Raw genomic sequence first — 57,671 nt, 5'->3', positions numbered from 1 at the left:
GTCCCCGTCAGCCCAAATACCTACAACCTACTACCTATCCCCTATTACCTATATTTTCCCCCCGTGAACGGAAAAACCAGATTTGCGCCCAGCCCCACCGGCTACCTCCACGAAGGCCACCTGCTTTCGGCCCTGTACGTGTGGGCCGCCGCCAAAAAATGGGACCTGTCGGTGCACCTGCGCATCGAGGACCACGACCAGGAAAGGTCAAGGCCCGAACACATCGCCGCCATCCGCGAAGACCTGCAATGGCTTGGCTTCAAGTGGCAAAGCGAAAGCCTCCAGAGCGACCACTTCGGCAGGTTCGAAAAATCCCTCAAGAACCTTGAAGCACAAAACCTGGTCTACCCCTGCTACTGCAGCCGCAAGGAGCTGGAAGAACAAAATCCAAAGAACGAATTTGGCGAAATCATATACCAAGGAAAATGCAAGGGGGGAAGCCTCCCCCTCGCTGCAGCCACATATCATCCCCGCCACTTACTTGTCATCCCCGCGCAGGCGGGGATCTCCCATCAACCTGGCGGGGATATTCATGCGTCTTCCGCTACCCCCTCCAGCGGGGGTTCCCCCCGCAACGCCCCCCACTCCCTCCGAATCAAGATTCCAGACAAAGTAATTAACTGGCACGACCTACGCCTAGGGGACTTTGCCGAAAATCCGAAACTCCAATGCGGGGACTTCCCTATCCGGGATAGGGTCGGCCAATGGACCTACCAATTCGCCGTCTGCGTCGACGACATCGAAGAGGGAATCACCCATGTTATCCGGGGCGAAGACATACGGAATTCCACCGCAAGGCAAATCGCCCTGATGGAACTGATGGGCAGGACCGAACCGCCCAAGTACCTGCACCACCCCCTCGTCGTGGACCCGGCAGGCAAAAAACTTTCCAAGCGGGAAAAAGCCCACAGTATCAGGCAAGACCGGGAAGCAGGCGTCACCCCCCAAGAGCTCTTAGGCCGGGTCCTTTTCAAGGCAGGACTTGCCTCCACCCAAGCGCCCACCGACCTAGATACCGCCCTGGACATCGTCTGCCGAAATCTGTAAAAAAGAAGTCCAAAGAAACCCCTATTCAACAACTCGTAACTCGTAACTCATAACTCGCTACTCCTAAATAATGTATATTCAGGGCATGTCCAACGCAGCCTTGTCCGCCACCCTTTCAAAGATTCGCCAGGAATCGGCTCTTTTCGATTCCAAAGATTCACTCTTGAACTTCAACACCAAGGGCCTGTACCAGACGCCCCTGATGCTTGAAACCGGCGACCTGTTCTTTGAAAAGTGGAAACAGGCCGGAGGCCCGCTGCCCCTGGACTCATTCCTCCCCAAGTCAGAAAATTTCACACCCCAGCAAAAACTAGAGGTGAAAGAACATATCCTGCAAGCCCTCAAGGAAAAGTTGGAGGACTTCGGTACCACCGATTTATACCTGCTGCTGGGATTCTTGAAGTGGGAAGGGAACGCCCTTTCCCCAAGCCTGCTGGTGCCCCTGGATGTGAGCCTCCAGACCCAGACGGTAGCCCTTTCTTCGAAGCCCCCTCTTGAAAACATCGTCCTGCGGGAACGGTTGAAAACGGAGCTTTCGCTCCCCACCATAGAAGACGCCACCCTGAACGGCCAGTTCAGCATCTTGCTGTATTTTTCCCTCTTCGAAAAAGCGGTGGCGGCAAAGAAAAACTGGAAATTTACACGACACGGCATCTGCCTCGCCTTCTTTGATTCCGTCAAGCTTAACCTCAAGAAATGCATGGAACAGGGACTGGACGAATCCAACACCAGCGCCGCCTCTACTGTTCAAGCCTCTTTACCGCCGATGGATTCCAGACCAAGGATTCCAAGTTCGACGGAGAAACCTTTGACAAGCTGTACTCGCCGCTGGACCACTATCCTCTGTACATCACGGATTCCCACACCACCAAGGTCACAGAAGACGCAAAGGATGCCGGAAACAACGCCTACGCCATTCAGGCCCTGCCAGGTACAGACTGGGACCGGGCCACGGCGAACCTGGTGGCCGATTCCATCGCCGAAAAGAAAAGCACCCTGGTGGTTTACCGCAGGGCATCTACCGCCCAAAAGTTTAGGGATAGGCTGTTCCCCCAGTTCCGCAATTTCGAAGGCCCCGAAAGGGACGCCCTTCTGCCGGAACTCCAGAAGACCCGCGATTCTTTTGTGCGGTATTACGACGCCATAAACAAGAACATCCAGCCCTCCGACGCGCCCCTTTCGGACCTGCTGACGGAATTCGTTCAGAACCCGGCCGTCAAGGTTAAAGCATCCGACGCCCTGTTCCAGAAAATTGCGAACATTCCGTACAGGGACTACTGCGAACTCAAGGCGGACCTGGACGAGATTCTTTACCTTTACTTCGAAAAGAAGGGCAAGGAGGCCAGGAACGCCTTCAAGGATGTGCGGGTCCCGAGCCTCTCCGTCGAAGAGCAAGAAGCGATTGCCAAGGAACTTGCCCGTGCCTCAAGCAAGGCCAACGAACTGAAGCCCCTTATCGAGCTGGTCGAAAAGACGGGACTGTTCCCCACAGGCATCTACCTTTCCGGACTTTCGGACATCATCGACCTGATTCTCCAGAACTTCAACAGGAACACTCCTGTCTTTGAAGACTGGGAACTGCGTTCCAACAGCTGGGAAGACTACCAGGATTCCCTGAAGGCGCTTCCCGAAGCAGGCGACAAGTGGGTCCGCTACCGTAGGCAGACATCGGAAATCTACACCGACAACGCCGTAGACGAAAACATCCTTTCTGTCCGCGAAGAATTTGCCGACAGCCTGAAGGCCACCCTCAAGGGCCTTTCGGACCGCTACCGCAGTTCCAAGAAAAAGCTTTTGAAAGTCCTGAAAGACCCGAAGTCCGTCTCCTCGGACAACCAGTTGCTGGACCTGATCGATACCCTGATCGAGTTGCAAGAAAACAAGCGGGCCTACAAGGACACCTCCGTTCTCGGGAACCACCTGCTGGGCCGCGACTGGCTCTACGAACGCTCCAACTGGTTCGAGCTGAACAAGAAGATTACCTACATCTACGACTTTAGGGAGACCCACAAGAACGACCCGCGGCTGGACCTGCTTCTCCAGATTCTGGAGCAGTGGCAGCTGTTCAAGGATGCCCTCCCCCAGATGAAGGACTACGCGAAGGTCGTCAAGGAACTCCAGGAATCCACCCGCAAGATTACGAAGGGTCTTTCTCTGGAAACTCCTCTCGAGAGCCTGTGCATCGAAAAGTGGCTGGACGAAATCCAGCTGTGGAACGCCAACTGGGGCAATCTGGAAATTCACGTGCGCACCACGTCGCTTTTGCAGTCCATCGAAAAATTCGGGGCAAAGGAACTGGTCGACTACCTGAAAGACGCAGACTACGTGAGCCAGAATATCGCCCAGGCCTTCGCCCATTTCTGGGCAGGAACGCAAATCCAGCAGGTCGGCAAGGATTGTCCCGACCTGTTCTCCCTTTTGCCCAAGGCCCGCGCCCAAAAGACCAGGGATTACCGCTCCCGACTGGACCAGTTCTGCAACGCAAACTTCAGGTTGGTGCAAAACACCGTCAAAGACAATCCGGGCCTTTTCGCCTTTATCCCGCTGGAGCAGAGTTTCCAGCTTCCACCGTCTCAGAAATTCCAGACCGTAGTCATTCTGGACGCGGACTGCATTTCGGTCTGCGAGGCGCTTCCCGCCATTTTCAAGGGCCAAAAGACGGTGCTGGTGGGCGATTCCAAGGCGCCTCTCCTGAAGCACCTGCCGCTGGACGGCTACCCCGAAGACAAGACGCCCCATACCCAGGCGTTCCAGGAATCCATTCTCACCATGAGCTTAAGGCAGGGGATTCCCACCAGGGAACTGTGGTTCTCCACCACCTACGCCCATTCCTCCATGATAGATTTTGCGAACTGCAAAATCTACGGTGGCGACATTCGGCAACTGCCGCAACCCAGCCGTGAAAAGGTAAAGAACCAGACCCTGAAAGTCGTATCCGACAAGGTCCTGGAAATCGCGAAGGCCGCTATCCACCATGCCGAAAGGCAACCGGGACGCACTCTCGGCATTATCGCTCTTCACCAGTCCACCTGCATGGAAATCGAGTCGGCCATCAACAGCCTTACACCCAAGGATTCTCCGGCGGCAAGGTTTTTCCAGCCTACAAACCCTTCCATCAGTTTTTACGTAAAGACTCCCGAAAGGGCGGTCAACCGCCTGCGAGATACGATTCTCGTGTGCGGCGAATACGAAACCACCGAAAAGAAAGCCATCAACAATTCCCTTTCTGTCTGTGCAACTCTTGCCAAGAGCGAACTCCAGGTGTTCCTTTCCGAAAGCGACATGGCCCAAAAGCCCAAAGAAAAACCGGACCTGTTCTGGGAATGGATTCTGTACCTGCAGAAGGTGCTTACCTTGAACATTACCGACGAAAAGCCCAAGGAATCGGCTCTCTATGCCCAGGCTCTAAAGGCCCTGCAAGACGAAAACATCCAGGTGGAGCCCTATTTCTGCCAGTGCGGCATTTCTGTCGGCCCTGTGGTGGTTGACGCCAACAATTCCAAGCGGTTCCTCGCCATGGTCGAAGACGACTGCACCACGGAACGTTTCAGGGAATCCATCGAAGACCGGATATACATTCGTCACACATTGCTCCGTCAAATCGGCTGGAAGGTGCTGAACCTGTGGACCCCCTTCTGGTACATGGCCAACAGCGACGAAGTAAGCCACATGGTCACTACCATCGCCATCGAGCAGAGCGTGGCTCCCCCACCCAAGGACGCCTCCGAAGAGGAATCCGAAAGCGTCGACGCCATCAGTGCCGAAAACCTGAGCGTGATTCCCTATACGGTGCTGCACCCGAAAATCGAAGGGACGCCCCACGACAGGCCCATCGCCGAACTTTCGGCGGCATCCATCATCACGCAGCTCAAGTTCTATGTGGACCACGAATCCCCCATTCACGAAGAGTTGCTGCAGCAGAGGCTTTTCGAGCTCCACAAGGAGCCCTGGCCGAACCAGAAACTCGTGCCCCAGATTATGGACGCCATCAAGCAGGGCATCAAGGGCCAGAAGTTTATCCAGACGGGTAAGTTCCTGTATTCCCTCAAGAACCCCGCGGTAGAGCTGAGAGACAGAAGTTTCCGGCCATCTTCGGAACGGAAGATGATCTACGTCTCACCCGAAGAGCGCACGTTCATACCGTCGTCTATGGACGAACGGGACATCAAGCAATTGCTTGGACTGCTGGAATAAGCGGATATTTTACCGCACTTTCACGACGAAAGCGCTGATGTTGTAGGCCGAAAGTTCGCGGGCCTTGTCGTCGGCGGCTTTCTTGTTGTTCCAACCGCCGGCGCGCAACTTGTAGAAGGGAGCGTCGAACACCACCTGGATAGCGTAACCCGTGCTGGCAGAAAGTTCTGCACGGCGGCGCTGGGCCGCATCGAAATCACCTACGGCCTCAAACTGCAAAACGTAAAGGTCCTTAGAGGCCTTCTTGTCGGCACTCGCCTTGCCGGGAACGGCAGGGCCTGCGGCAGCAGAAGTGTCCCGCAAAGAAGCGGAAAGCTCGGGAGAATACTCGTTCCCGCGGAAAAGGGAATCCATGTCCGTAGGGTCTCCGGCAAAAGACAGTGCCGCTGCAAATCCGACAATAAAAGCAATAGACGATTTCATGACATCAATTATAAAAAATTTTCTCGGTTTCCACCCCGTCCATTTCGGCAACGGCACTCCGGTGGGTAATAAAAATCATGGTCTTGTTCGGATAGGCCGCAAAAAGCCTGCGGAACAATTCCCTCTCCGTAGGCTCGTCCAGCGCCGAGCTGATTTCGTCCAGCAGCAAGACGCTCCCGGGCCGCAGGAGTCCGCGGGCCACTGCAATACGTTCCGCCTGGCCTTCGCTAAGCCCCATGCCCCGCTCCCCCAGTTCCATGTCCAGACCGTGGGGCAGATCGAACACGAATTCCGCACAGGCCACCTGCAGCACATGTCGCAGTTCCTCTTCGGTAGCATCCGGTTTGGCCAACTGCAAATTATACCGAACCGTTCCGCTCATTAGGGTATTCCCCTGGGGAACATAGACAAAGTAATCGCATGTATTTGCCGAAACAGGCCGTTCAAAAGCACCTGCGGAGCCACTGGAGTCCGTAGAATAAACAAGCACGTGGCCCTCCCGAGGTTCCACAAGCCCAAGCATCAGGCGGAAAAGCGTCGTCTTACCGGCACCTGTCGTGCCCATGATGGCGGTCTTGCTTCCTGGCTTAAAGTCGTGAGAGTAATTCCGGACAGCATCGTGGTCGGCGGTGGCGTAACGGAAGCTGACATTTTCCAGACGGACGCCCAGGCCAGATGAGCCTTCGGGCACGGTTTTTGCGCCGTCCGAAACATCACCCATCGCACCCTTCGAAGTGCCTTCCGCGCCATTGACCGAACCGTCGCCCTGCAGCTCCTGCAGGCGGTCGATGCTGGCGGTAGCGTGAATCAGGCGGGGCGCGTTGTTCAATATCGAGAGGATTGGCCCCTGAATCTGCCCCACCAGCTGCAAGAAAGAGGTCATGACGCCAAAAGTGATGGTGCCGTTACGGAGCCCGAGACCGCCCCACACAAAGGCCAACAGGTAGCCAAGCCCAAAAGCACCGCCAAAGGCCAGCCGAGAAATCACAGAAAAACGGGTCTGCCGCACCACGTCGTGATGGAGGGTGCGCTGCATGGAATCCAGCCGCTCCGAAACCCAGGGGGCACTTCCCAAACTCCGGAGCACGGCGTTGTTCTCTACGCCCTCCTGCACATGCATCTGGATACGGCTCTCCCCTTCGCGAATCTTGAGGGTCATTTTCCGCAGGCGGTAAGAGACGAACTTCCCGAACACAAGGGCCAGCGGCGTGAGGACCACTAGGGCCCAGGCAAGCCGCGGGTCAAACCAGCGAAGCATCAAGAATGCCCCCAGAAGCTGTATCGCCGTCACCATCATCTGGGGAATTTTCGCCGTAGCCACTTCGCTTACCAGTTCCACGTCTTTGGAAAAACGGGAAGTCACGTCGCCCGAAAGAAGTTCCTTTTCGCTGTAGAGCTTGCGGGTAAACAGCCGCCCGAACATGGAGAGCCTAAGCGCGTTGGACTGCCGGATGGTAGCCACCGACGTGAGGTAGTAATACACCTGGCGGAGCACCACGTTCCCCACCACCGTAAGCACTAGCAGGCCCACCATGCGGGCCACGTCCTGGTCAGAACCGTTCTTGATGGTATCGTCGATAAAGCGCTTGCTGAGCCAAACCATGGCAAGGCCGAGGGAAACCTGCAGGGTTCCCACCGCCACACGAAGGGCCACGTTCAGGCGAACTCCGCGGATACTTTGCCATAGCCACGAAAGGTAATTCATTCCAGCACGTTCACCTTCTGCCAGCTATCCACGATGGCCTGCACATCAGCCTCTGCGCGGGAGCGTTCCACCTCATATACATCGCAAAGTCTGTCCGTCAGGGAAGCTACGGTAAAGTCACCCTGTTCAGTGGCCGTATTCCACAAAAATGCCGCGGTCTCGTTTAGGCACAGGAGTTTCCCAAAATCAAGAGCCCCGATGCCCTCACCCATAATCACCTGTTCGCCACAGACTTCACGTAGCACAAAACCTTTTTTGATTCGCATAAAACCTTCCTTTTATAGTTCTAAAATAGCTTATTTAAGAAATCTAACCTGACCAGACAAATAAAAAGCAGCATGGATAAACTTTTTTTACATACAACCGGTTTAAATCACGACAAAAAGGTGTTTTCTAGTGAAAACATTTTTTCTATTCCAGACCGTTCAAAAAGCCTCCCCTAAATTTACTTTTAGAGGGCATAGAAAAGGAACTCCTATGAATTTCAATAAAATCCTCATTCCCGCCCTTTGTGCTGTCAATGCCATATTTGCAGCCACAATTTACCAAAATCAGGTAGGATTCGTCACAAACGGCTTAAAACAGCTTGTTGTCATCGATGGAGTCGGTAAGACCGTTTCCTTAAAAGACTCCGACGGGAAAGTTGTTTTCAGCAAAACTGTTCCAGAAGCCCAGCCGTGGATACCTGCTGGAACCGATGGTTCGCTGGTGGATTTTAGCGATTTCAAAACTGCGGGCACATACAAGATTTTTTTAGGCGATGAGGAAGTTGGCCACCCTGTCATTATTTCCGACAATGCTCTTGAAGACGTTACCAAAGGCTCCCTAAAATTCTTTTATTTCCAGCGAGCCTCTACAGAGCTGGAGGAAAAATACGCCGGAAAGTACGCTCGCGAAGCCGGCCACCCAGACACTTCTGTCAAATACCATGCATCCACCGGACATGACGTTTCCCTGGGTGAAACTTTTAAAGCCCCCAAAGGCTGGTACGATGCCGGAGACTATGGTAAATACATCGTCAACTCAGGCATCACGACCTACACCCTTCTGCAGCTTTACCAGCAAAACAAAGCCTATTTTGACACCCTCAACTTGAACATTCCTGAAAGTGGAAACAAGATTCCTGACATTCTTGACGAAATCCGTTGGAACCTGGATTGGATGATAGCCATGCAAGACGAAGACGGCGGCGTCTTCCACAAGCTCACTACCCTGAAATTCGCCGGGATGGTCATGCCAGAGAAGGCCACCGCGCAAAGGTATGCTATTGGAAAGGGTGTCGAGGCAACATGGAATTTTGCCGCCGTAATGGCCCTTGCCGCTGACATATACAGTTCTTTTGACTCAAAATTTGCAAGTTCCTGTGCGAAAGCAGCCGAAAAAGCACACCAATGGGCAATACCCAATGCAACGGAAAGGTACACACAACCGAGCGACGTATCAACCGGTTCTTATACAGGATCTAGCATTTGGTCGCTGAAAGTCTGGGCCAATGCAGAACTTTACCGCATATCACATAATAAAAATTTCACAGATGTCATACACTCTGTAAAATTTGGTAGCAAAGACGCTACTCTGCAAAGCTGGTCCCATAGCGCGATGCTTGAAGCATTCACTATCGCCACAAATCCCAACGTCTTCGAGAAAGCCGATGTGGACACAGCAAAAGCGATGATTTTCCGCCTCGCAGACAAGTATGTTGAATCTCTTGAGAATAACGGTTTCGGCATTGCCTTAGAAAGAGGCGATTTCTATTGGGGTTCTAATGGGGGTGCTGCCAATAAAGGCATGGTTCTCATTCACGCCTATATTCTCAGCAAAGACAAAAAATACCTCAATGCAGCCATTGGCATCGCAGACTACATTTTAGGCCGTAATCCTCTCGATTTATCCTATTTGACCGGATACGGAGTTAATCAGGTAATGAACCCTCACCATCGTCCCAGCCAGGCAGATGAAATCGAAGCTCCCGTTCCCGGGATGGTTGCCGGTGGGCCGAACTCATCAGCAACGGATTGCGCTAAGAACTATGTAGACAAAGACGCCGTTGCAAAATCATACTACGATAATTCTTGTAGCTATGCCACCAATGAGGTCGCCATCAACTGGAACGCACCCTTTGCATACCTGGTAGGCAGCATTCAGGCAATCCTTGCAACGGGAAAGGTTTACGACACTTCCACAGCCAAAAGCAGTTCCTCCTACGATCTCGTCTCTATTCCCTCCAGCAAGGCCAAATTCAGCCCCATAAAGGCCGGTAATCGCCTCATCATCAAAGACAACAGCGTCCTTCTGGAAAGAACCGCACCGGATGGCACCAAGAGGTACTTCAACCTGCGCGGCAAAAAGTTACACTAGAAAGGCTCTCCCATAAAAACAAAAGGCTCCCCGCACTGAGCTGAACCCCAAAAGTTGGACAGTTTAAAGTTAGGATAAAACAGCGTTATGAGTCCGGTATTGTACCGGGCTCATTCCTTTTAGGCGCAGTTTTATCCGGTCGTTGTTGTAGTATTTGATGTATTTCCTCAGTTCCTGCTTGAAGTGGTCCACATCGCGGAACGTATTCGGGTAAAGTAGTTCTGACTTCATTATACCGAAGAAGTTCTCCATCATGGCGTTGTCCAGGCAGTTGCCTTTTCGGCTCATGCTCTGGACTATATCGTGGTCCCTGAGGGACCTTTGGTGGGAGTAGTGCTGGTATTGCCACCCCTGATCCGAGTGCAACATCAGCCCCGCCTTGACCTCCCTTGCGGCGTAGGCACGGTCCAGCATCTCCATGACCATCTTCAAGTCGGGGCGATCGGATATGGCGTAACTGACTATCTCGCCGTTGTACATGTCCAGTATCGGGGACAGGAAGCACTTATCCGCACCGACGTTTATCTGTGTCACGTCGGTTGTCCATTTCTGGTTTGGACCTGTCGTTCCGAAGTCCCTGTTCAGGATATTGGGCGCCGTCTTGCCGACTTCGCCCCTGTACGAGCGGTACTTGCTGCGCCTACGCACGTTTTTTAGGCCTTCTTCTTTCATTAACCGGTAGACGGTCTTGTGGTTGATCGTGTAGCCTTCGTTTCTGAGCCGGGCCAAAATACGGCGATAGCCGTAACGACCTTTATTCTGCGTATGAACGGCTTTGACCCGACTACGCTCGTCGGCGTAGCGGTCCACCTTCTGTCTAAGGTGGTAGTAGTATGTGGAACGGGATAGGCCACTCGCCTTCAGGAGATGTTTCAGGGCGTGATTGTCGCTTAATTCTTGGATGACTTGGGCCCTATACCGAACATCTCGGCACTTTCTTCCTGGTCTAGGGCCTTTAATTTTTTTAAGTAGGCGTTCTCCGCTTCGAGGTAGGCTATCCTTTCCTTGAGCCTCTCTACCTCGCTCATTCCTTTGGTTCGCTTTGGCTTGGGCACCTTGGGTGGCCTCCCTTTTGGTTTGATTGCAAGTAGTTCCTCGTAGCCGCCATGACGGAACTTGCTCAACCAGGTTAGTAGACAATCACGGCTAATTCCGTACCTGACAGTAACCTCAGCCAAAGATAGCGATTGTTGTTCAACGGCCTTTATGACGGCCTTTTTTAGTTCCGCATTTGGGCGAACATTCACTTTCCTTTGCGTGTATTGACAGCCTGTGAGGTCATATTGCCGGCATCTATGTTGGATAGTTTTTTTGTGCATACCGGTAATCCTTGAAATGTGTGCTGCCCCATACCCTTTTTGGTAGAGTTCAAAGACCTTGCCCCATTCTTCTTTTGTGTATTGCATATATGAAAACCCCGAACGTTTTGTCCAACTTTTTGGGTTCAGCTCACAAGGGAGCCTTTTTGATAGATTATTCAGGATCCCTATACATTAGGGGTCGTATTCGTCAAAAGACCTTTTATCTGCATAAAGGTCATTCCCTTTCCATTCAAAAAGGGCTGCGCCCCAGTCTCCTCCCTGGGTCGGCTCCCACAGGAAAGCTCCAATCCAACGGTCCAACCCACGTATCATCTGATCAGTGTGCTTGCGCGAGCCGTCGTATGCGTAGTGATCACCTTTGTCACCACCGTTGTACTCAGCAACGATGAATTCAAGGTCCGGGTATTTCGAGACTAGTTCTTCAAACAGGCTCTTCCAATCCTCTGGAGAGCCATCACCGTAGGCTGTATAGGCCGAAAAACCCATCACCTCGGCAGGAACTTTCTGATTCTTGAAAATCTCTTCCATCCACCAATTGACTGTCTGAGGTTTGCGGATACTTTCGATATGTAGCACCGCCTTGGTTTGGGGCGAAACCGCCTTGACGGCGCGAATACCCGCCTTAAAGTACTTGGCCGCATTAGCCTTTCCGCTAGAAGTTCCCATGTCACCATTTATACTTGTAGAAGCCTTTTCAACACCATTGCCCCAACAATCTGTTCCGCTGTTGGGAACATGAATCAATATTCCGGGTGTGGTCTCGTTTCCTATTTGCACCATGTCAGGTATGGCATTCACTTTTTTCAGCGAGCTAATCAGGTCATATGTGTATTGATACACCGAATCCGCTAGTTCATCTGAGCTTTTGACACCACGCCAACGGCTCGGGATAATCTGCTTACCCGGATCAGCCCAGTTGTCACTGTAATGAATGTCAAGGAGGAACGCCATGCCTGCCGCCTTAACCTTTTGCGCGTAGGCAACCACATGTTCCTTATCGCCGTACGATTCTTCGGCATGGCCGCAACCTACCGCGGCGTATCCGTATTGCGCACTAGGCGAAACAAAAGTCTTTAGGCGGACCGCATTGAATCCATGCCTTTTGAGCAGGGTAAATATATCCGTTTCAGAACCGTCCACATCAAAGATACGGGTATGGTAATGCTCGTATTCCTGAACTGTTGAAATGTCAGCGCCCCTGTAAAAGTCAAAAACAATTGACGACGAAATAGGCCGAGCCTCATCCGAAGAAGAAGACTCAACTGCATCGGACGAAGAAGATCCAACGACATCAGACGAAGAGGATTCCACGGCATCGGACGAAGAGGATTCTACAGCATTAGAAGAAAGCTTTCCCGCTAGCGACGAGGATTCGGCTGTTGCCGACGAGGACAAGTCTAACTCAGGCACATTCAAAGATACCGACGAATCGGAATCTTCGCTGCAAGCCCACAAGAGGCAGGCACACGATACAAGCAGCAGAATACGCATACGGGAACCCTTCTAGGTCTAAGATAGATTATTGTGCTTACTATATTTGGCCCACTATGGTCGAAGAGGCTCTTGAAATGGACGTGCCCGCCGAATCCGCATTGGTGCAGGTCGTGGCAGGCGAGCGGGTGACAGAGGCGCACCCGCAGCTCCCAGATTTCGATTTCGAGAGTCTGAAGGACTATTCCCGCATATTGCCCACCATGCTGCCGAACTTTCCGGACTTTTGCCCCGCCGGCAATTTCCGCAAGAGCTACGCCGACGAGCTTACCTCCTGCACGGATTTTCTTTCGGGCTACGAGGATTTCAAGACCTTCACGGAACATTTCAGGGCCTACAACTTCAAGACCTTCCTGATGGAAGGGGAAAACCTGAAGCTTTTCCACAAGGCGCCCTGGCACTGGAGTTTCCAGCAGGAGAAAGACGGGGGCATCATCCAGTCGGGGCTTGCGGTGGCGGGTCTCATGGGAGCCCTGTGCTGCATTTCGCCGGGGAACTTTTCGTGGCACCACTACACGGTGCGTTACCTGCACCTTTCGCTCCTCACGGCATTCCACCTGGTGCGCAAGGGCTGCATTTATCCGCAGATTTTCTGGGTCCAGCGGGACACCGCCCAGATGCGCTGGCTCCCCACTACATTCATTCCCGAAATCAAGGCGCTGGTGGACCAGCTGGAACAGAAGGCCCCCGAAAAGTTCGCCTTCACCGCCAAGGACGAAGAATACCTGGAAATTGACTCCCCCGCCCTCCACGTGCTTTCGCTGTTTATCGGGGCACTGCTCCGTTTTGCCCGGACCTACAAGCGGCCGGTCAAGTCCAACCACGGGAACCTGCTGAGCTTTTTCTTTGACGGGGTTTCCGGGAAACTGGGGGCCAGCGGGCATGCCATTCCCGAAAAAATCCGGCAGTGGTTCTCGGTGTTCGGGCATTTCGACCTGCGGAGCCAGATTCTTTTCAAGGCGTGGGAATCCGGCGACAGCGTGTCGCTGGAAGTCTATGTAGAGGGGCAGCCCCTTTCTACCCTGTTCCAGACAAACGATTCCAGGCTTGTGCCGCTGCAAAAAATCCTCTACGGCGTGGCGGAATTTTTCAAGCCACTGGAATCATACCTGGATTCCCGAGGCGAGACTCCCCTACTCCTTCAGGGCGCCAAGCTGCTCCAGTTCTTGCAGGACAGCCTGAAGAAGCTGGAAATCATGGGCATCCGTACGGAGATTCCCGAAAAGCTTCTGCACATCGGCAAGCCCAAGGCCAAGATGCGCCTGCAAGGGAGCGTGAGCTTTGGAGCCTTTGCCGCAAAAGACCTGCTGGATTTCGACTGGCAGGTGGCCCTGGGCGACGAGCATATTTCTCCAGAAGAATTCCTGGCGCTGGCAGAAAAGGCTGACGGCCTGCTGAAATACAAGTCGGAGTACATCGAAATTTCGGCCCAGGATATCGAAGAAATCAAGAAGCAGGTGGAAACCCCAAAAGAGGCGGCACAGGCGGAGCAGTCCAAGCTGGTGCAGGCGGCCCTTACCGGAGAGTGCGACGGCGTGCCCATCACCCTTACGCCAGAGACCAAGGCCCAGATTGACGCCTGGCGGGGCGAGACCGAAATCCCGCTGCCACAGGGTCTGAATGCCATCCTCCGCCCCTACCAGAAACGTGGATACTCCTGGATGTACAAGAACCTGGAAATCGGTTTCGGGTGCATTCTGGCCGACGACATGGGCTTAGGAAAAACCCTGCAGGTCATCGCCTACCTGCTAAAGATCAAGGAAGAGGGAAAGTTCCTGCAAAACAAAGCCCTTGTGGTGATGCCTGCGGGCCTGCTGTGCAACTGGCAGGTCGAAATCCAGAAGTTCGCCCCTACCCTATCCTTTACGGCCTACCACGGCGGGAATCGTGACCTGCAGAAGTTCGATTCCGATGTGCTACTCACCACCTACGCCACCTTCCGCAAGGATTTCGAGGCCCTAAAAGCCATGACCTGGCAGGCCGTGGTCATCGACGAAGCCCAGAATATCAAGAACGCGGACAGCGACCAGAGCAGGCTTTTGCGCAGCATGGAAGCTCCCGTTAAGATTGCCATGAGCGGCACCCCCGTAGAGAACCGGCTTATGGAATTCTGGACCATCATGGACTTTGCGAACCGAGGCTTCTTCCCCTCGGCCCAGGAGTTCCGGGAAAAGTACGAGACGCCCATCCAGAAGAACGGCGACAAGGTGGCCGCCGAGACCTTCAGAAAGATTACCGCCCCCTTCATGCTCCGCCGTCTCAAGACGGACAAGACCATCATCAGCGACCTGCCCGACAAGATTATCCAGGACGAATACGCCGAACTGACCCGCGATCAGGCGGCCCTGTACAAGCGCACCCTGGACAAGTTCATGGCGGAACTGGAAGAAGAAAAACAGCTGGCCGAACTTTCCAAGGATAGCCACGGGCTGTTCAAGCGGAAGGGCATCATCTTGCAGATGATCCTTGCCCTGAAGCAGATCTGCAACCACCCCGCCACGTTCTTGAAAGGCGTGGACAAATCTGAGAATCGACATCTCTCCTCAGGCAAGCTCCAGCTGCTGCTGGACCTGCTTACCTCTATCCAGGAACAGGGCGAAAAGACCCTCATCTTCACCCAGTTCGCCGAGATGGGATTCTTGCTGCAGGAGTCCATCGAGAAGGAGCTGGGAATGTCCGTGAACTTCTACCACGGGGGCTGCACCCAGAACCAGCGCAAGGAGATGGTGGACAGCTTCCAGCAAAATCCCGAATCCAAGATTCTGATCCTTTCGCTGAAGGCGGGCGGCACAGGCCTGAACCTCACCGCCGCCTCGCAGGTGATTCATTACGACCTGTGGTGGAACCCCGCCATCGAAGCACAGGCCACCGACCGGGCCTTCCGTATCGGCCAGACCAAGAACGTACAGGTCCACCGGTTTATCACCAAGGGAACCTTCGAGGAAAAAATTAACGCCCTCCTGGAAACCAAGAAGGCGATTGCCGAAATGACGGTGAGCGCAGGGGAAACCTGGCTTACGGACCTGAGCGATAGCGAGCTAGGCGAAGTGTTCCGCCTGGATACCCCCGCAAGCTAGCCGCGAGACTACTCCGCCGGGAGAATAATCTCGATGTGGCTGGTGCTCACGTTCAAGAAGTGGGTACGGAACAGGTCCTTTTCGGTCTTGTCGCTGACCTTTACCTGGGTCACGGCGATAAAGTCCTTGTTCTCGCGGATGTAGTCGGTAAGGCGCTCGTCACGGAGGGTGTCGATTTCGCCGGTGATGATAAAGCTGTCTGTCCAGATTTTTACTAGCATACCCTAAATATAACGAATTTTTCAAATGAAAGCAAAAAAAAGTGTTTTTTTGTTGCTTTTTGCCCATTCTTAAGGTATTTTGTCATAGGAAAAGATAAGCAAAGGAGACTACCATGGCTGCAAAAGGTAAAAAGGCTATTTCGACAATTCCTGGCAAGATGATTTACCACAACATGGACTTTATCGACAGCGAAATTGGCCGCCCCATCAGGATTATCGCCGAATTCATGGCACCCAACCAGATTTTCCAGCAAGAGGGAGTGCAGAACACCATCGTGTTCTTCGGTTCGGCCCGCACGCTGCCCATGAGCGAAATCAAGAAACGCCTGAAGGGCTGCAAGAACAAGAAAGAGGTTGCCCGTCTAAAGCAACTAGAGGCCGTAGCGGAATACTACGACGCCGCCCACGAACTGAGCGCAAAGCTGGGCCGCTGGGCCAACAAGCAGCACAAGGGTTTCGCCATCATGACCGGCGGTGGCCCGGGCATCATGGAAGCGGGCAACCGGGGTGCCAACGACGTGGGAACATCCTCCATTGGCCTCAACATCAGGCTGCCCTTCGAGCAACACCCCAACCCCTATATAGACGACGAGCTGAACCTGCAGTTCCGCTACTTCTTTATCCGCAAGTACTGGTTCATGAAGATGGCCAAGGCCCTGGTGGTGTTCCCCGGCGGGTTTGGAACCCTTGACGAGATGTTCGAAATCCTCACCCTCATCCAGACCAAGAAATACGGTGACCGCATGCCCGTGGTGATTTACGGCAGCAAGTACTGGAACAAGGTCATCAACTGGAACTACCTGGCCGAAACGGGAATGATCGACAAGGACGATATCAAGCTGTTCCATTTCTGCGATACGGTAGAAGACGCCTACAACGTGATTACCAATGCCCTAGAAAAGACGATGGAATAAGAAATTTCAGAATTCGGATTTCGGATTTCAGAATTATTTAAAATGCAACTCTGAATTCTGAACTCTGAATTCCGAATTAGCTATCTTTGGACGCATGCTCAGGAACATCCTTGCCGAGACCTTGGACAGAGTGTCAAGAAACCTGGCACTCCGGCCACATTACACCATGGAAGAATACCAAAGGTGGTTCGACCAGAACCCGGAATTCTTGCACAGCGGCGCCATGGAAAAAATCGAGCTGGTGGAGCCCCTCACCCTGGAAGGCACCAACAACCTTTACCGTGCAAATTTCTGGATTGAACATCCCGGTTACAGCGACCACTTTGGCGAGCGGGAAATCGTCGTGAAAATCTGCAAATTCTGGGCGGCACCGGGCAAGAATCGCCTCCACCGTCTGAACATGCTCCTGAGCGCATTCCAAGACGAAATTCGCATCAACAACCTGATTCGCGCCACCAACATCGAAGGCGTGGTCCAGAGTTTTGGCGGAGGCCTCGCCGGCAGGCACCCCTACCTCAAGATGGAATTCATCAAGGGCTGCTCCCTGGACAAGATGTTCAAGACAAAGCTCACCGACGACGAGATTCTCCATCGCATCGCCCAGATAGCCTACCTGGCCAACACCATCAGCCAGCTGCACTACTACCAGGTCATCCACAAGGACTTGAAGCCCAAGAACCTGCTCTTGTGCCAAAATCCCCTGCACAAGAACAACCACAAGATTCTCATCTGCGATTTCGGTTACGCCCAGGCAAAACTGCGAGAGACGGTGAATGAGTACGGCGGGCAGCTGACGCCCTGCTACAGTGCCCCGGAGCAGGCCATCATGGGAGAGAACCTTTCGTCTTCGGTGGACTATTTCAGCTTCGGCATCATCGTCCACGAATACCTCACCGGCGAAAAACTGTTCCCTCGGGCCATGGACATCTTTACCGAAGACGGTTACCGTATTACGGACCGCTACCTGGGATACCTGAAGACAGGCAGGGAAAACAAGTTCCAGGACCCAAGATTCCCGGAGCTTTCGGAATGGATCGACCGGCTCACCATTTTTGACAGTTTCGAGCGGATGCAAAGCTGCCCGAACCTTTTCGAAATCGCGCACAAATTAAGGGAAAAGGTCAACGCCCTGGGTTATCGGGACGTGAACACCGACTTCTTGTGGAACCAGCTCAGGGAATACAACAGGTAGTGTCATGGGAGACATTTTGAACAGCGTCAAGGATTTTTTGAAAGGACTCAAGGTCCACCACTATATCGTTTTCGGACTGGTGATTGCCATCGGCATATTCAACGCCGTCACCGCCCTTTCGCCGCAAATCAAGCAGAAACAGCGGGAATCCAACATCGAGAAAACCTTTGACCAGTGGTGGGAAGATGAAGGAGCCAAGCAGTTCGAATCCGTTGGCCTCAAGGCCGACGAAAAGACCCGTAACGAAGAATTCGAGCAGTTCCGTGAACGCTACCTGAAAGAGAACGGCGCCCTGGTGGTAGAAGACCGCGTAGAGCAGATGAAAAAGGAATTCAGGGAATGGTGGGAAATCAAGGGCGGCAAGGATGAGTTTATCAAGGAGCACAACTACTATCCTAAAGAAAATGACTTTGTCCGCGAGCAGAACAAGTGGATCAAGGCTTACACCGACAAGCACCTGCGCTACCGCCTAGCTTTTGTGCCTGCCGAAGAAGAATATGACAGGCTTCTGACTAGCTGGATTCTTTTTCCGGGGGTATTAAGCTTCTTGCTGTTCGCAGGATTCTTCTGCTTCGCCTACTACAGGCTTTCGGACCGGTGGGGCGTGGCGGTTGCATCCGGCATTGCAGCAGGACTTGTCCTTGTGGGCGGAATTTTCGTATCTCTCTTTACGGCAACATCCTTCTTTGACCACTACGCGGTGGAGCGGTACATGGGCGCAAGTGTCGCCCTGTGCTTTATGTTGGGAGCGGTAGCGTTCCCGCCTTCTAACGACAAGGTCTCGGCACTCACAAAAGGTGTTGCCATCGCAGGTGTTGCCCTAGATGTTCTGGTGAACTTCGCGCTGAACGGAGGAATTTTCAGCGCCGTGGGCGTTGCAAGCCTCGTAACCTTTGGGCTTGGCGCCTTGGCCGGATGCAAGATTCCCCGCAGGTTCAAGACCCTCCAGGAGCACCAGGCCGACGCCCTGGCCGAACGCCTCAAGAAAAACGCGGCGGCAAACCCGATGGCCGCACGAAAAGCTCGGAACAGGGCCCTCATAGACCAAGGACTGGACGAGGCCAACAAGGCCCACTTCGAATCGGCACAGCGCATTTTGAGCCAGGCGATGAACGCCCTCTTGCAGGAACACCCCGTCGATGCCCCCGCCATCAAGAAACTCGCAGACCTGATGACCAGCCCCAGCGTGTTTATCGAGGTTCCCAGCGCCCAGTGGCTGGAATGGGGCGAAACAGCCAAATCCAAGACCAGCCTGGATTCTGCCCTTGTCCTTCTGGAAAAAGGACTTTCCCTGGAAACCAACGTGACCCTGGCTCGACGCGCCCTCTACAACATCGGCGAAATCCGAGTCAACAAAAACTGGGATTTGGAGCAGGGCATCGCCCGCCTAAACAAGGTGCTAGAACTGGGCGACGGCGACATTTTGGCGGTGCAGGCCCGCAAGATGCTTGCCAAGGCCGAAAGCTTGAAGCCCGCCAAGGAAGAGAGCGAAGCTCCCGAACAAGAGCCCGAAACATAACCTTTCCATAGTCAACCCCACGCATCCCTCCCCGAGCCTGCCCCGGACCTGTTCCGGGGTCATCCCCGATTACTCTCCCTTGTCATCCCCGACTTGGTCGGGGATCCCCCATATTTTATATATTTCACAACATGAAAAGACTGGTCCACAACAGAGAAGAATGCCTGGAATGCGCAGGCTGCGTTGGCGCATGCCCCGCCATGGCGCTTGACATGTACAACCTGGACCTGCAAATCGACCACGAGAAATGCACCAAGTGCGGCACCTGCACCAGGGCATGCCCCGTAGGGGCACTGACACTTGAGGAGGTGGCCGATGCTTCGTGAAGAATATGACGTTGTGGTTATCGGTGCGGGCCCCGGCGGTTCCGTTGCTGCCCGAGAACTTGCAAAGCGTGGCCGCTCCGTGCTGCTTTTAGAGAAGCGGGAAAAAATCGGCTACCCGGTGCGTTGCGGCGAGGCCAGCACAAACCTTTCAGACCTGGAAAGCTACGGCCCTATTGACGAAGACTGTATCGAGACCATCATCAACGGCATCTACATCTACGGCCCTGCAGGCGTGAACATCGAGGTCCCGAAGCCCGGCATGGGGCTCATGCTGAACCGCGAAAAGTTCGACCCCCTGCTCGCCCATCTAGCCGAAAATGACGGCGTGGAACTGGTGACCCTTGCCCGAGCCGAATCCGTAAGCGACGTGATGGGCAAGGAACCCAACGGCTACCGCACAGTCCGCGTGGTAGAGGGGCTCGGGGATGCCGCGCGCACGTCCGAAGTCCGGGCCAAGATGGTCATTTCGGCAGAAGGCGTAGAGGCCCGCATCGGACGGAGTCTCGGGCTCAAGAGCCTGCAGGCCCCCACCATGACCTGCACCGGCGTGGACATTCAAGTAGAAGGCCTGCTGACCAAGCCCGACTACCTCACCTTCTGGCAGGGCCACGACTTTATCAACGATGGCTACATCTGGAGTTTCCCCAAACAGAAATCGAACGTCACCAACTTCGGTGCGGGATTCCTGTTCGGCGGCAAGCACGAAAAGAACATCCTGGAAACCACCCAGGAATGGCTAGACAAACTTTTCCCCGGTTCCAAAGTGAACAAGGTGGTGGGTGGTCTCGTGCCGGTCTCCAGCACCCTCAAGAGTTACATCCTGGACCGTTTTGCCCTGGTGGGCGACGCCGCCCACCACACGAACCCCCTCACCGGAGGCGGCATCGCGGCGGCCATGCGGGCCGGACGGTATTGTGCCAATACCGTGCACCAGGGCCTAGAATGCGGGAACCTTTCAAAGGCTTTCCTCAAGAACTACGAAAACACCTGCTACCTCAAGTTCGGAAGCACCCACGACTTTGAATTCAAGTTCCGCAAGTTCCTGCTGAACATCGACCGTGACGAACAAATCGGGCTCTACAAGGTGTTGCAGGGTTTCGCCCTCAGCGGCTACAAAAAGTCGGCGTTCCTCAAGACTCCTTTGCAATCAGCCAAATACCTCTGGAAATTCCTGAAGTTCAAGGGTTAGCGCAAGAACCTCGCCACTCCTTTTTCTATATTTGCGCTCGAAAATAACGCATTCAAGGAGTTTTCCATGTTCAAGAAAATCGCTCTGGCCTCAGCTCTCGCCGTAAGTGCCGCATTCGCCACCTGGAACTACTACCCGGTTCTCGAAGCCGGCAAGGGTTCTGCCGAAGCCGGCCTCTACTACGACTGGGACCACGACTGGTCTCAAGCAGGTCTCAAAATCGGAGCTCGCTACAGCCTGATTCAGAATTTGGAACTGTCCCTGCAAGGCTGGGGTTATCAGCTCTGGAGCGAAACGGATTGTGATGGCTGCGCCAATGGCGGTGACGGACTTCGTGACCTGACTTTGGGAGTCCGTTATGGAATTGCTCCCATGATTACCATCTTTGGCGATGTTCATTTGCCTATCGGCGGTGACGAAGTCACCAGTGATGAAATCTTCATTTACGCCGGTGCCCAGTTCAGCATGCCCATTAACGAAGTTCCCGGCATGAAGTTCGGTACCGAAGCCGGCGTTCTCTGGGGCTTTGAGCACGACGACAATGAACGCGGACTTGACATCCATCTGGGCGGCGAATTGGCATACACCGTTCCCGACGTGGGCGTGACCCCCTTCGTTGGCCTGCAACTCAAATACCGCTTGACCGAAAGCACCTGGGACGACCACGGAACGGAAAGAGGACACAATGACGACGGCAACAAGCAAATCAACATCTGGCTGGGTGCAGACTACTTCGTGATTCCCAACCAGTTGGACTTGATTGCCAAACTCTTTGTCCGCAGCGGAAAGGTTGACGACGGCGACGCAACCGGCCTCTATGTCGGTGCCGAATTCTTCTTCTAGTCGTAAGTATTTTGCTAAGAATGGCGTGCCCAAAAGCACGCCTTTTTTATTTGCTAGATGGCGGATCGTTGTCCGCCATGACGTAGTTCCTGGAACGGGAGCAATTAACGACCACAGGCCGCATTACTTCACGTCGTATTCCGGAATCGGCAGGTTCTCCCCCGCCTTCATGGCCTTGTCAAGAGCTGCGGACTTCGTGGGGTCAAGCCACCAGTAAACCGGAATGGCGTCTTCGCGGTTGAAGCGGTCGAATACTTTTTCCGGAGTGCCGTAGCGATTCCAGTAAAGAATGCGGTGGTGGTCGCATTGCCACATAAGCACGTAAGGCACGATTTCGGCGAGGCGGTTATCCAGCGCCTTCAGGATTTCGTTACGCTTCGCGAGATCGAATTCAGTCTTCTGCAAGTTGATTAAGCTATCCACCACCTTGTCCTGCACGCCGGCAAGGTTATTTGTACCCTTCTGAAGCGCGGTTGTAGAATACCAGCTGGCTTCCGGATCGCGGAGGCGGCCTGCACCCCAGTTCACCCAATAAAGGTCGAAGTCGGCGTCATCCAGACGCTTGCGTAAGGTACTCTGCGACATCTGTTCGATGGTTGCGACAACGCCCACTTTCTTCAAGTCTTCCTGGAACAGCGTCAGGTGGCGCAAATCTTCTTGGCTAGTAATGAAATTAATCGCAAACGGTTTGCCGTCCTTCTCCAGAACGCCCTGGGCATTCACCTTGTAGCCCGCCTCGGCAAAGAGGGCACGAGCGCTGTCCGGATTGAACTTGTAGAGCGGCGCCGTCGGATTCTGGTTACCTTCCCACAAGTCAGGGTAATAGCTGTTGAGCAAGAAGTACTGGTTGTACATGTACTTTTCGTTCATGGCTTCGCGGTTCAGGAGCATGTTGAGGGCGCGGCGCACACGTACGTCTTGGAATTGCGGCTTGCGCAAGTTGATGGCCATGCCCTGGAATCCGATAGGTTCCTTGTTGAAAATGCGCTGCTTGACCGCCCAACCCTTCTGCAAGGCGTCAAAGTCAGTCTGTTTCATCCAGATACTGCTAGTATAAATGGCGTAGGCGTTGATGTCCTGCTTCTTGAAGGCTTCCAGCGCTTTGGTCTGGTCGTTCATGAAGCGGTAGCGGATTTTTTCGAAGTTGTACTTACCGCGGTTCCAGTTCTTCTTGAAGCCCCACCAGTCGGCACGGCGGGCAAGTTCCACATAGCGGTCTTCGCGGAAGGTCTTGATCTTGTACGGACCGGACACCACCGGAAAATCATAACGAATTTGATTGAAGTCCTTCCCTGCCCAGGCGTGCTTCGGAAAGGCGAGCATTCCCGCAGCTTCCCAGAAGTTACCCCAGTGAGATTCCTTCGCAGTCATCTTGATGGTCAAGCTGTCCACGACCTCGGGGCGGTCAAAGCGGCTGAGTCCCACCTTGAATATGGGCGTCAGGTTCTTCTCATCCATGATGACGTCGTAGTAGAACTGCACATCTTCGGCGGTCACCGGCTTGCCGTCGCTCCACTTGGCGCGCGGGTCCACGTGGAAGGTGAACGTCTTGCCGTCTTCGGACACGTTCCAGCTGTCGGCGAGGATTCCCACTTCCCGGTCTTCGGTACTGTGCAGGCTCACGAGAGGCTCGAACATCATGCCCATGAGTTCCGCCGAGAAGCTGTTGTAATCTTCCCACATGTTAAAAGACTTCGGCATCGCGGAGCCCCAAAGCGTAATCGCGCCACAGGGGCGGGCATCCTTCGAAGCTATGGGGTCGAACTCGCCCGTAGCGGTGGAATCGATCGGCATCTCGGGACAGTTTAAATCAACGTTCTTGCCCGCGGACTTCGTACCCGCAGATCCCTGTTCATTGCAGGCGGTTAGGGCGAGGGATACCACCATCAGGGACGTCGCGACAGCCAACACCGTAGGCCGTAATTGCATTTTATCTCTTTTCATAATCAAATCCTCAGGTCTAGATCCTTCACTTCGTGCTTCGCACTCCGTTCAGGATGACGAGACTCTAACCGTCATTCTCTTTCAAGAGCATCTCCAGCGTCACGCGGGAGGCTTCCTGTTCGGCCTTTTTCTTGTTGCCACCCTGGCCGCGACCGTAAACCTTGCCGTTCACATGGACTTCGGTGGTGAACAGTTTCTGGTGTTCGGGTCCGGATTCTTCCACCAGCACGTATTCCGGCACCGTGTGGAGCTTTCCTTGCAGGTATTCCAGCAGGGCACTCTTGTGGTTCACAAAATCTTCGGCCACGATAATTTCCTTGGCCCGAGGGAAATGGAACTTGTTTAGAATGGCACGGACTTCTTCCAGCCCGCCATCCAGATACACCGCCCCCAGCACCGCCTCGTAGGCGTCGGCCAGAATGCTTTCCTTGCCCCGACCGCCCATCTTGGCTTCGGCCTTGCCCATCTTGATGAACTCGCTCAGGCTCCATTCCTTAGAGGACTGGGCGCAGGCATGGCCAGAAACAATGGCGCTTTTCCGCTTGGAAAGCTCCCCTTCCGGGTCGTCGGGGTACATCTTGTAAAGGAACTCAGTGGTAAGCATGTTCAGCACGGAATCGCCCAAAAATTCCAGGCGTTCGTTATTGCTTTCGTAGGGCATGTCCGTGCCCGACAAGAAGGACCGGTGGACCAGGGCGTGGGCCAAAAGTTCCGGGTCCTTGAACCTGTACCCGAGCTTCGCCTCAAGCCCGCCACCGGACTTCTGGCGAAACCAGAGTTTGAAAATCTTGTGTAAAAGGTTGGTTTGTTCCATATACGGTAGTGAGTTGTGAGTCCGCTTCGCTATGAGTCATGAGTTCCTATAATCGCGGCATTGCCGCCTTCTTTTACTCAGAGCCCTGCAAAGCAGGGCGAGCTCAGGACTCATTACTCAAAACTAAAAAAGGGCAGCCTCATCCGGGCCACCCTGTCCAGTTTCTTTATCGAAGCAGGCCTAAATTATGCCTTCTTGGCTTCGATGAAGGCAACCACGTCGGCGACCTTCTGGAACTTCTCGGCGTCGGAGTCGAGAATTTCGACTTCGAATTCGTCTTCGAGAGCCATCACCAGTTCAACGCGGTCGAGAGAGTCGGCACCGAGGTCGTTGCTGAACTCGGATTCCATCTTCACGTCCTCGGCCTTCACTTCCAGCTTGGAAACGATAACGTCGGTGATCTTCTTAAAAATTTCTTCTTGTGTCATTGTTTACTCCATTTGGATTTGTTTAGTTAAAATTTAGAAATTATTGGCTAGGCGTTCAAGCCCCCGTCCACGCCAATTATTTGGCCTGTGATGTATTTCGCATCGTCAGATGCCAAAAAAGCCACCAATTTCGCCACATCTTCGGGCTGGCCCAGGCGTCCCAGAGGGATCTGGGCAGCATATTTTTCCCTGACTTCGGGGCTCAGCTTGGCCGTCATGTCCGTATCGATAAATCCGGGTGCCACGGCGTTCACCGTAATGCCCCTGGAGGACAGTTCCATGGCGTTGGTCCGGGTAAGGCCGATCACCCCCGCCTTGGCGGCGGCATAGTTGGACTGGCCAGCCTGGCCACGCAGGGCGTTGATGCTGGAAACGTTCACGATATGGCCCGAGCGGTTGCCCATCATGGTGCGGGCCACGGCGCGGGTGCAAAGGAACACGGAACGGAGGTTCGTGGCGATGACGGCGTCAAAATCCTCGTCCTTCATGCGCATGAGCAGACCGTCGCGGGTGATTCCCGCATTGTTGACCAGAATGTCCACCGTACCCATGTCGGCGATAATCTGCTTGAACACGGACTGCACCGTTTCGGAGTCGGCCACGTTGCAGGCGTAGCTCTTGACCTGCACCCCAAGTTCGGAAGAAAGTTTGGCGGCCAGGTCCTCCTTGACGGAGGTAGAGAGAATCGCCACGTCGGCCCCTTCCCGGGCCAGTTCGGTGGCAATAGCAAGGCCGATACCACGGGAAGCTCCCGTCACAATCGCTTTTTTACCTGTAAGTTTTCCCATAATAGTTCCTGTGGTTTGTAGTTAATAGCTTTGAGGTCGTGCTTCGCACTTCGAGGTATGAGGTCGGGGCTACGCCCCTTTGAGCTTGCACAATCGAGCCTTCGGCGCCCTGCTTTCTGCTCAAAGCGAGTGAAACGAGCGAGCTCATACCTCAAAGGCACGCAGTGCCGCGCTCTTACCCCTTCAGAGCCTCAAACGCCTCGATGGTTTCCACCGGCGTGACCTTCACGTCGCGGCTGATCTTTCTCATGAGGCCCATCAGCACCTTGCCGGAGCCCACTTCCACGCCCTGGGTCACTCCCAGAGACATGGCCTTGTTCATGCAGTCGTTCCAGCGAACAGGGCTTACCAGCTGGCGCACCAGCAGGTCGGCAATTTCCGCACCCTTGGTAACAGGTTCTGCCACCACGTTGGCAATCACCGGCTTTTCTACGTCCTTGAAGGTAGTCTTTGCGATAGCCTCGGCAAGGCCGGCCTGGGCAAACTGCATCAGCGGGCTATGGAAAGCGCCCGAAACAGCCAGCGGAATGGCCTTGATGCCTGCGGCTGCGCAGTTTTCCACCAGCTTGTTCACGCCAGCAACAGCGCCGGACACCACAATCTGGCCCGGGCAGTTGATGTTGGCCGGAACCACCACGCCGGCGTCCTTCACGGCTTCGCAGAGTTCCTGAATCTTGGCTTCGTCCTGACCCATGATGGCGGCCATGGCACCGGGGTTCTTACTGCCCGCGCTAGCCATCAGTTCTCCGCGGGTACGCACCAAGCGAAGGCCTTCTTCAAAACTGAAACCGCCGGCAGCGTAAATGGCGGAATATTCACCCAGAGAGTGACCTGCCACATAGTCAAAGGCAAAGCCTTCGGACTTCAAAAGTTCCATCACCATGGCAGACACGGTAAACAGTGCCGGCTGGGTATTGTCGGTGCTCTTCAACACATCTTCCGGGCCTTCCGCCATAAGCTTCGACAGCGAGAAGCCGAGAATCTCGTCGGCCTGCATCATCAGTTTCTTGGCAGGCTCGAAAGTGGATGCGAGAGTCTGGCCCATGCCCACATACTGGGCACCCTGACCAGGGAAAAGCAAAATCGTCTTGGACATTATCACCTCTGCGGAAAACCGCTTTTTGTTACTATCCAAATTTAAAATAATATCATGCCATTACTAGGCTTTCCCAGCAAATCAAAGAGAAATAAAACATTTTTGTAACGTCAACATTTCGGTATAACGGAAACAAAAAAAGAACGGAGTCATTCAACTCCGTCCTCAAAAGTTTGTTGCAGATAAATTAACGAAAACCTATTACTTGGCCTCGGCAGGTTCGTCCTTGATAGCGGCCAGGCGTTCGTTCACGTTCTTGGACACGCCCTTCTCGGCGTACTTGGCGGCCACTTCCACTGCCTTCTCGATAGCGAGAGCATCGGAGCGTCCGTGGGCGATAATGCCCGTGCCGTTCAGGCCCAGGAGCAAGGCGCCACCGGTCATGCGGTAGTCCCACATCTCGGCAAAGCGACGGCCCGCTTCGGTATCAATAGTCCCGAACATCTTCTGGTGCAGTTCGAAGAAACCTTCCAGCATCTTCAGAACCACGTTGCCCGTAAAGCCGGAGGTCACCACCACGTCGGCGGCACCCATAATAAGGGTCTCACCTTCGATGTTACCGATGAAGTTCACCGGGGCGGACTTCAACAGCTGGTGCGCTTCCTGCAGCACAGCCGGACCCTTGTGTTCCTCTTCGCCCATGTTCAAGAGGCCCACCTTCGGGTTCTGGTAACCGAAGTAGGTCTCGGCGAAGGCGGAACCGGCGATGGCGAAATCCACCAGGGTAGAGGCGCGTTCATCTACGTTGGCACCGGCATCCACCAAGATGATGGGACGGTCGGCAGTAGGAATCACGCAACCGATAGGCGGACGGCTGAACTTTTCGCTGGACTTGCCCAGAAGCATGAGGCAGCTGGCCATCATGGCACCGGAGTTACCGGCGCTCACGGAGGCGTCCACCATGCCCTTCTTCTGGAGGGCGACGCAGGTCACCAGACCGGAATGGGGCTTCTTCTTGAGAACCTGGACAGGATGTTCGTCCATGGCCACCGGATCGGGGGCATCGACGACAGAAATTCCCTGACCCGCATAGCCGAGCTTTGCCAGTTTCTCCTTGACCACGGCCTCGGGGCCGCAGAGGACAACGTGGACATTGGGGTTCTTGTTCACCGCATTGACGGCGCCTTCAACAACCACATCGGGGGCAAAATCGCCACCCAGAGCATCCAGAGCTACACGAATCATGGAAACCTCCCGTTTTCGTTTAATTTAGAACAATTAGGCTTCGGCACCCTTCATGTCGACAACTTCTACACCATTGTAGAAACCGCAGACCGGGCACACGCGGTGCGGGCGCTTCACAGAACCGCAGTGGTCGCAAGTAGCCATGGCGGGCGCTTCCATCTTCCAGTGGGTGCGGCGCTTGTCACGACGGGCGGTAGAGGTCTTTCTTTTAGGTACGGCCATTTTTAACTCCTATTTTCCATTTTGCTCTTGAGAGCTTTCAGTTTGTCCCAACGGGGGTCCATGGGCTTTTCGGCACCATCGGAACCTTCGTCGGCTTGATTGTTTGGTTCAAAGATAAAATTTTCTTCGGGATTTTTCACGGGAGCCTGGGGTTCCTGTAGGATAACAAGCTCCCGAACGCACTCGGACACCTCCACGAACTCCTGATTCTGGGGAATCCGGTAGGCGTACACGTCGGCGTCTTCGTCGTCAAGTTCCTGATTTGCCACCTGGCAGCGGGTCACCTCCACCACCATCTCGGTAGAAAACGGCCTGTCGAAGGGTTCCAACGTGCGGGAACAGACCAGGTTCTGCACACCGGAAAGCTTGCCCGTCAAAAGGAAACGGTCCCCGCTTTCGGGACTTATGAGCAGTTTCGCTTCAAGCTTACCCACCAGGTGCAGTTCGTCGAACAGTTCCGGAGCATCGTCGCGGGACCAGACCGTGGAGCGGTCTTCGGGTTCGGCAAGAGTCTTTACAAGTTCAATTTTCAAAGCGGGCAAAATTTAGCAAAAGGGGGCTAGAAGGTCAAGGGATATGCGCCTTTGGCGCAGTTACCAGTTATCAGTTGTGAGTTATCAGTCGTCAGTTATAGAAGAAATAAGACTTGTTGAGAATAGAAACACAATGTTACTCATAACTCACAACTCACAACTCATTACTAGCCTCACACCACCGCCACCTTCTTCTGGTGAGCCTTCAGGGCTTCGAGGAACGCCGGGCGCTTGGTTTCGTCCACAAGGGCTTCTGCCACCTTGACCACTTTCCGCACGTCGGAAACATAGACCACAGGCCCAAGGGCCTCGGGTGCAATCCGTGCCGCCACAAGTCCGTCGGACACGGCACTGCCACCGAGAAGCAGGGGAATTCCAATTTCCTGTTTCTTGAATTCCCGGACCACATGCATCATTTCCAGGAGTCCCGAATTGAACTGTGCCGACAGGTAGACAATGTCCGGCTGTTCGCAGACCAGGGTTTCCAGAATCTTTTCGCAGGAGCACCCCTGCTGCAGGTCCACCACCGGAAACCCGTAGTTCATAAGCAGTTCGTCCAGAATATCCCTGTCGATATCGTGGACAAGGGAATCCATCGAGGCAAGAACGAACTTAGAGGCAAAAGGAGGATTCACACGGGCTTCGCTCCCAAGAGATTCCCGCTTGGCAGCCAAATTCCGTTTCAATTCGGCAAAACGTTTTTCCAGCCGGGGCATGAAAATTTTCGCTCCGGCAGAACCCGCCCTTTTCTTGACCGACGATTCCGCATATTCCAGCAGGGCGTCCGTAGCCTCCGGACTGCGGTTGAACAGCAGGTCTTCTATCAGGTGGCGAAGCTCCAGCGGAATATCCTCGTAAGCCAGCATGGCGCCGTCTTCTACAATTCCAAAATCCATTCCCGCTATGGTCGCATGGTTCAGGAACACGGAATTCATACAGTCCCGCAAGTAGGCGTCTTCCTTGAAGGCATACCCCAGCAAAGAAAGGTCACCCACCACATGGGCGTGAGGCAGATTGTCCTTCACAAAACGGCAGGCCTCAATGAATTCCTTGGCCGAATCCGGATATTCATCCCGGCCTGTACCCACCGGCAAGACCACCGGATCGAACAGGATATCTTCGGGCGCAAAATCCAGACGGCCCACCAACATTCGGTACATACGTTCCATCAATTCCGTGCGACGCTCATAGGTCAGGGCAGGTCCCTGTTCATCCTCGGCCCTGCAGACCACGGCAAAGCCGTGACGGCGAATCTCTTCGGCCTCAAAGAAGAAAACGTCCTCCCCCTTTTTGAGGCTGATGGACTTGACGATTCCCTTGCCTTGCACGTTTTCCATGCCCGAAAGCAAGGTATCCCACCGGATGGATTCTATCATCACCGGGCACTTGGCTATGGATGGCGTTTCTAACAAATCCTTCAAGAATCGGGGCATCTCGGCTTTCGGGTCCGCAAGCCCTCCGTCTAGGTCCACACGCACGACAGCTCCCGGTTTCCCAGGCGGCACAATGGAAACAAGCTTGTGTTCAGGGGCTAGTTCCAAAGGTTCAAGCCCGCTCAACAGCATGTTGTAGTCACGGGCAGGCACCTTGCGGGGATCTCTTGCCGCATACACACGGGCAAAGGTCCGGATTGCCTCGGGCGTAGTCTCGCTACAGCCCCCTACGATGTTCACCGAGACCTCGTCCGGGATTATCTTGTCGGCACACACGCTCAAGCGCACGCGGGCACTATCCACATCCCGCATAAGGGAGCGTATGTCAGCGGCTTCTAGGCCACAGTTGAACCCAATACTGAAAATCGGAAAACTGGAAACGCTATGCCAAAAGGCCTTGGCCGAAAGCCCTGCCGCCATGCGGCCGCCTGAGCCAACAAAACTTCCCGAAACCATAATGGGGAAAAGTTCGCCCCGTTTTTCGCATTCCTTGCAGATGGCGTAAAGAGCGGCCTTGCAATTTCGCATATCGGAAACCGATTTCACCAAAAGCACGTCGGCACCACCGTCCAAAAGCCCACGCACTTGCTCACCGTAGGCCATCGAAAGTTCGCCAAAGTCCGTCACAGAAGAAATAGACGCAATAGCCCCAACCACAAACTTGGGCGTCACCATCTTTCCCTGGACCCTGCGCCAGGCGTTAAATTCCTTAACGGCTTCGCAAGCCGCCTGGGCGCCCGCCTTGGCTATGTCGTAGGCCATGTGCTCCAGACGGTACTTGGTCTGGCCAAAACTGGAAGCACAAGCGGTATTCGCCTCTATCAGGTCCGCGCCCGCTTCCAAAAATGCCAGGTGAATCCCTTTCACCTTGTCCGGCGCGGTAAGGCACAGCACGTTGTTGTCGCCTTTCAGTTCCACAAAGTGATCTGCAAACATCTTCCCGCGGAAATCGGCCTCGGACAGATTCAGCCGCTGGAGCACGGCATTGAAACCGCCATCCAGAACCAACACCTGGTGGTTACAGCAAGAAATCAGCTCCTGGTAGGATTTGGAAAGATTCATGGCCATAGTCTTACCACCGCTGGTTCTTGCCCTTCACTTCGCCGGGCAGCAACTGCCCGGGGCTCGACCGCTGGCCGTCTCGCCCCGTAAAGTTCGGATTGAACTGCTTTATCTGAGCCTGCTTTGCCTCAGCTTGAAGTTCTTGCAGATGCTTTTCCCAGTCCTGCACGGCATCGTCCAGCTCGCCACGGGCCTGGAGCATCAGATCCCGCAACTGCAAAAGTTCCAGCATCTGGTCCCGCTTCATCATCCACAGTTCTTCTTCTTCGGGCAGGCGTTCGATGTTGAAAAGCAGGTTCAAGTATTTCTTCTCCGCTTCGGCGTAGGCCTTGTAGGTCTGTTCGTAAACCATGTAGCGGTCGTCCACCATAGTCTGCTGGGGCGAGGGGTGGTTCGCGCAACCCGAAAGCATGGCCAGCATCAATAGCGGAAGCAACGCAAAGAGCGACTTCGCAAAGCCCTTCGCGAAGTTCACACCACCCAATCCGTTACGTTCCCTAAAAAACATTACTCGGCGCTCTCCTCGGCCCTTTTCAGGTTGAACAGGCGTTCATTGGTAATGTGGCTTTTAAAGACCACCGTATCCTTGGTGACAGGGTGCACCATGGTATGCTTCCCCACCTTCACCTCGCGTTCCTGGCAGGGGATTCCCGTCTCGGGTTCCATCATCACCTCGAAGGCGGTGCTGTATTCCGCCTTGAGTCCGGAATTGTAAGCCTGGTACTTTTCAGGAATGATGTTGCTGTTCACGTGCTGCTCCCAGATATAGTAAGGGAAACTCTCCGTTTCCGTCAGGTACACCACGTAGTCCAGGCAACGGCGGTGATCCCGGTTTTCAAAACCCTTCACCACCACGGAATCAATCTTGATCAGCGCAAAGTTCAGGCGCCCCTGTTCTTCCAGCAGCTTGGTAATGTTCCCCTTGGTGGGCACTTCCCCTTTAAGCAGGTGAGTCATTTCCCAGCGGTGCTTTTCCAGGCGTTTCAGGTGGGGCTTGTATTCTGGATTCAAAAGCTGCTTGCGCCAGCGCTCCGGCATGGGAATGTGGGCCAGGAGAGAATCGTAGCCGTCGTCAATTCCTTCCAAAGAAATCACCGCACGGTCCACGGCGGTAAGGTCCACTTCCTTGATGCGGAAGGCCAGTTCCGTAGGCATAAAGTTCTTCAGGTAGCCACGGGACTTGTCCATCACGTACTTGCGTTTTACCTTCAGGGTGTCGCCACTGGAGGAATAGTTCAAGTCGTCGTAGGCGGCGGTGATGGTCCCCATCTGCTCCGTGCCTTCCATATCTACTGTAGCATAATAACTTTCGGCATAAAGTTCCAAATCCACTGGGGCCGGGAGGCTGTAGCCCACCGTCACCGTAGATTCGTTACAACCCGACAAAAGCACAAGGCCAAAAGCCGCAAGGGCCACGCCACAAATATCAAGACATCTACTCAATCGCATTCCTAACAAACCTGTCGCAAAAATCGGTTACTTGTTCTTCGTAATGTTCAGTTCCTTAGAGGCAAGGACTCGGCCCTCGGTGCTGAATTCCACCACCACGATACCGGGGTGTTTCTGGCGGGCCAGTTCACGGACAGTCATGAGGCCGCCGCTCTTGGACTTTCCCTGCAGGGTGTAGGAACCCAGCTTCTCGTTCACGGGGACTTCGCGGTCCCAAATCTTCTTGCCCTTGGCAGCCAAGGTTCCTTCGTAAAAGGCGATGGTCAACTTGGTAAAGTCGAAATTCTTGCCGTAGCGGAACTGCACAATCAGCGGGTCGTTCAGGGCGAACTCGCTAGCGGTATCGGCCACCACCTGGGTGCCCGGGTTCCATTCCCTGCCGCAAACTACAGAAGGCTCTTCCACGGAGCAGGCCGAAAACAAAAGCCCAAAAGCCAGCAACAACAAAAACAATGATTTTTTCATAATCACCTCTTCTTAACCTTCACAATCTAGCAAATTACAGCGTCCGACGCCCAACGCCCGGTACCCAATGTCCACAGACAACCGCCCGTTTCTAGCGGGCAAGCACGAACATCATTTCCAGATGGGGCGTCTGGGGATAAAAGGCGAAACCTTCTGCACGTTTCAGGGTAAACCCCGCCGTACTGAACTTTGCAAAATCCCTGGCCAGGGTCACCGGGTCGCAAGAAACGTAAATCAGCCGGTTCACGGAACTCTTCACAATTGCCGTAAGTGCCTCCGGCGGAAGCCCCGTCCTGGGAGGGTCCACTATCAGGGTAGCTGGCTTGTCCACCACGTTTTTCGCGAGCCATTCCTCCGCCGGCGCAGAGACGTTTTCTACTTGCGTAAAGGGGGAAGCCTCCCCCTCGCTCCAGCGGCTGTCCTCCTTCACCACCTTCTTGTCATCCCCGCGCAGGCGGGGATCCCCCTGTTGTCCCTGCTTCGAAAGCGAGCTCTCCGCCGCTTCCGCTACCCTCTCTGCGGGGGACACCCCCGCAACGCCCCCGTTTCCACATAAATTAACCTTCGCATACCTAAGGCACAGCGGTTCCCGTTCCACCGTAGTGACCCGCTTGAACTTGTCCTGCAATATGGCGGCAAAGAACCCGACACCGCTGAAAAGGTCTATCAGCCACTGGTCTGACGCCGCGCCCGAGGCAATGCCCTCGTCCACAGCCTCCCGCACGGACTCTACCAGACGGGGCAACAGGGAAAGGTTGCTCTGGAAAAACACGGAGGCATCGCTTACAATTTCTTTTCCGCCCATCTTGACGGTGCTGACGGAACACTCCTGCCTGCGGGATTCGGGCATACCACGGTAGTAGTAGGCCACACGACCCCTGCCATCGTCGAACAGGTTCAACTCCAAATCTTTCGGAATTCGCTTCAGTCCCTTGAAAACATCTGCGGACTTGGCATTTTTCAAAAATTCGTTCAGCCCGGGAGCGAGCACCGGACAATTCTCTATGGCCACCACTCCGTTGCTCTCTTGCTTGCGAAATCCGAAACGGCAACGGCCATCCCGCTCTCCCAGGTAAACCACCCGGGCCCGGTTCCTGTAGCCCCAGGGTTCGGCCTGATAAATCTTGAAGTTCGCAGGCAATTCCCGATGGGCTATCCGCTTGAAGTTTTCCCGCTCAACCCGTTCCAGGTATGGAACCTGTTTCGCGGAGTCCAGATGCTGCAAGCTACAGCCACCGCATTTCCCATATAATGGACAGCGGGGCTGCACGCGGTCGGCGCTCTTTTCCAGCACTTCCACCACCCGACCCCGTGCAAAGTCCTTCTTGCCCGTGGTCAGTTCCACCCGGCAGCGTTCCCCGGGGAGTCCTCCCCGCACAAAACACACGCGACCGTCGTCCAGGCGGGCAAGTCCCTCGCCCCCCTGCACCAGTTTTTCTATGGAAAGTTCACAAATCACGGAGAAAATATAGCATCCGTGCACCCTGCTCTACCTTTTGCAAAAAAATAAACCTATATTACTGCATTATGAAGAAAATAATCCTACTCCCCATTTTGGCCACAATGGCCCTCTCCCTCACGGCCTGCGGCGGGCATTTTGCCAAGACCCAGACCACTGAACAGCAAAACCAGCCCCTGGACTGCACAGGCCTCCACATGAAGCACGCCCAGTGGCACTTCACCGACGCCAACGGCCTTGCCCTGGATGTAACCGGCGCCTGCCACAAGGGCATGAAGCACGGAAACTTCGAGTTCCTCGTCGACGGCAAGAAAGTCGCCGTCACTAAGTTCGTCAAGGACACCGAACAAAAGACATCCTGCGAAGCTACCGGCGAAAAGACCAGGGATCCCCTGGAAAAGTGCCTCGCCAAGGTGGGCAAGTAATTATCAAATTACCCTCAAGGAGCCGCGGCAACGCGGCTTTTTTTATATTGTAAATGAAACAGACGTGGAGAAACAATGGGATACGATTACACAAGTCACAGCAAAAAATTCGCCATTCGCGTTTTGCTCGCAACGTTCCTTTGCGCCGGAATTGCTGTACTTTTGGCATGCAGCGACGACAGTTCCTCCAGTGCAGGTGACGAGTCCACCGTATCTTCGAAGACCAGTTCCCTGGAAGTGGACGAAGAGCACAACATAATTACCTGGACTACCGAAAATTCCAAAGACTTGTGCCTCCTTGAAAACGGCTCGTTCACGTGGAAAACAGTGAACCTGGGAACCTCTAAGGAATCCGCCCGATACGAATTCCGAGGCGACACCCTGGTACTATACTCCCTGGTTTACAAAAACGGCGAACAAGAACGATTCGGTCGCATGTACCTAGGCGGTACGGCGGGCAAGATATACGGCACTTGGAGGGCCCTTTTCTGCGACTTTGACCCGGTAGAAAAAAACACCTTCTGCGCAACTGGCGACGTCTTTACCACAAAAACCATTACCCTTTCCAAGGGAGAAATGATTACCGAAACTCAATATGACTTTGAAAGGTACAGCGCCCAGAAAAGCGGGAACCTGGTACTTTCTGAATTGACGGCAGACATTCTCCGGGCTTTGAAAGGAACATTCGAACTCTACATTCCAGGAGCATTCATCGATGACTCCGCAAGAGTCCTGAGCCTTATTCAGGAATACAAGATTACCACAGTTTCGCAAACCAAGACATCCATCAACCTCAAGATGGATGGCAAGGAATACGCCCTCAAGTACAACGAGGCCGAAGAGACCTTGGCCAAGGATGGCAGCGAAAAGGTGAACCGCACCGTAAAGCTGGAACTATCTTCGGGAAAAACCACCTGCAACCTGGACTTTGAACGGACCTTTATGGAAAAGTCCCTGTGCAAAAGCGAAAATAAGGACTACCTTGACATAAACAAGGAAATTATTGACGGACAGGGAAACACCCTGGAATATGCCGTTGCCTACCTGGCCAACAACCAGGAGGAATTCGAGAAGTGCGTCAAGTCCGTTGCCCCGGCTTCAAGCAGCAATGGACAAGGCTACGACGGCGAACTCAACTAGCCGCCCTGCCGTCTAATGGTCGGCACGGCGGCGAGAAGCGTCTTGGTGTATTCGTGCTGGGGGGCGGTCAGAACAGTTTTCGCCTCGCCCCGCTCTACAATTTTCCCGAAGTACATGACCAGAACCAAATCGCTCAGGGCACGCACCACCTGCATGTCGTGACTGATAAACACGATGGACAAGTCCAGCTCCTTGCGCAGGTCGTCCAGCAGGTGCAGAATCTGGGCCTGAACCGAAACGTCCAGGGCGCTGGTCACCTCGTCGCAAAGCAAAATCTTCGGCCGGACCATCAGGCTCCGGGCAATGCAGAGGCGCTGCCGCTGCCCCCCCGAGAATTCGTGGGGGAACTTTTGGAGAGACTGAGCAGGTAAGGAGACCCGCTCCAAAAGTTCCTTTGCCCGTGCCTCCGCCTCAACCTGCTTTACACCACGGGCAAGCAGCGGCACTGTCAAAATTTCAGAAACCGTCTGTCTCGGATTCAAGCTGCTGTAGGGATCCTGGAATATCATCTGCACCAGGTCCGAAACCCGCCTGCCCGAAGGTTCCAGCCGCCCTTTCGCCACATTTTCTCCAAACAGCCTGAACCGCCCCTCCGCCACAGGGACAAGCCCTACCAGGGACTTTACCAAGGTGGTCTTGCCACAGCCGGACTCTCCCACCACCGAAAGAATCTTCCCCTGGGGCAAGTCAAAAGAAACCCCGTCCACCGCCGTAAAATAATCCTGGACCTTTCCCAGGACTCCTCCACGACGGGGAAACCGGACCGACAGGTCCCGGACTTCCAGCACAGAAATTTCCGTATTTTCGGACAACCGAAATTACCCCTGTTCCTTGCCCGATTCTTCTTCCAGGCTGTTCAGGGCTTCTTGAACATTCTGTTCCGTCTTCAAGAGAATCTGCCGGCACTTTTTCAGCAGTTCCGTAGCCTCCTTGACCTGGTCCGAAAGCTCGTCGATTCCCATTTCCGAGTTGTCGATACGCGTCAGGATGCTTTCCAGACGGTCCATGGAGTTCTTGTATTCCAAATTTTCGGTACTCATACCCGAAAATATAGTTACATTTAACAGACATGGATTTCAACATGTGGCATAGGCATCCTGTTTTGGCACGGGTCCGTCTCCTCCCTGTGGCGGCGGCGTTCCTGCTTGCAGCCTGCCTAGACATTCCGAACACTCCCGAGCCCAAAAACACGGCATCTTATGTGACGGTCTATGCCGTCCAAAAAGACAACGCGGATTCCACCAGTCTGAAAATCCATCCCGAAGATCCCGCCACCCTCAAGGCCGTGGTTCACCCCAGAGGTCTGGAGTCCGAACTAAACTTCAGCTGGTACAGGGATTCCCTGCTAGGGAGTGGCGTCACCTTCAAGATTCCCGCCTACCCAGAAGAAGACGAAATCCCCAACAGGCTTGTGGTAAAGGACGATGAGGGAAATTCTGTTTCATCAGATTTCGAGATTACGGTCAACAGTCCGCCCGCTTTCACTGAAGATTTCTTCCCAGCTCAGGGCGACACCCTGTACGGTACCGTACGCACATCCTTCACCTTCAGCTGGAAAGCCCACGACAACGAAGACGCCTCCCTGGATTACATTCTAGAACTGGATACGACCCACTACTACGTCGGAGCCTTGGAAAAAATTCAGCAGTCAGGTCTCCGTGCAGGCATCCACCTTTTCCAGGTCATCGTGAAAGATTCGGAAGGGGATACCGACACCCTGCCTTTGGTCAAGTTTTACGTGGTTGACACCCTGGAGTCGAAAAAATGAAGTTTCACGCCTCCATCTTCGCTCCCTTCGCAGCCCTCGTATTTTTAGTCGCCTGTTCTGATAGCGACCAGTACCTCTACGATGAAGAAGATTCCGTCGCCCTCCAGATTCACGCCGAAATGACCCGCACCTACGAAATAGAATCCGCCGAGTCATGGGACGACCAATATCCGTGTATTGACAACTGCACGCCCCAAGTCAAGCCTTCTCGGGTCAGAGCCGACACCGTCACCTCCAAGGACACCCTGATCTTTATTGGAGAAATTACGCCAAACAGGCAGGCCCATTACCGCGAATACTATTGGACCTTGGACGGCGAAGACTTTTCCAACGACATGAACTTCCGCAAGCCTGTAACCAAGCCGGGATACCACGAAATCTGTTTCGTGGTGACTGACCACTACGGTGACACCCTGCGAGACACTCTACGGCTCTGGGTTTCAAACCCGCCTGTCTTAGAGACCCAAGGGTTCATTCCCGCCATAGGGAGCCAGGGACTTTCGCCAAAAGAGGGCATCACCTTCGCCTGGCACGGCTACGACCCCGATTCCATTTCGAAAGTGTATTACAAGTTCGAGATCCAGGAACCTCGGGGTATCCGCTATACCGACGACCGACATCCAAAACTCTATACGGTCAGCCATTCTATCCTGGACACCCTTATCGATACACCGTACTTCACCTACTGGGACAACCCGAATTTCTACCACCGGCTAGAAAACCTGAAATTCTACACCTGGAGTGTCCGCGCGGTCAACGAGTTCGGTCTGGAATCCGACTCGCTCATCCAGGGGGATTTCTTTACCAAAGGGAACAAAAACGAAGGCGGAATCCAGACATTCATCCGTTTCTCCAACGAATCCCTTTACGACAGATACTACTCTAGCAACCACGGAAAAATCCATCTAGACATCCTGGATTCCTTATCTAATCCGGTGGTTGAGCACGAGATAGGTCTAGACACAAATCAATTCGTCGTTTCTCCGCTGAAACCCGGCAAATACAAAATCATCGCAAACCTACCGAAACTCACGGATTTTAGCCCCGACACAGCCGATGTGGTGGTACAACCCGGAGAAATCGCCATTGCAGACACGCTACGGCTGTTGGACACCATACCTCCATCCAACAAGCACCCCTCTCCCGAAGGCCTCCTACAAGACCTCGACACCCTGGATTTTTTGGACACCCTCCGATTCTATTTTGAGGAACACGGTGGTGGCGTCTACCAAAATTTTTTCTGGAACGGGCAGGAACTGCGAGGCTCCTCTTTCTTCCGTGAAATTTCCTACAATGAGGACCGGACTGCAGACACAGTCTTCTTAGTGCTGCCCAAGACATACAAGAGCTGGACCTACCAGTTACTGTCCATCAGCGCCTATGACTACAGTGGCAACCTAAATTCCAAGACCTACGTCATCAGGCCAAGCTTTGAAAGACCTGAACCGGAGTCCAGTTCTTCCAGCGCAGAAAATTCCAGCAGTGCGGGAGGCAAAGATGACTAGGCTATTTTTTGGCGCTGCTCTCGCCTGCCTTTTCCTGTTTCTTGCAGGTTGTCGCGAAGACGCCGTAATTTCAAGAACAGACATCCAGTTCTTGCAGCAGGGAATTCTGGTCACCCACTGGAGCGATGAAGACCATTACTCTAAATACACCGAACAATTGGACACCCTCTACATCAATCAGGGCGAACAAGTCCTTTTCACCGCTGGTTACGCGATAAACGGCAACATCATTTCCTCGGACAGTGCCATGAATCTTTACAGCTCCCACTATTGGGAACTGGAAGGCGAAAGCATCAATTCTACAACCATTGAAAGTCGTTTTGATTCCGTCGGTTACCGCATTGTTGTCTTGAATACTATCGACTTTTCCGGAGACACTTTAAGAGACACCCTCCACATTTTCGTGGGCTCGCCTCTGAGCATTACTCTTGTAACGCCTGCTTCAGACGCACATATTGAACCTCTATCCGACGACTACATTGAACTGAATTGGAACATTACGGGCATTGACCCATGGGAAAGTTCCGAATGTACCGTCTATGCCGTTGTCGCCGAAGGCGTTTCCCTTTCCAAAAGCACGCATTGGCTTGACATTCTGGACTCCATAAACGCCCTATCCATCGGGGACTGCAAAAGCGGGATGCGCCTCAAGGGTCCCCTAATTTCAGAAAAATGGCTTCAAATGAACGGGCTCGACCTCAAGGACACATCCCTCATGGTCTATTGGGGCGTCAAGGCAACAGCATTCACCGACAACGGTTTTGAAGAACAGGCCAGAGACGCGTCGTCTTTCAGCACAAAGTTCACAGAGCGAAGGAACTCGGTTATCCAGGTCAAACCCATCTACGAAGGACTAACCCCAGGCTCCAAAGTTTCTACCAAAATCGTTCTCATCAACGCTTTGGGCGACACCCTAAAAACAGTAAGCTACGAAAAGCCTAACGAGCCATTAAACATCAATGTCCAACCTCAAAGTGGACTACGCATCTACACCTACGAAACAAAACTGACGGACTACGAGGCCAATCCCATCACAATTGACATTCCTGAACGTACCATGATCCGCCTAGGAGACAGCCTTGTCTTTACCGACAAGATTCCACCCAAGGCATCTCCCGTAAAAACCTCTCTCGCCCTCACCGACAGCGTCAGGTTCTACTTCATGGATAGCGGATCAGGAATCAACCCCACCCAAAAGAAATTCGTCATCGCCGATTTCGACACCGTCACCGTGACTTACGAATCCAACATTCTTTCTTTCGCAAATCCCTGCCGCAAAGATTGCCAAATCAGGATCCCTGTCCCCGACAATGCCCGAAATCGTAATTCCGAACTATTCTGGAGAATGGTGCCGGACAAGGATTCCCTCCGGATTACAGGTCCCTTTGTCCAAACGGAGGATCAATAATGGTTTTCAAAATAATCATTCCCGTCCTCCTACTTTTAGGTCTTTGTTTCGCCGATGAAAACGCCCCACGGGAGCGGTACCTGCATGTATCCACCAACCCCTCCGGTGCAGACCTTTATGTCGGGGACGCACACCCCGATTTTTCCAAGAACCCCGATTACCGTATACCGGCATTTGTCCCTGTGCCCTTGGACAAAGACCAGGTTCTCATTACACTTTTCCGTCCGGATTTTAAGGACACTAGCATCAACGTAACCCTTTCTCAGAAAGACACTTCCTTCCTAATCGTGGGCCTCGCCCCTGCCTTTGACGAGACGTTTCTGCAAGAGCAACAAGCGGACTTGAACCACCGAAGCAGACGAAACCTGGGACACCGTCTAATGATCGCCTCCATCGTCCCGCTAGCTGCAAGTGCCATTGCCGCAGGGGTCTCCGCTTACGAAATCAACAAGGCCAATGACTGCAAACGAAATATCGAAAACACCGTCATTACATCTGGGGACAATTACCAACAAGACAAAAAGGATTTCAAGGAGTACCGGGACAATGCCAAAACGGCAAAAAAAGCGGCTCTTGTTTCACTCGTTGCAGGCGGCGTTATCCTTTCGGTCGGACTCTTTCTATCTTTCTAGGTAAATCATGAAATCCACGTGCATCGCATTAATCCTTCTACTCGCCCAAGTCCTGCTTGCCGCAGAGCCGCAAGGGCCGTCTGTCAGCGTGGAACTTTTATCTGGCACCAAACAAAAAGCCCAGTTTCTCGGTATTCAAAACGATACCGTCCAGCTGGGCGGCTACATCAACAACAAGTTTACCGTTGTCCGTATTGCCAAGAGCAAATTCAAGTCCATCATAGATACTTCAGGTACAGATTTACTTCTGGCAAGCCCCGCAGATTCTGTACAGGCAGCATCTCCGGACAGCACAACCAACGCAAACGATTCTGCACAGGTTGCCACGAACGACACCCTCCAAGACGACTCTCCTACCGCAACGAAGCCCCTTGAACTATCTTCTCCCACCGTTCTAGTCAGTTTCGAAGACGAAATCGGCGACTCCACTTTGGCGATGCAAATCAACACCTTCGCCGCCAGATTTTTGTTGGAAAGCGGAGAAAAAATTCACATTCTAAAGAAAAAGGACATTCCCGACTGCAGCGACAACATCTGCCTGCAAGACTCCCTTTCTGCCAAGGGCGCCACTACCATCTACTTTGGAAAGATTTCCCCCGTACAAAAGAAAGATTCCCTGAAACTTCAGCTTATGCGGGTGGTATTCGAAGAAGAGCTGCCCACCATCTACAAGAGCGAACTTAGAATTTCCCGTTCCAAGGCTGTCACCGACGCTCTCTCCAAAGACAATCTGAAAATCTTTCTTTTAGAAGCCCAAGGCAAAGACGCCTCTAACTTAAAAGAAAAAAAAGGCTACATCTATATCGATACTGACCCCGAAGGGGCCACACTTTCTAGAGCCGAGGACAACGCCCTTTGCAGGTCTCCCTGTACAATTCCGGTTACGGACACCGCTGCCGTTACCATTCATGCCTTTTGGAACGTAGACCAGCATTTGTGGGGTGGGTCCACTACAGTCCACCCGATTATGGGCGATACCGTCTGGAGATCGATGAAACTGAAACGGGTCAACCCCGAACTCCGGATTATCACCAACCCGGCAGGTGCAGAAATCTTCTCCAGCAGAGGGGAAATCACCAAGCGCAGCAAGACTATCGGCACCACTCCCGCCCGCTACCCCATCATGGAGCCGGGACTTGTCCAGTTTAAGCTTCGCAAATTCGGATTCAAGGACTCTTTGGTTGCGGTCTATGTTCCGCCCATTTCTGATGTGACCGTTAATGTAGATTTGACGCAAGAAACCGATTTCAAAAAAATCCAGTCGCAACAGGAATGGGAAAAAGCCCGTAAAAAAATCCGTCTCGGCCACACCATGATGGGAGTTTCCATCGCACCCTTAATCGTCGGGGCCCTGTTCACCTACCTCGGCCAGTTGGATTACGAAGACGCCGAAGACATCAAGGAAGAGCTGAACGGTTCCGCCACCGCGGGTGGGGAGTTCTATCAGAAAAAGGTGAAAGAGAACAAGGACCTGGTAAGTGACGGTGACCAGAAAACAATCATAGGGCTTACGCTCATCGGGGCAGGCATCTTGGTGCTCGGTGTAGGGTTCTTCATTTCTTTCTAGAAACAATTCATCAAAACACCCCGAAAAAAAGACACCTACCCCCCCTTTCATGCGCAAAATCACACAAAAAAACTAGATTTGTGCATGATGCGTAAAGTATTACTTATTTCCCTGCTTTTTGCCGTAGCCGCCATGGCTGCCGATTTTGAGCGTTCCAACTGGAGAATGCAGCTCTATGTTCAAGGCGAATTTGCCTATTTACAGTTCAAGGATAGCGACCCGGAACTACTGTTAGACAAGATTGACGAGAAGGTAATGACCTTCCCCATCAATGCGGGCTTCCTCTGGAGCCCACTGATTACTCCTTTCTATAAGGCAGACATTCCCTTCACCTTCTGGCTGGGCGTCGAAATCAACTCCATCCAGTTCGGAGAGATTGCCAAAAACCCCAAGTTCTATTTTGAAAGCGACAACTGCGACAAGGAAAAAGGTTGCGGCGACGCCAATAAGGGCGAGTCACTCTCCTTCCGTTCTTACGCGCCCTCATTCTTGGCGGGTTTTTCCTTCAACCTCATCGGCGATCTGGACATCAGGCTTCTGGGTGGTTACGGATTCCAGTTCTTCTCTTTCTACGACGAACGTTTTTCCCACACAGACCAAAAGACCAGCGTCCTTCCGACCGCATTTGTTTCGGGAGCACTGGAATACAAGATTGGTGAACTCTTCAAGGATATTGATTTCAAGATTGGCGTAAACGTCCGCAAGGAATTTTTGCCCTACGAAGACGTCAAAGCCACCGGAAAGGCTCCCAAGGCAAACGAAGACGCCAGCATCCCTGCCGGATACTCCGGCATCGAATTCGACAAGATTTCCTACAAGTTACCCGTACGCGTGGGTCTGGAACTATCTCTTGACTTTGGCCGTGAAAGCCGCCGCGACCGCCGTATGAGGTACGTGCTCCACGACCGCGACGACGTGCTCCGCAAGAACAGCGAAGTCAAGGACACCCTGTCCGACTGGGACTGCATGGCCATCGAACGCGACTACCGGTTCTTCTTGGACGAAGATGGCAACCTGCCCGACATGAGCGAAGCTTTCACCAAGACCCAGTTCTCCGACGTGCTGGAAAGCTTCCTCGCCTTCTGCCACCCCGAAGACCTGGCCACCAAAGAAAAGCTGTATGCCACCCTGGATACCGGAAAGGTCCAGTTGAAGGAATACCAGACCAAGCAAGAAGATTCTCGTTTCGAGCAGGTCATGGCATCCAACGACCCCGAGATGCTGGCCATGTACCTGGAATACTATCCGGACTCCCCCCACAGGCCCGAGGTGGAAGCCAAGCTGCAGGTACTGGGTGAATACCACAAGTTCCGTGAGATTCAGGCCCAGAACACCTTCAAGGCCTACCTTACCTACCTGAACGACAATCCCAACGGAGCCTTCCGCGACGAAGCCGAAGCCGGAATCTTCGAACTGGTCAAGGGAAGCGGCCGCCTGAAGGATTACGAAATTTACCTGAAGCGGTTCCCCGAAGGTAAGTTTGTGGAAGAAGCGAAGGCGGCCCTCAAGGGAGCCAATGCCGACGCTCCCTCCATGATAGAGGCTCAGACAGGCGAATCGGAAGCCGAAGCAGAACCGGCGCCCAGCAAGAAAAACCACAAAAAGTCCCAGAAGAAATCCAAGGGCAAAAAGAAGAAATAAGCATTGAGGTGCGGCGGTTGTCGCACCTTTATTTTTCACTTAACATCATATGAACTTTAAAACACTTGCATTTTTGCTAGCCCTACTGTGCTCGTTTGTTCTCGCTCAACCAGGGGGCGAAGTCGCCACACAGAATCCTCCGGCAGTGCAGGATTCTGCCGCTACAGGGATTTACACCCAAGTTATTGACTGGTATAACAACAACTTGAACTATGGCACCATCACCCTCCTTATGGCCGTAGAGAGTTCCTTTATCCCGTTCCCGTCGGAGCTGGTGGTGCCGCCAGCGGCCTACAAGGCCCTGCAGCCCGGTTCCGACTTGAGCATCGTGCTGATTGTCCTGTTCGCCAGCATGGGAGCCCTTATAGGCGCGTTTATCAACTATTTCTTGGCTAAGTTCCTGGGGCGCCCTATTGTGTACAAATTTGCCGATTCCAGACTTGGACATTTTTTGCTGATAGACACACAAAAAGTCGAAAAGGCAGAAAACTACTTCCGTGACCACGGTGCAATATCCACTTTCGTGGGCAGGCTCATTACCGTCATACGGCAGCTGATTTCTATACCTGCAGGGCTATCCAACATGAAGCTCCTGCCTTTTACACTCTACACCTTCCTAGGCGCCACCATCTGGAACTGTGTCCTGGCAGTCCTTGGCTACCTGGCTCACGGTCAAAAAGACATTATCGAAAAGTACAACTCCGAACTGGCAATCGCTTTGCTTGCCTTTGGAGCACTCTTTATCGGTTATATGGTGTGGAGCGCGGTCAAGCCTCGAAAAAAAACTTAGTCCTTGACACAACGGACCGAGAAAGCATTGTCCGTCGAATACTTGTTTTCGTGGATGCTTTCGTCACCAAATTCTAGCATACGGGCATAGGCTTTCTTGGTCTTTTTGCCCTTTTCCTTGGAAGAACTCCAGAACAAGGCCCGTTCTTTAAGCTTGTCAGAACGGCCTTCCTTAGAAACGTAACCAGCCGGCAGCACAGAAAATCCCAGTTCATCCGTGCCATTATTTATGACTTCGTATTCGTCCAGATAAATGGCTTCACCCGTGTGCTGGTCGTAAATTTTCTTCTTTTTCTTCTTAACTTTCCAGTCGTCCTTTGTCCTCAAAGTGTTTCCGGGCTTTGTCTTGGAATTCTCCGATACATAAGATACCAGGTCACGCCATTCCGAACGGGAAGGAAGATGCCAACCGACGGGGCACGCCTTTTCGGCTTTTTTCCAGGTATAAAGTCGACCGTATTTTTTGCAATTTTCGGTCTTTCTCTCATAGCACCAGGAATCATCCATGTGCAGGTTGAGGTTCTCAGCCATCCAAGTCTGCTTTCCAAGTTTGATAGTCTTGTAGGTTTTCCCATCGCGATTGTCCTTAAAGGAGCCCTTGGCGGGAGCCGCAACGGAAACAGAGATAAGCCCCATTAGACAAATACATGCAATCCACTTGTTCATACACCAAACCCTTTCGTTCATTATCTGTCCATAAGATACATAATATGCTCAACTGTTTGCGAATCAAAAACAGTCGTCAAAGCTAAAAGTCGCAATTTTTAACACAGCGATTGGCCTGAAACTCAGCTTCAAGAACTTTAACGCCCTTGTTGTAACGACGATAGCTACCGTGGCGAAGTCCCCTTTCGAAGGTCATTTCCTCTTTCAGCGCCCCTAGATCATCGTAAAGTTGTGCCACACCATGAATTTGGCCACGAGAATAGGGAATTTTTCTTCGCAAGGTTCCCCGTTCATCCCACTCCTCGCTCACACCTTCGAGAATGCCGTTCTTGTATATTTCTCTAGACTTTTTCAGTCCATTGTCGTGATAATTGACAGACGGTCCGTTTTCTACGCCTGCTTCGTAAGCAATTTCTTGCCAGGGCTTGCCGTTCTCGTAAAAACTGGAAAAGGTTCCTTCCAAAAGACCATTGCGGTAAAACGCCTTGATTGCAAGTTTACCATCCGGGTGGTACGACACGGACCAGCCCTCCTTGACATCGGTCCCTTGTCGAACAGTGTAGATACGAGCAACATTACCCGCCGGATAAAGCGTCCGGACCGTGTCTAACGGTATTTCTCCTGCTACCGCCCAAGCCATAGCAAACATTACCGAAAAACAGATGAAAAAAAGATGATTCATCGGGCAAAAATGTAGCTATATCCATACCGATTTTGTATTTTGTGTGGGCTCATGCGTATTACTTTCTTAAATCCTCCGTTCCATCCGATGTTCAGTCGCGAGTCCCGCAGTCCCTGCGTGACTAAATCGAGCACTCTTTACTGGCCTATGTTCCTGAGCTATGCTGCAGGGTCGACGGAAGCAGACGGCAATGAGATTCAGTTAATCGACAGTCCCGCCATGGAACTTGACCTGCCCAAGACGCTGGAGGGCATCAAGAAGTTTGACCCGGCATTGGTCGTCTGCAGCACGAGCACCCCGAGTATCCTGAACGACCTCAAGGTGGTGCATGCCATCAAGGACATGCTCCCGAATGTAAAGGTCGCCATCATGGGTACGCATGCCACCGCAGAGCCGCTAGAATCCATGGAGATGGAGCCCGCACTCGACTTCGTGATTATCGGCGAGGCGGACTACACCTGCCGGAACCTCGCGAGGAGCCTGCGGGGCGACGGAGTTCCCGTGAACCAGATTGCGGGACTTGCCTTCCGTAAGGCGGACGGCACCACCGATTTTCAGCCCGAAGGCCCGAAGATCGAGAACTTGGACGAGCTCCCGTGGGTCTCGAAGGTCTACCGCAAACATTTGTACAGCTGCTATAAGAAATATTTCTACGGTGCGAACCTGAACCCGCTGATTGTAATTCTCTCGGGCCGCGGTTGCCCGAACCGCTGCAGTTACTGCGTGATTCCGCAAACGCTCAACGGCCACAAGTTCCGCCGCCGCACGCCCAAGGACGTGGTGGACGAACTGCAGTACATCAAGGACAATTTCGAGGATTTGGGCGAAGTCTTCTTCGAAGACGACACGTTCACCGCAAGCCACGAGCATGTGCGCGAAATCTGCAACCTGATTCTGGAACGCGGCCTCAAGATTACGTGGAGCTGCAACGCCCGCGCCGATGTTCCGCTGGATTTGCTCAAGCTGATGAAGAAGGCGGGCGGCCGCGAGATGTGCGTGGGTTTTGAAAGCGCTTCGCCTGTGGTTCTCGAGAACATTCACAAGGGCGTGAAGAACACTGACAAGGCAATCGAATTCACGAAGAACGCCCGCAAGGCAGGACTGCTGGTGCACGGCTGCTTCATGGTGGGTAACCCGGGCGACACTCCGGAAACACTCCGCATGACGCTCAACTACGCCAAGAAGTTGAACCCCAACACCGCGCAGTTCTACCCCATCATGGCGTACCCCGGCACCGAGGCCTACAAGGAAGCCCTCGAGAGCGGCGCATTACAGACAAAGGATTATAACCAGTGGCTCGACAAGGACGGGTTCCACCGCACCACCATCCAGCGCGGCGAACTCAGCAGCCAGGCGCTTGTGGACTTCTGCGACAAGGCCCGCCGCGAGTTCTACCTGCGTCCGAGCTACATATTCCGCCAGGGAATCATGGCCCTCAAGAACCCGCGTGAACGCTACCGCGTGATGCGTGGTTTCGGCACGCTGGTGAAGCACCTGTTTAGGAAGCACGGGCAGCTCGCCCCTGTGGCGCGCCAGGCCCCGACGGTGAAAGAGTAAGCGATAGACCGCAAACAATTAAAAGAAAACCGCAGCGAGATTCGATACGGTTTTTCTTTTGCAATCTTTTTCATTAAAACAATTTTCAGGAGAATCGAGTAGAGCGAGGCGGCAGGACCGAAGCTGTACAAGCGGTACAGCGAGAGTCCGACAACGAAGCTATACGAAGATTATCGTGAAAATTTACCGGCCGGCAAACTGGTCGCCAGGTCTAATTTCCGTTTCCTTCGAGCCGTTCAAATTCACGAGACGGCTAGGGTCGTAACGCATATTTCGAGCCAGGCCATCGCGGAGCGCGTGCAACCTGTCGAAAAATTCCGCCGGCTCTTGAGCCGTAAGCAAGGTCTGCCGCACCTGCATAGCGGCATCGTCGGAATCTGCCAGATTCTCGCCTTCGCGAGAATGACGAAGGTTTGAGTCTCCGTAGCCATTCAGAGACTTTTCACTCCCGTCTAAACAGAACCCCTTGCAAAGTCTCGCCGCCAGCTGCTTGAGGCGGCCTAGCGCGCCCATTTCCGTAGAACCGTCTTCTAGCTTGAACTTGTAGTAAAGCGGGAACACGTCCAAGGCATCTACTGCAGAAATTTCCTTAGGGGCTAGACCTTCCCAGGCGTCGGCAATCTGGCCAAACAACCAGGGATTGTGCATGGCGCCACGCCCGATGGACACGCCGGAGACTCCGTAATTTTCAATACGGTCAAAAGCCGTCTTCACGCTGTTCACGTCGCCGTTTCCGATTACAGGAATCTTCGCTACGGCAGCCACCTTCCCTATCCAGTCCCAGTCGGCAAGGCCGTTGTAGCCCTGCAGGCGAGTCCGTCCGTGGACGGTGAGCATTTCCACTCCCTCGCCTTCGGCAATCTTCAAAGTCTCCATCACGTTGATACTTTCGGAATCCCAGCCGATACGGCACTTGAGGGTGAGCGGCATCTCCGGGCAAGAACGGTCCAGTGCGGTGCGGACCTCGTGCAGTATCTCCTGCAGGCGGGGCAGGTCCCGAAGCAGGCCCGAGCCGCTCCCCTTCCCCGCCACCTTCGGGGCGGGGCATCCGGCGTTGACCTCTATGAACTCCGGATGGAGCTCCAGCGCGATTTTCCGGGCGGCTTCCGCCATCTTGTCCGGAAACCTCCCGAAAATCTGGATACCGAAGGGACGCTCTTCCGGAAAAAACTTCAGCTGCTTGTGGCCGTCCAGCCTAAAGATGGCGTCACCGTCGGTAGGCACGAACTCCGACACCAGAAGGCCCATGCGGTTGCCCGACAGCACCCGACAGAGCCTGCGGAAAGGCGCATCCGTCACCCCGTCCATAGGACTGAGGATCGTATTTGGGAAAATCTCCCTGTCCCGGAGCCTAAAAGAGGTCCTTTTCGGCTTTTTCACAACTTTCAACATTCTTACCACATTTATTCACAAATTTTCCGCAATGAAAGCCCGAAAAAAATATTTATTTTTCGCTAGACCTATACGCTAATTCGTTGTTAATCCTATATTTAAGTCGTGCCTAACGTAACAAAACAATCTCTTATTCTTGATATAGCCAAGTCCACAGGACTAGCCCGCAACGACATCAAGGTCGTGGTGGAACAGTTCCTGGACCTGGTGGGTGAAAAACTCATCGATGGCAATACCATCGAAATCCGTGGCTTCGGGACCTTCGCCTGCAAACCCCGCAAGGCTCGTCCGGCCCGCAACCCCCGCACCGGCGAGACCGTCCTCATCGAGGAGCGCCTGGTGCCCACCTTCAAGTTCAGTAACGACATCAAGGACAAGATCAACACGTTGGAAAACATTGCCGCCGAAGCCGAAAGCCTCCCCGAGGTCGCATCGGAAACGGCACAGGACTCCGAAGGCTGACCCGAGTCGGCCTCGTGCCCGCGACACAAAATCAAGAATTGATAAAGCCAGGCCTTCTCTCAGGAGAGGGCCTTTATTTCGTCTTCTGTCAAGAACCGCCAACCGCCCGTGCCCAGAGACCTGTCCAGCAGCACCGGTCCAATGGCGACCCGCTCCAGGGTCTCCACGTGATTGCCGACGGCGGCGAACATGCGGCGCACCTGATGGTACAGGCCCTCGCCGATAGAAATGACCACGGAGCCGTTCTCTACGGAAATCTCCTTGGCTTCCACCGGGCGGCGTTCGTCCTTAAGCATCACACCCTTCAGCAGGTCGCTTTTCTGGCCTTCGGTAAAGGGCCGGGCCAGAGTCACGCGGTACTTTTTCAGCAGGCCTTTCTTGGGGCTTTCCACCTTGTGGATAAAGTCCCCCTGGTTCGAAAGCAAAATCAGTCCCGATGAATTGGCGTCCAGGCGGCCCACGGTCTGGATTCCCATGGCCGTAAAGCGGTCCGGTAGCAGGCTATAGACCGACGGATAATCGCGAGCGTTGTGGCTGCACTCCACATCTACGGGCTTGTACAGCATCACGTAGAGCTTTTCCACCGTTGGGATTTCTTCACCGTTTACCGTGATGAATTCGGGCCGTTCCTTGAGTTCCAGAAAAGGGTCTTCCACCACGTTCCCGTTCAGTTCCACCAGACCCATGCGGACCAGGGCGCGGGATTCCTTGCGGCTACCGAAGCCGATGGATGCAAGCAGTCGTTCCACAGTCAAAGCAGGCATTATTCCTCCACCAGCCAGTTCAGGATTTTCGTACGCACATAGCCCAGTTCAGGGAGTTCTCCGGTCTTGAGGACCGCTGCACGGCGACGCCAGAATACAAAGGCGAAAATTCCGCCATATACGGAACTGACCGTCAAGAACCAAACCGTTCTGCACAAATTAACGGTCGCCTCGATATGGCCTGCCGACTGCAAGTCATGATCGCGGGTCCAGTCCATCCGCAGGTCCCAATCTTCTAGAAACGGATAGCCCTTGAGCATGGCGTTCAGGGCGGCTCCATAGCCCATGGACTTGTAGTCCATGCGGATTCCTTCTACGTAGCAATCCCTGAAACGCACTTGGAATACGTTTAAAAAGCTGTTCAGGATTTTCTTGCTGTAACGCAGGCCTCGTTCGTCAATGTCCGGAGTCAGCAGCAGGGTCCAGAATTCCCGTTCCGTCAGGCTTTTCTTGGCTTCGGGTTCGGGGGTTGAGGGTTGAGGCTCTGAAGTCGAAGCCTCAGGTGCGGGGCGCGAGGCGCGGGATTCGTCATCCTCACGAAAGTGAGGATCCGCTTGAGAGGCTTCAGGCTCGGGGCACGGGGATTCAGGTGCGGGGCGCGAGGTTTGAGGTTCGGGGTTCGAGGCGCGGGGTTCGGAGCTCGAAGCTTCAGGTGCGGGGTTCGGCGCAGTCTCCTCCGCAGGCCTTTCTTCTGTAGGCGGCTCCGGTTCTGATTCCTGCTCCTCCTTCGCCTTCCATTCCTTCGTGTAGTTCCAGAGCCTTTTCTTGAACACGAACAGGTCTGCCACGAATCCCGATTCCGTCAGGTGAAAGTCCAGCCGGAACACCACAGGGAACAGCAAGACAACTGCTGCGATGATGGCGACAAGAATCAGGACCAGGCTGAAGACGCTCATTATTCCGCTTCGTCGGCCTTCTTGCTGATAATGTCAATCAGTTCGGCAAAGGACTTGGTCTTGAGAATCTGGCTGAACTGATCCTTGTAGTTACGGGCGGTAGAAAGGTCGTCAATGACCAGGTCCCAGGCCATCCACTTGCCGTTTAGTTGGGTCATCTTGTATTCCAGAACGGCTTCCTTGCCCTTGTTCCACAGGTGGGCCACCACGCGAGCCTCGTTATCCTTTTTCATCTTGGCGGGTTCGTAAATCGTAGAATCCGCACGGTAGAGTTCCAGGCGTTTTGCGCTGGAGTTGCGGACCATGCGCTTGAATTCGGACACAAACTTTTCTTGGGAGGCGGCGTCCTGGGCGTCCCAGTCCTTGGCCGAAAGGCTCTTCTTGGCAAGCATCTCGAAGTCGAAACTATCGCTCAGCAAGTCCTTGACGCGCTCCTTTTCCTTGGCGGTATGGTTGGATTTTTTCAGCAAGGCCTGCAGTTCACCGTCCTTTTTCTTGATGGCGGCAACAGGGTCTTCGGCGGCAAAGGCCACCAGAGAAAGGCCAACAACCAAAATCATCAACTTCTTAAACATAGGGATTTACTCCTTTTTAAAATCTGGCTTGATAGTCTTTTAAACTCAACCCCATCCTGGCAATGAGTTCCGCCACTTCCACATTGTACTTACACACCGCAAAAAGGTAATCTTTCTGCAAGGTCACGTTCTGGGTGTAGGCGCTTACCAGTTCGCCCGTCTTGGACTTGTCCAGGTCGTACTGCATGGCGGCCCCCTTCAGAATGGCTTCGGAGGCCTTGAGGCTTTCTTTCAGGGCTTCCATCTTCTCCTGGGCGGCAACCACCTGGTAATACTGTTCTTCGGCCTTGGCCATCAGGCCGTCCGCCGCATAGGCTTCTTTCATTTTCAGGCCACGGTATTCTACCCGGGCTTCGCGGTAGCCCGCCCACTGCTTCCAGAAATTCAGCCTGTACCTGAGCCCGATACCGATAACGCCCGAAAGCTTGTTCACGGCGTCTTCGGCAAAGGCATCCTTCTGCATCACCTTGCGGTTTCCGGCCCAGCTTTTTACGTATTCCACTTCACCCAGCACAAAGAACTCCGGCGCGAGCTTCGCTTCTGCCAGATCCATCTGGGTTCTCTTGGCGATTAGCCCCGCCGAAAGCTGTTTCAGTTCCGGATTGCTCTGCAAGGTGAGCATCCGCACCTCTTCTAAGGGCGGCAATTTTTCCTTGCGGGGGACAAGCACCGTATCTTCTGTGGCAAAAACATCGCCATCCTGCAGGTTCAGCGAAAAACGAATAGCCAGTTGCACCCGTTTCATGCCCAGCTCCGCCTCGGTCACGCCCTCCTTGACCGTATGCATTTTCGCCTTCAGGTTCAAAAAGTCCATCTGGCTCACATTGGGATCGTCGTCGTCCAGGGCTTCTTCCATCTGCTCGTAGGCTTCATCTACACGCTTCTGGGCATCGGCGGCCAGTCGTTTCATTTCAAGGGCCAGCAGGTAGTTGTAATAATAGGTCTGCAGTTCCACTTCTTTTCGCAAGAGGGCGTTTTCGATGGCAAAGGACTTCTGCTGCACATCCGCTTCCAGGGCCCGCTTGCCGGAGCGGTACTGCCCCAAGTTCAGGGGCTGCACGAACTTGGCCTGCACTCCCCAGAAAGGGCCCATCTTGGAAAAGTCATACACGTCAACCGTATCGCCCCAGTTATCTACAGATTCCTTAAGACCGGGGGCGGGGCCCACCATCATGGAAACGTCCAGGGTGGGCAAAATGGCTTCGGCCTTCAGGCTCTGGATTTTTTCCTTTTTCGATTCGGTTCCAAATCGGGCTTCTGCAATTTGCGGGTCATTTGCAAGCCCAGCCTCGACAAAGCGCAAACAGTCGTAACGGACTTCTCCCGCTACGGCAATGCCTGCAAGCATCGTCAAGAGCAAAAACTTTTTCATCAAGGCCACCTTTGGAAATTGCTTTGATGAAAAAAATTTGAGCGAGACCGAGTGCTGGCAGGAACGAAAAGTGGCGAATACTGGATGTATTTGCCACTTAGAGTGACGAAACAGCACGATGCGTCGCAGCCAAATTTTTGAAAATGAATTTTTAAAGGTGGCCATCAACCTAAATTTATAAAAAAGATTGATTTACAAGCATTTTATACTTGGAAATGACACGCTCATAGTAACGCATGGGCAAGGGCCTCCCCCGCTCCAGCAGCTTGTCCACGGCGGAATGCCCCAGGTTGTAGGCCACCAGGGCTTCTTTCCAGTTGCCGTACTTTCCGATAAGGCGAATCAGGTAGGCCGTTCCCACCGTCACGTTCACCTCGGGCTTGAACAGGTCCTCTTCGGAATTCACCCGGAGCCCAAACCGCCACGCCATCTTCTGGGCCGTTTCAAGCTTTATCTGCATGAGCCCGAGAGCTCCCGAAAAGGCTCCAGACTGCATGCGGCCCCGGGCGTTGGGGTTGCCGTGGCTTTCCTGGGCCACCACCGCAAGCACCATCAGGGGGTCAATGGAATAGGCATGGGATATCTGCCAAAGCTGCTCCGTGAGGCGGCGGCGGGCATCTTCCGAAAGTTTCTTTTCCGACAAAAAATCTACGGCCCGGTCTATCCTCACGTATTCCAGAGTCCAGTTGCCGATTACGTCCAGCTGTTCAATTTCGGCCCTCAGGGCCCGCTCTTTTTTGGAAAGGCTTTCCAGTTCGCTGCGCTGGAGCCCCCAATAAAAAACAAAAGAAAAAAGGACAACGAAGGTAAGTCCAAAGACAAACCCCGCCACAGGCGTCGAAAGTCCAAGACTATTCTTCACGCCGGGTATTCTCCAGGTGCTTCAGGTAAGAAACCCAGTCGCGAATAGCCCCGAAGGAATTCAGCTGGGATGTATCTTCCACCACGCCCAGCCTTTTCAAGGGACCAATTGAAGATTCCAGCTTGTCGATTTCCTGGACATAGCGGTCCCGCTGGCTTTCCAGGGCCATAATTTGGGACTGCTTGTCGGCAATGTCTTTCCCCTGGGCGGCAATGATCAAGAACAAAGTAATAAGCCAACCCATTATCAGCACGCCGGCCGCAATGGCCACACTTGGACTCAGGCGAAGTCCCGTCTTTTTGCCGTAATAGACGCCCACCTGCTTCAGCTGCTTGGAAAGACCAGAACTCTTGTAAGCCTCGCGACTTTCATAGATTTCAAAAATATTCTTGTATCTGGAAAAATATTCCAATAGTTCTTCGTTCCTGAACAGGAGCACCATGGTCGAGTTTCGCTCCCTGGTCTTGTTCATCAAATCCAGGAACATCTCCAAGTAATCATCTACGGCAAAATGGGCTCGCTCTAGATTCAAGAAGAAAAACACTCCGGGGCCAGACATCAGGGAGTCCAGTTTTTCCCGAACGGCCGAAAGCTGGGCCTTGCTCAGGGAACCCGACAGGGAAATTTCCACGTCGTTTCCGAAATCTTCTATCTGTATGTCAATCAGGTCCGCCCTCATGCATCACCTCTTGGAGAGCGTCATGTTCATCTTGCACTCGAATTTTTCCGAGGCGGCCAGGGACGATTTCCAGAAAGGATAAACACGAATTCCCTGGAACATCTGGGGGGCCGCCGCCGAAGACGCACTGAAAATCGGCCCGATAAATACCGGCGTTGGCGTCTCGAATTCCAGTTCTATGGCGGCATCCAGGCTAGAATCGAAAACCTTGAACTTCTTTGCATCCGGATAAATGAAAGGCTCCCTGCGGTCCCACTTGACCTTGGATCCGTCCGCGACAATGCATGGACCCTCACCCGACTCCAAAAGTCCAAGTTCCATCAAGGTCCCGAAATAGCAGGGATTTTCCTGATAGGTGGTGTTGGCCACCTCGTAAGCCACTCCTATACGGGGAGACCCGTTGTCAAAGTGCAGTTCCTTCTTGACCAAGAAAACGCCCTGTTTCTCGCCGACACGGTAGCCCTGCTCTCCGCTCAGCTGCACCTGGGCACTGCCGCTTTCCCGTTTCACCTGGTAATCGTAATGTTCCAGGAACAGGCGGTCGCGCCCGGCCAACAGCACGCCTATCTGCTCTGTGGTCAAGTCCTCATTGGGCAACAGGCATTCCGCGAGGAACAAAGCCGGGCCGCCGTCATCGTGCCAGGCATTCACCAAATTCACGGCAGGAGTCTTGTGGTTGAGCAGCCTGAGGATTCCCCCCTGGTAATAATCCACCAGGCAAGAAATCTCCGGATTTTCCACCCAGATCTGTTTCATGCCCTGAAGCATAAAATCGCTCACGTCTATACGCAGGCCCGAAAAATTCATTCGGGAATCCAGGTCGTGGGCGGCCTTCTGCAGGTAGCGGAAGCCCCACTGGCGCACCTTCAGGCTGCGCATGCCCTCATCGTCTTGCAGGTTCCGGTAAAAAATCGGCGACATGGCGGGCAGAAGTTCCTCGTAGAACTTTTCCAGGTCCTTGCCCTGCAGGTTGCCCTTGCCCCTGTGAAACAGGTTCAGCAGGTCCTTTTGCAGGGTATTGATTTCGGGCCGCTGGACAAGCATCTCCCGGCAAGTGTTGGCCGCAAAGGGGAGTCCCAGCTTGCGACCCGCAGAAACAAGATTGCTGAGAGCCCCTTCCGGCTGGAGCTGGTTCACGATATAGCTCACGGGCCAGGTCTGCACCTCGTTCGTCTCTACAAAATCTACCAGTCGCTCGAAAAAGCCCACAATTTCTTCGGCCTGCGGGGGCAAGTCCAGCAGCACCACCACGGGCTTTTCTTCGTGATTGTAGGATTCCGCAATTTCCCGCCAGCGAAGGTCGTCTTCGCCGATAGCCTTGGACAGTTCATCAGAAACAGGAACCACCCGCATCAGCGAGCCCTGGTCTTCGACAGTGAACCACCCCGAAACCGGAGAATTGCGGCCCAGGGCCTCCCGAACGGCGGCCTCGCTCACCAGCGCATAGTCAAAGGCACACTCCTCCAGCACAGAAATCATGCCCATTTCCCAGACTAGGGACGAATTGAAATAACCCTGGGGTTCCAGACCCAAGAAGGATTTCAGCTTGGACCGGTGCTTTTTCAACTGGCGGACCTGCAAGTCCTTCGGGAACAGCGGAAGCATCGGGTCGTAAAAACCACCGCCCAAAAATTCAACAAGACCCTCGTCAACCCCGGCCTTGATTTTACCGATGGAAAGGGGCTTCGCCGTCTTCTTCAGCATTTCCATGGTCGGACCGTCCATAAAGATGGAGCACTTCACCTTCCGGTAGTTCAGCAAAATCTCGAGACCGTCCGACAGGTTGCGAGCCACGGACTCCAGATTACCATAGGCCGTCTGGGGCGAAAGCTGAAGCAAAAAAGAAACGACGGGTTTCATGGGATAAAGGATAGTAAAAAAGGGGATAGGAGATAGGATCTAGGGGCTAGGTTGTAGGTTGTAGGGTTGCGGGGGACAAGAGGTTCGTGGTGGGAGGCTCGGGATGTAGTGTGGTGTGAAGTGTGAGATGTGTCCTGAAAGCCGAACTGTCGCCCGTGAGCCGTAATAGCCAGGCGCAAGCTGGCTATGAAGGCGAGAATGAGGCGATTCCGGAGCTTCACGTGCGCAAGGGAGCCGAACGGTCGCCCGTGAGCCGTAATAGCCAGGCGCAAGCTGGCTATGAAGGCGAGAGTGAGGCGATTCCGGAGCTTCACGTGCACAAGGGAGCCG

Annotated in this window: 53 protein-coding genes and 2 pseudogenes; 22 read left to right on the top strand and 33 right to left on the bottom strand. The window is 53.6% G+C overall.

Going from position 1 to position 57,671, the window contains the following annotated elements:
• Positions 1-339 precede the first annotated feature (339 nt).
• Positions 340-1,047: a hypothetical protein gene (locus IKB43_02085; protein ID MBR2468933.1), complete on the top strand. Its 708-nt coding sequence runs from the start codon at positions 340-342 to the stop codon at positions 1,045-1,047.
• A gap of 696 nt (positions 1,048-1,743) precedes the next feature.
• The gene (locus tag IKB43_02080) at positions 1,744-5,241 is read left to right on the top strand and encodes a hypothetical protein (GenBank protein MBR2468932.1); all 3,498 of its coding nucleotides are present in this window, start codon (positions 1,744-1,746) and stop codon (positions 5,239-5,241) included.
• Between the two features lie 9 nt (positions 5,242-5,250).
• On the opposite strand, the gene IKB43_02075 is transcribed toward IKB43_02080, so the two are convergent.
• The 3 genes from IKB43_02075 to IKB43_02065 are packed head-to-tail and all read right to left on the bottom strand — an operon-like array spanning position 5,251 to position 7,635.
• The gene (locus tag IKB43_02075) at positions 5,251-5,622 is read right to left on the bottom strand and encodes an SPOR domain-containing protein (protein ID MBR2468931.1); all 372 of its coding nucleotides are present in this window, start codon (positions 5,620-5,622) and stop codon (positions 5,251-5,253) included.
• 46 nt (positions 5,623-5,668) lie between these two features.
• Complete coding sequence (locus IKB43_02070) at positions 5,669-7,369, bottom strand: ABC transporter ATP-binding protein (GenBank protein MBR2468930.1); 1,701 nt, start codon at positions 7,367-7,369, stop codon at positions 5,669-5,671.
• Positions 7,366-7,635 carry a PqqD family protein gene (locus IKB43_02065; GenBank protein MBR2468929.1) on the bottom strand — a complete coding sequence of 90 codons (270 nt, stop codon included), beginning with the start codon at positions 7,633-7,635 and terminating at the stop codon, positions 7,366-7,368. The genes IKB43_02070 and IKB43_02065 overlap by 4 nt, the downstream gene beginning before the upstream one ends.
• 211 nt (positions 7,636-7,846) lie before the next feature.
• Between IKB43_02065 and IKB43_02060 the strand changes: the two genes are divergently transcribed.
• On the top strand, positions 7,847-9,727 hold the full coding sequence (locus tag IKB43_02060) for a glycoside hydrolase family 9 protein (protein ID MBR2468928.1): 1,881 nt from the start codon (positions 7,847-7,849) through the stop codon (positions 9,725-9,727).
• A gap of 69 nt (positions 9,728-9,796) precedes the next feature.
• On the opposite strand, the gene IKB43_02055 is transcribed toward IKB43_02060, so the two are convergent.
• The 3 genes from IKB43_02055 to IKB43_02045 all read right to left on the bottom strand — a co-directional run bounded on the left by IKB43_02055 (position 9,797) and on the right by IKB43_02045 (position 12,540).
• A complete protein-coding gene (locus IKB43_02055; GenBank protein MBR2468927.1) occupies positions 9,797-10,537 on the bottom strand; it encodes an IS3 family transposase in 741 nt (246 codons plus the stop codon).
• A gap of 80 nt (positions 10,538-10,617) precedes the next feature.
• Entirely contained in the window at positions 10,618-11,133 is a 516-nt protein-coding gene (locus IKB43_02050; GenBank protein MBR2468926.1) for a helix-turn-helix domain-containing protein, read from the bottom strand.
• 87 nt (positions 11,134-11,220) lie between these two features.
• The gene (locus IKB43_02045; GenBank protein MBR2468925.1) at positions 11,221-12,540 is read right to left on the bottom strand and encodes a glycosyl hydrolase 53 family protein; all 1,320 of its coding nucleotides are present in this window, start codon (positions 12,538-12,540) and stop codon (positions 11,221-11,223) included.
• A gap of 56 nt (positions 12,541-12,596) precedes the next feature.
• Here IKB43_02045 and IKB43_02040 point away from each other — a divergent pair, with 56 nt between their 5' ends.
• Entirely contained in the window at positions 12,597-15,617 is a 3,021-nt protein-coding gene (locus tag IKB43_02040; GenBank protein MBR2468924.1) for a DEAD/DEAH box helicase, read from the top strand.
• 8 nt (positions 15,618-15,625) lie between these two features.
• Here the strand turns inward: IKB43_02040 and IKB43_02035 are convergent, their stop codons facing one another.
• Positions 15,626-15,838 carry a hypothetical protein gene (locus tag IKB43_02035; protein MBR2468923.1) on the bottom strand — a complete coding sequence of 71 codons (213 nt, stop codon included), beginning with the start codon at positions 15,836-15,838 and terminating at the stop codon, positions 15,626-15,628.
• Between the two features lie 113 nt (positions 15,839-15,951).
• Here IKB43_02035 and IKB43_02030 point away from each other — a divergent pair, with 113 nt between their 5' ends.
• The 6 genes from IKB43_02030 (at position 15,952) to IKB43_02005 (ending at position 21,821) form a co-directional block, all read left to right on the top strand.
• Positions 15,952-16,752 carry a TIGR00730 family Rossman fold protein gene (locus tag IKB43_02030; GenBank protein MBR2468922.1) on the top strand — a complete coding sequence of 267 codons (801 nt, stop codon included), beginning with the start codon at positions 15,952-15,954 and terminating at the stop codon, positions 16,750-16,752.
• A 94-nt stretch (positions 16,753-16,846) separates the two neighbouring features.
• Positions 16,847-17,944, top strand: a complete 1,098-nt coding sequence (locus tag IKB43_02025) for a protein kinase (protein MBR2468921.1) — start codon at positions 16,847-16,849, stop codon at positions 17,942-17,944.
• Between the two features lie 4 nt (positions 17,945-17,948).
• A complete protein-coding gene (locus tag IKB43_02020; protein ID MBR2468920.1) occupies positions 17,949-19,463 on the top strand; it encodes a hypothetical protein in 1,515 nt (504 codons plus the stop codon).
• A gap of 131 nt (positions 19,464-19,594) precedes the next feature.
• A complete protein-coding gene (locus tag IKB43_02015) occupies positions 19,595-19,789 on the top strand; it encodes a 4Fe-4S binding protein (GenBank protein ID MBR2468919.1) in 195 nt (64 codons plus the stop codon).
• Positions 19,779-20,978: an NAD(P)/FAD-dependent oxidoreductase gene (locus IKB43_02010; GenBank protein MBR2468918.1), complete on the top strand. Its 1,200-nt coding sequence runs from the start codon at positions 19,779-19,781 to the stop codon at positions 20,976-20,978. The genes IKB43_02015 and IKB43_02010 overlap by 11 nt, the downstream gene beginning before the upstream one ends.
• Positions 20,979-21,044: 66 nt before the next feature.
• Positions 21,045-21,821, top strand: coding sequence for a hypothetical protein (locus IKB43_02005; protein MBR2468917.1), 777 nt, complete (start codon positions 21,045-21,047; stop codon positions 21,819-21,821).
• A 123-nt stretch (positions 21,822-21,944) separates the two neighbouring features.
• On the opposite strand, the gene IKB43_02000 is transcribed toward IKB43_02005, so the two are convergent.
• The 14 genes and pseudogenes from IKB43_02000 to IKB43_01935 all read right to left on the bottom strand — a co-directional run bounded on the left by IKB43_02000 (position 21,945) and on the right by IKB43_01935 (position 34,723).
• Positions 21,945-23,750, bottom strand: a complete 1,806-nt coding sequence (locus IKB43_02000) for an ABC transporter substrate-binding protein (protein MBR2468916.1) — start codon at positions 23,748-23,750, stop codon at positions 21,945-21,947.
• Positions 23,751-23,829: 79 nt separating this feature from the next.
• Positions 23,830-24,579, bottom strand: a complete 750-nt coding sequence (gene rnc / locus IKB43_01995) for a ribonuclease III (protein MBR2468915.1) — start codon at positions 24,577-24,579, stop codon at positions 23,830-23,832.
• A gap of 185 nt (positions 24,580-24,764) precedes the next feature.
• Positions 24,765-25,007, bottom strand: coding sequence for an acyl carrier protein (gene acpP / locus IKB43_01990; GenBank protein MBR2468914.1), 243 nt, complete (start codon positions 25,005-25,007; stop codon positions 24,765-24,767).
• Between the two features lie 47 nt (positions 25,008-25,054).
• The gene (gene fabG / locus IKB43_01985) at positions 25,055-25,795 is read right to left on the bottom strand and encodes a 3-oxoacyl-[acyl-carrier-protein] reductase (protein ID MBR2468913.1); all 741 of its coding nucleotides are present in this window, start codon (positions 25,793-25,795) and stop codon (positions 25,055-25,057) included.
• 175 nt (positions 25,796-25,970) lie between these two features.
• On the bottom strand, positions 25,971-26,891 hold the full coding sequence (gene fabD / locus IKB43_01980; GenBank protein ID MBR2468912.1) for an ACP S-malonyltransferase: 921 nt from the start codon (positions 26,889-26,891) through the stop codon (positions 25,971-25,973).
• 201 nt (positions 26,892-27,092) lie between these two features.
• The gene (gene plsX, locus IKB43_01975; protein ID MBR2468911.1) at positions 27,093-28,076 is read right to left on the bottom strand and encodes a phosphate acyltransferase PlsX; all 984 of its coding nucleotides are present in this window, start codon (positions 28,074-28,076) and stop codon (positions 27,093-27,095) included.
• A 33-nt stretch (positions 28,077-28,109) separates the two neighbouring features.
• Positions 28,110-28,298, bottom strand: a complete 189-nt coding sequence (gene rpmF, locus IKB43_01970; GenBank protein MBR2468910.1) for a 50S ribosomal protein L32 — start codon at positions 28,296-28,298, stop codon at positions 28,110-28,112.
• A 2-nt stretch (positions 28,299-28,300) separates the two neighbouring features.
• Positions 28,301-28,831, bottom strand: coding sequence for a DUF177 domain-containing protein (locus IKB43_01965; GenBank protein MBR2468909.1), 531 nt, complete (start codon positions 28,829-28,831; stop codon positions 28,301-28,303).
• Positions 28,832-29,004: 173 nt separating this feature from the next.
• A complete protein-coding gene (locus IKB43_01960) occupies positions 29,005-31,326 on the bottom strand; it encodes a homocysteine S-methyltransferase family protein (GenBank protein ID MBR2468908.1) in 2,322 nt (773 codons plus the stop codon).
• 10 nt (positions 31,327-31,336) lie between these two features.
• The gene (locus IKB43_01955; protein ID MBR2468907.1) at positions 31,337-31,834 is read right to left on the bottom strand and encodes a hypothetical protein; all 498 of its coding nucleotides are present in this window, start codon (positions 31,832-31,834) and stop codon (positions 31,337-31,339) included.
• Positions 31,834-32,775, bottom strand: coding sequence for a hypothetical protein (locus tag IKB43_01950; GenBank protein ID MBR2468906.1), 942 nt, complete (start codon positions 32,773-32,775; stop codon positions 31,834-31,836). The genes IKB43_01955 and IKB43_01950 overlap by 1 nt, the downstream gene beginning before the upstream one ends.
• A gap of 27 nt (positions 32,776-32,802) precedes the next feature.
• A complete protein-coding gene (locus tag IKB43_01945; GenBank protein ID MBR2468905.1) occupies positions 32,803-33,240 on the bottom strand; it encodes a hypothetical protein in 438 nt (145 codons plus the stop codon).
• A gap of 91 nt (positions 33,241-33,331) precedes the next feature.
• Positions 33,332-33,625, bottom strand: a pseudogene (locus IKB43_01940) (class I SAM-dependent RNA methyltransferase).
• 168 nt (positions 33,626-33,793) lie between these two features.
• Positions 33,794-34,723, bottom strand: a pseudogene (locus IKB43_01935) (class I SAM-dependent RNA methyltransferase).
• Positions 34,724-34,767: 44 nt separating this feature from the next.
• Between IKB43_01935 and IKB43_01930 the strand changes: the two are divergent.
• Both IKB43_01930 and IKB43_01925 read left to right on the top strand, forming a co-directional pair.
• Positions 34,768-35,124, top strand: a complete 357-nt coding sequence (locus IKB43_01930; protein MBR2468904.1) for a hypothetical protein — start codon at positions 34,768-34,770, stop codon at positions 35,122-35,124.
• Positions 35,125-35,199: 75 nt separating this feature from the next.
• On the top strand, positions 35,200-36,264 hold the full coding sequence (locus IKB43_01925) for a hypothetical protein (GenBank protein ID MBR2468903.1): 1,065 nt from the start codon (positions 35,200-35,202) through the stop codon (positions 36,262-36,264).
• Here the strand turns inward: IKB43_01925 and IKB43_01920 are convergent.
• Both IKB43_01920 and xseB read right to left on the bottom strand, forming a co-directional pair.
• A complete protein-coding gene (locus IKB43_01920; GenBank protein ID MBR2468902.1) occupies positions 36,261-37,076 on the bottom strand; it encodes an ABC transporter ATP-binding protein in 816 nt (271 codons plus the stop codon). The two genes, IKB43_01925 and IKB43_01920, sit on opposite strands and share 4 nt — an antisense overlap.
• Positions 37,077-37,082: 6 nt before the next feature.
• Positions 37,083-37,304: an exodeoxyribonuclease VII small subunit gene (gene xseB / locus IKB43_01915; GenBank protein ID MBR2468901.1), complete on the bottom strand. Its 222-nt coding sequence runs from the start codon at positions 37,302-37,304 to the stop codon at positions 37,083-37,085.
• A 29-nt stretch (positions 37,305-37,333) separates the two neighbouring features.
• Between xseB and IKB43_01910 the strand changes: the two genes are divergently transcribed.
• From IKB43_01910 to IKB43_01880, 7 genes are all read left to right on the top strand, one after another.
• On the top strand, positions 37,334-38,032 hold the full coding sequence (locus tag IKB43_01910; protein ID MBR2468900.1) for a hypothetical protein: 699 nt from the start codon (positions 37,334-37,336) through the stop codon (positions 38,030-38,032).
• Positions 38,029-39,537 carry a hypothetical protein gene (locus IKB43_01905; protein ID MBR2468899.1) on the top strand — a complete coding sequence of 503 codons (1,509 nt, stop codon included), beginning with the start codon at positions 38,029-38,031 and terminating at the stop codon, positions 39,535-39,537. Before IKB43_01910 ends, IKB43_01905 begins: the two co-directional genes overlap by 4 nt.
• A complete protein-coding gene (locus tag IKB43_01900; protein MBR2468898.1) occupies positions 39,530-40,945 on the top strand; it encodes a hypothetical protein in 1,416 nt (471 codons plus the stop codon). The genes IKB43_01905 and IKB43_01900 overlap by 8 nt, the downstream gene beginning before the upstream one ends.
• The gene (locus IKB43_01895; protein MBR2468897.1) at positions 40,945-41,577 is read left to right on the top strand and encodes a hypothetical protein; all 633 of its coding nucleotides are present in this window, start codon (positions 40,945-40,947) and stop codon (positions 41,575-41,577) included. The genes IKB43_01900 and IKB43_01895 overlap by 1 nt, the downstream gene beginning before the upstream one ends.
• A gap of 7 nt (positions 41,578-41,584) precedes the next feature.
• Positions 41,585-43,144 (top strand): hypothetical protein, encoded by a 1,560-nt coding sequence (locus IKB43_01890; GenBank protein ID MBR2468896.1) that lies wholly within the window; start codon positions 41,585-41,587, stop codon positions 43,142-43,144.
• Positions 43,145-43,228: 84 nt separating this feature from the next.
• Positions 43,229-44,785, top strand: a complete 1,557-nt coding sequence (locus IKB43_01885) for a hypothetical protein (protein ID MBR2468895.1) — start codon at positions 43,229-43,231, stop codon at positions 44,783-44,785.
• A 49-nt stretch (positions 44,786-44,834) separates the two neighbouring features.
• Positions 44,835-45,575, top strand: coding sequence for a DedA family protein (locus IKB43_01880; protein ID MBR2468894.1), 741 nt, complete (start codon positions 44,835-44,837; stop codon positions 45,573-45,575).
• On the opposite strand, the gene IKB43_01875 is transcribed toward IKB43_01880, so the two are convergent.
• Together IKB43_01875 and IKB43_01870 are read right to left on the bottom strand one after the other, a co-directional pair.
• On the bottom strand, positions 45,572-46,261 hold the full coding sequence (locus IKB43_01875) for a hypothetical protein (protein MBR2468893.1): 690 nt from the start codon (positions 46,259-46,261) through the stop codon (positions 45,572-45,574). The genes IKB43_01880 and IKB43_01875 overlap by 4 nt on opposite strands.
• A gap of 61 nt (positions 46,262-46,322) precedes the next feature.
• Positions 46,323-46,922 carry a toxin-antitoxin system YwqK family antitoxin gene (locus tag IKB43_01870; GenBank protein MBR2468892.1) on the bottom strand — a complete coding sequence of 200 codons (600 nt, stop codon included), beginning with the start codon at positions 46,920-46,922 and terminating at the stop codon, positions 46,323-46,325.
• A 51-nt stretch (positions 46,923-46,973) separates the two neighbouring features.
• Here IKB43_01870 and IKB43_01865 point away from each other — a divergent pair, with 51 nt between their 5' ends.
• On the top strand, positions 46,974-48,479 hold the full coding sequence (locus IKB43_01865) for a radical SAM protein (protein MBR2468891.1): 1,506 nt from the start codon (positions 46,974-46,976) through the stop codon (positions 48,477-48,479).
• Between the two features lie 183 nt (positions 48,480-48,662).
• On the opposite strand, the gene IKB43_01860 is transcribed toward IKB43_01865, so the two are convergent.
• Complete coding sequence (locus IKB43_01860) at positions 48,663-49,871, bottom strand: tRNA-dihydrouridine synthase family protein (protein MBR2468890.1); 1,209 nt, start codon at positions 49,869-49,871, stop codon at positions 48,663-48,665.
• A gap of 105 nt (positions 49,872-49,976) precedes the next feature.
• On the opposite strand from IKB43_01860, the gene IKB43_01855 reads away from it, so the two are divergent.
• Positions 49,977-50,333, top strand: a complete 357-nt coding sequence (locus tag IKB43_01855; protein ID MBR2468889.1) for an integration host factor subunit beta — start codon at positions 49,977-49,979, stop codon at positions 50,331-50,333.
• Positions 50,334-50,392: 59 nt separating this feature from the next.
• On the opposite strand, the gene IKB43_01850 is transcribed toward IKB43_01855, so the two are convergent.
• The 7 genes from IKB43_01850 to IKB43_01820 all read right to left on the bottom strand — a co-directional run bounded on the left by IKB43_01850 (position 50,393) and on the right by IKB43_01820 (position 57,341).
• Entirely contained in the window at positions 50,393-51,097 is a 705-nt protein-coding gene (locus IKB43_01850) for an rRNA pseudouridine synthase (protein MBR2468888.1), read from the bottom strand.
• On the bottom strand, positions 51,097-51,993 hold the full coding sequence (locus tag IKB43_01845) for a hypothetical protein (GenBank protein ID MBR2468887.1): 897 nt from the start codon (positions 51,991-51,993) through the stop codon (positions 51,097-51,099). The genes IKB43_01850 and IKB43_01845 overlap by 1 nt, the downstream gene beginning before the upstream one ends.
• The gene (locus tag IKB43_01840; protein ID MBR2468886.1) at positions 51,993-52,568 is read right to left on the bottom strand and encodes an ABC transporter substrate-binding protein; all 576 of its coding nucleotides are present in this window, start codon (positions 52,566-52,568) and stop codon (positions 51,993-51,995) included. Before IKB43_01840 ends, IKB43_01845 begins: the two co-directional genes overlap by 1 nt.
• A 16-nt stretch (positions 52,569-52,584) precedes the next feature.
• Positions 52,585-53,940 (bottom strand): TolC family protein, encoded by a 1,356-nt coding sequence (locus IKB43_01835; GenBank protein ID MBR2468885.1) that lies wholly within the window; start codon positions 53,938-53,940, stop codon positions 52,585-52,587.
• 175 nt (positions 53,941-54,115) lie between these two features.
• Positions 54,116-54,802 carry a lytic transglycosylase domain-containing protein gene (locus tag IKB43_01830; protein MBR2468884.1) on the bottom strand — a complete coding sequence of 229 codons (687 nt, stop codon included), beginning with the start codon at positions 54,800-54,802 and terminating at the stop codon, positions 54,116-54,118.
• Entirely contained in the window at positions 54,792-55,481 is a 690-nt protein-coding gene (locus IKB43_01825; GenBank protein ID MBR2468883.1) for a hypothetical protein, read from the bottom strand. The genes IKB43_01830 and IKB43_01825 overlap by 11 nt, the downstream gene beginning before the upstream one ends.
• A gap of 3 nt (positions 55,482-55,484) precedes the next feature.
• Positions 55,485-57,341 (bottom strand): DUF1926 domain-containing protein, encoded by a 1,857-nt coding sequence (locus IKB43_01820; protein ID MBR2468882.1) that lies wholly within the window; start codon positions 57,339-57,341, stop codon positions 55,485-55,487.
• A 122-nt stretch (positions 57,342-57,463) separates the two neighbouring features.
• Here IKB43_01820 and IKB43_01815 point away from each other — a divergent pair.
• The coding region (locus tag IKB43_01815; GenBank protein MBR2468881.1) for a hypothetical protein at positions 57,464-57,671 on the top strand (208 nt) is incomplete at its 3' end.

The sequence above is a fragment of the Fibrobacter sp. genome (assembly GCA_017503015.1).
Lineage (GTDB): Bacteria > Fibrobacterota > Fibrobacteria > Fibrobacterales > Fibrobacteraceae > Fibrobacter.
The sequence above is the reverse complement of the archived record's forward strand: the minus strand, read 5'-3'. Positions and strand labels throughout refer to the sequence as shown.

Bases quoted from the DNA above. Each gene is read 5' to 3' on its own strand.
- IKB43_02080 (MBR2468932.1), top strand. From the start codon at position 1,744: ATGCATGGAACAGGGACTGGACGAATCCAACACCAGCGCCGCCTCTAC.
- IKB43_02070 (MBR2468930.1), bottom strand. From the start codon at position 7,369: ATGAATTACCTTTCGTGGCTATGGCAAAGTATCCGCGGAGTTCGCCTG.
- IKB43_02065 (MBR2468929.1), bottom strand. From the start codon at position 7,635: ATGCGAATCAAAAAAGGTTTTGTGCTACGTGAAGTCTGTGGCGAACAG.
- IKB43_02060 (MBR2468928.1), top strand. From the start codon at position 7,847: ATGAATTTCAATAAAATCCTCATTCCCGCCCTTTGTGCTGTCAATGCC.
- IKB43_02050 (MBR2468926.1), bottom strand. From the start codon at position 11,133: ATGCAATACACAAAAGAAGAATGGGGCAAGGTCTTTGAACTCTACCAA.
- IKB43_02045 (MBR2468925.1), bottom strand. From the start codon at position 12,540: ATGCGTATTCTGCTGCTTGTATCGTGTGCCTGCCTCTTGTGGGCTTGC.
- IKB43_02040 (MBR2468924.1), top strand. From the start codon at position 12,597: ATGGTCGAAGAGGCTCTTGAAATGGACGTGCCCGCCGAATCCGCATTG.
- IKB43_02035 (MBR2468923.1), bottom strand. From the start codon at position 15,838: ATGCTAGTAAAAATCTGGACAGACAGCTTTATCATCACCGGCGAAATC.
- IKB43_02030 (MBR2468922.1), top strand. From the start codon at position 15,952: ATGGCTGCAAAAGGTAAAAAGGCTATTTCGACAATTCCTGGCAAGATG.
- IKB43_02025 (MBR2468921.1), top strand. From the start codon at position 16,847: ATGCTCAGGAACATCCTTGCCGAGACCTTGGACAGAGTGTCAAGAAAC.
- IKB43_02020 (MBR2468920.1), top strand. From the start codon at position 17,949: ATGGGAGACATTTTGAACAGCGTCAAGGATTTTTTGAAAGGACTCAAG.
- IKB43_02015 (MBR2468919.1), top strand. From the start codon at position 19,595: ATGAAAAGACTGGTCCACAACAGAGAAGAATGCCTGGAATGCGCAGGC.
- IKB43_02010 (MBR2468918.1), top strand. From the start codon at position 19,779: ATGCTTCGTGAAGAATATGACGTTGTGGTTATCGGTGCGGGCCCCGGC.
- IKB43_02005 (MBR2468917.1), top strand. From the start codon at position 21,045: ATGTTCAAGAAAATCGCTCTGGCCTCAGCTCTCGCCGTAAGTGCCGCA.
- IKB43_02000 (MBR2468916.1), bottom strand. From the start codon at position 23,750: ATGCAATTACGGCCTACGGTGTTGGCTGTCGCGACGTCCCTGATGGTG.
- rnc (MBR2468915.1), bottom strand. From the start codon at position 24,579: ATGGAACAAACCAACCTTTTACACAAGATTTTCAAACTCTGGTTTCGC.
- acpP (MBR2468914.1), bottom strand. From the start codon at position 25,007: ATGACACAAGAAGAAATTTTTAAGAAGATCACCGACGTTATCGTTTCC.
- fabG (MBR2468913.1), bottom strand. From the start codon at position 25,795: ATGGGAAAACTTACAGGTAAAAAAGCGATTGTGACGGGAGCTTCCCGT.
- fabD (MBR2468912.1), bottom strand. From the start codon at position 26,891: ATGTCCAAGACGATTTTGCTTTTCCCTGGTCAGGGTGCCCAGTATGTG.
- plsX (MBR2468911.1), bottom strand. From the start codon at position 28,076: ATGATTCGTGTAGCTCTGGATGCTCTGGGTGGCGATTTTGCCCCCGAT.
- rpmF (MBR2468910.1), bottom strand. From the start codon at position 28,298: ATGGCCGTACCTAAAAGAAAGACCTCTACCGCCCGTCGTGACAAGCGC.
- IKB43_01960 (MBR2468908.1), bottom strand. From the start codon at position 31,326: ATGAATCTTTCCAAATCCTACCAGGAGCTGATTTCTTGCTGTAACCAC.
- IKB43_01955 (MBR2468907.1), bottom strand. From the start codon at position 31,834: ATGTTTTTTAGGGAACGTAACGGATTGGGTGGTGTGAACTTCGCGAAG.
- IKB43_01950 (MBR2468906.1), bottom strand. From the start codon at position 32,775: ATGCGATTGAGTAGATGTCTTGATATTTGTGGCGTGGCCCTTGCGGCT.
- IKB43_01945 (MBR2468905.1), bottom strand. From the start codon at position 33,240: ATGAAAAAATCATTGTTTTTGTTGTTGCTGGCTTTTGGGCTTTTGTTT.
- IKB43_01930 (MBR2468904.1), top strand. From the start codon at position 34,768: ATGAAGAAAATAATCCTACTCCCCATTTTGGCCACAATGGCCCTCTCC.
- IKB43_01925 (MBR2468903.1), top strand. From the start codon at position 35,200: ATGGGATACGATTACACAAGTCACAGCAAAAAATTCGCCATTCGCGTT.
- xseB (MBR2468901.1), bottom strand. From the start codon at position 37,304: ATGAGTACCGAAAATTTGGAATACAAGAACTCCATGGACCGTCTGGAA.
- IKB43_01910 (MBR2468900.1), top strand. From the start codon at position 37,334: ATGGATTTCAACATGTGGCATAGGCATCCTGTTTTGGCACGGGTCCGT.
- IKB43_01905 (MBR2468899.1), top strand. From the start codon at position 38,029: ATGAAGTTTCACGCCTCCATCTTCGCTCCCTTCGCAGCCCTCGTATTT.
- IKB43_01900 (MBR2468898.1), top strand. From the start codon at position 39,530: ATGACTAGGCTATTTTTTGGCGCTGCTCTCGCCTGCCTTTTCCTGTTT.
- IKB43_01895 (MBR2468897.1), top strand. From the start codon at position 40,945: ATGGTTTTCAAAATAATCATTCCCGTCCTCCTACTTTTAGGTCTTTGT.
- IKB43_01890 (MBR2468896.1), top strand. From the start codon at position 41,585: ATGAAATCCACGTGCATCGCATTAATCCTTCTACTCGCCCAAGTCCTG.
- IKB43_01885 (MBR2468895.1), top strand. From the start codon at position 43,229: ATGATGCGTAAAGTATTACTTATTTCCCTGCTTTTTGCCGTAGCCGCC.
- IKB43_01880 (MBR2468894.1), top strand. From the start codon at position 44,835: ATGAACTTTAAAACACTTGCATTTTTGCTAGCCCTACTGTGCTCGTTT.
- IKB43_01875 (MBR2468893.1), bottom strand. From the start codon at position 46,261: ATGAACGAAAGGGTTTGGTGTATGAACAAGTGGATTGCATGTATTTGT.
- IKB43_01870 (MBR2468892.1), bottom strand. From the start codon at position 46,922: ATGAATCATCTTTTTTTCATCTGTTTTTCGGTAATGTTTGCTATGGCT.
- IKB43_01865 (MBR2468891.1), top strand. From the start codon at position 46,974: ATGCGTATTACTTTCTTAAATCCTCCGTTCCATCCGATGTTCAGTCGC.
- IKB43_01860 (MBR2468890.1), bottom strand. From the start codon at position 49,871: ATGTTGAAAGTTGTGAAAAAGCCGAAAAGGACCTCTTTTAGGCTCCGG.
- IKB43_01850 (MBR2468888.1), bottom strand. From the start codon at position 51,097: ATGCCTGCTTTGACTGTGGAACGACTGCTTGCATCCATCGGCTTCGGT.
- IKB43_01845 (MBR2468887.1), bottom strand. From the start codon at position 51,993: ATGAGCGTCTTCAGCCTGGTCCTGATTCTTGTCGCCATCATCGCAGCA.
- IKB43_01840 (MBR2468886.1), bottom strand. From the start codon at position 52,568: ATGTTTAAGAAGTTGATGATTTTGGTTGTTGGCCTTTCTCTGGTGGCC.
- IKB43_01835 (MBR2468885.1), bottom strand. From the start codon at position 53,940: ATGAAAAAGTTTTTGCTCTTGACGATGCTTGCAGGCATTGCCGTAGCG.
- IKB43_01825 (MBR2468883.1), bottom strand. From the start codon at position 55,481: ATGAGGGCGGACCTGATTGACATACAGATAGAAGATTTCGGAAACGAC.
- IKB43_01820 (MBR2468882.1), bottom strand. From the start codon at position 57,341: ATGAAACCCGTCGTTTCTTTTTTGCTTCAGCTTTCGCCCCAGACGGCC.